46 protein-coding genes (1 of these 46 running past the window's edge) are annotated in these 57,671 nt (G+C 64.1%); 26 read left to right on the forward strand and 20 right to left on the reverse strand.

Features of this window, described 5'->3' with window-relative positions:
• Positions 1 to 492 precede the first annotated feature (492 nt).
• From ACIQCS_RS15925 to ACIQCS_RS15935, 3 genes are all read left to right on the forward strand, one after another.
• A complete protein-coding gene (locus tag ACIQCS_RS15925; RefSeq protein WP_345847257.1) occupies positions 493 to 2,136 on the forward strand; it encodes a carbamoyltransferase C-terminal domain-containing protein in 1,644 nt (547 codons plus the stop codon).
• Positions 2,133 to 3,002 carry a glycosyltransferase gene (locus tag ACIQCS_RS15930; protein ID WP_345847256.1) on the forward strand — a complete coding sequence of 290 codons (870 nt, stop codon included), beginning with the start codon at positions 2,133 to 2,135 and terminating at the stop codon, positions 3,000 to 3,002. The genes ACIQCS_RS15925 and ACIQCS_RS15930 overlap by 4 nt, the downstream gene beginning before the upstream one ends.
• A 136-nt stretch (positions 3,003 to 3,138) precedes the next feature.
• Positions 3,139 to 5,124: a family 16 glycosylhydrolase gene (locus ACIQCS_RS15935; RefSeq protein WP_345847254.1), complete on the forward strand. Its 1,986-nt coding sequence runs from the start codon at positions 3,139 to 3,141 to the stop codon at positions 5,122 to 5,124.
• Between the two features lie 339 nt (positions 5,125 to 5,463).
• On the opposite strand, the gene ACIQCS_RS15940 is transcribed toward ACIQCS_RS15935, so the two are convergent.
• Positions 5,464 to 6,204, reverse strand: coding sequence for a YDG domain-containing protein (locus tag ACIQCS_RS15940; RefSeq protein ID WP_345847252.1), 741 nt, complete (start codon positions 6,202 to 6,204; stop codon positions 5,464 to 5,466).
• Between the two features lie 71 nt (positions 6,205 to 6,275).
• On the opposite strand from ACIQCS_RS15940, the gene ACIQCS_RS15945 reads away from it, so the two are divergent.
• Both ACIQCS_RS15945 and ACIQCS_RS15950 read left to right on the forward strand, forming a co-directional pair.
• Positions 6,276 to 7,343: a tetratricopeptide repeat protein gene (locus tag ACIQCS_RS15945; protein WP_345847250.1), complete on the forward strand. Its 1,068-nt coding sequence runs from the start codon at positions 6,276 to 6,278 to the stop codon at positions 7,341 to 7,343.
• Entirely contained in the window at positions 7,333 to 7,584 is a 252-nt protein-coding gene (locus ACIQCS_RS15950) for a hypothetical protein (protein WP_345847248.1), read from the forward strand. Before ACIQCS_RS15945 ends, ACIQCS_RS15950 begins: the two co-directional genes overlap by 11 nt.
• Before the next feature lie 68 nt (positions 7,585 to 7,652).
• Here the strand turns inward: ACIQCS_RS15950 and ACIQCS_RS15955 are convergent, their stop codons facing one another.
• Positions 7,653 to 8,741: an ABC transporter substrate-binding protein gene (locus ACIQCS_RS15955; protein ID WP_345847246.1), complete on the reverse strand. Its 1,089-nt coding sequence runs from the start codon at positions 8,739 to 8,741 to the stop codon at positions 7,653 to 7,655.
• Positions 8,742 to 8,794: 53 nt separating this feature from the next.
• Here ACIQCS_RS15955 and ACIQCS_RS15960 point away from each other — a divergent pair, with 53 nt between their 5' ends.
• The 15 genes from ACIQCS_RS15960 to ACIQCS_RS16030 all read left to right on the forward strand — a co-directional run bounded on the left by ACIQCS_RS15960 (position 8,795) and on the right by ACIQCS_RS16030 (position 31,120).
• On the forward strand, positions 8,795 to 9,463 hold the full coding sequence (locus ACIQCS_RS15960; protein WP_345847244.1) for a response regulator transcription factor: 669 nt from the start codon (positions 8,795 to 8,797) through the stop codon (positions 9,461 to 9,463).
• Complete coding sequence (locus ACIQCS_RS15965) at positions 9,460 to 10,839, forward strand: sensor histidine kinase (RefSeq protein WP_345847242.1); 1,380 nt, start codon at positions 9,460 to 9,462, stop codon at positions 10,837 to 10,839. Before ACIQCS_RS15960 ends, ACIQCS_RS15965 begins: the two co-directional genes overlap by 4 nt.
• A 131-nt stretch (positions 10,840 to 10,970) precedes the next feature.
• Positions 10,971 to 12,311 carry a citrate:proton symporter gene (locus tag ACIQCS_RS15970; RefSeq protein WP_345847240.1) on the forward strand — a complete coding sequence of 447 codons (1,341 nt, stop codon included), beginning with the start codon at positions 10,971 to 10,973 and terminating at the stop codon, positions 12,309 to 12,311.
• Positions 12,312 to 12,336: 25 nt separating this feature from the next.
• Positions 12,337 to 13,383: an AbrB family transcriptional regulator gene (locus tag ACIQCS_RS15975; protein WP_345851986.1), complete on the forward strand. Its 1,047-nt coding sequence runs from the start codon at positions 12,337 to 12,339 to the stop codon at positions 13,381 to 13,383.
• A 107-nt stretch (positions 13,384 to 13,490) separates the two neighbouring features.
• The gene (locus ACIQCS_RS15980; protein ID WP_345847238.1) at positions 13,491 to 16,568 is read left to right on the forward strand and encodes a TonB-dependent receptor domain-containing protein; all 3,078 of its coding nucleotides are present in this window, start codon (positions 13,491 to 13,493) and stop codon (positions 16,566 to 16,568) included.
• A gap of 46 nt (positions 16,569 to 16,614) precedes the next feature.
• Positions 16,615 to 17,679 (forward strand): isocitrate/isopropylmalate family dehydrogenase, encoded by a 1,065-nt coding sequence (locus tag ACIQCS_RS15985; RefSeq protein WP_345847236.1) that lies wholly within the window; start codon positions 16,615 to 16,617, stop codon positions 17,677 to 17,679.
• A gap of 208 nt (positions 17,680 to 17,887) precedes the next feature.
• A complete protein-coding gene (locus tag ACIQCS_RS15990) occupies positions 17,888 to 20,158 on the forward strand; it encodes a TonB-dependent receptor domain-containing protein (RefSeq protein WP_345847233.1) in 2,271 nt (756 codons plus the stop codon).
• A gap of 213 nt (positions 20,159 to 20,371) precedes the next feature.
• Positions 20,372 to 21,700, forward strand: coding sequence for a TolC family protein (locus tag ACIQCS_RS15995; protein WP_345847231.1), 1,329 nt, complete (start codon positions 20,372 to 20,374; stop codon positions 21,698 to 21,700).
• Positions 21,697 to 22,683, forward strand: a complete 987-nt coding sequence (locus tag ACIQCS_RS16000; protein WP_345847229.1) for a hypothetical protein — start codon at positions 21,697 to 21,699, stop codon at positions 22,681 to 22,683. Before ACIQCS_RS15995 ends, ACIQCS_RS16000 begins: the two co-directional genes overlap by 4 nt.
• Positions 22,684 to 22,687: 4 nt before the next feature.
• Positions 22,688 to 25,798 carry an efflux RND transporter permease subunit gene (locus ACIQCS_RS16005; protein ID WP_345847226.1) on the forward strand — a complete coding sequence of 1,037 codons (3,111 nt, stop codon included), beginning with the start codon at positions 22,688 to 22,690 and terminating at the stop codon, positions 25,796 to 25,798.
• On the forward strand, positions 25,773 to 26,441 hold the full coding sequence (locus ACIQCS_RS16010; RefSeq protein ID WP_345847224.1) for a response regulator transcription factor: 669 nt from the start codon (positions 25,773 to 25,775) through the stop codon (positions 26,439 to 26,441). Before ACIQCS_RS16005 ends, ACIQCS_RS16010 begins: the two co-directional genes overlap by 26 nt.
• Positions 26,422 to 27,861 carry a HAMP domain-containing sensor histidine kinase gene (locus ACIQCS_RS16015; RefSeq protein WP_345847222.1) on the forward strand — a complete coding sequence of 480 codons (1,440 nt, stop codon included), beginning with the start codon at positions 26,422 to 26,424 and terminating at the stop codon, positions 27,859 to 27,861. Before ACIQCS_RS16010 ends, ACIQCS_RS16015 begins: the two co-directional genes overlap by 20 nt.
• A gap of 479 nt (positions 27,862 to 28,340) precedes the next feature.
• A complete protein-coding gene (locus ACIQCS_RS16020; protein ID WP_345847220.1) occupies positions 28,341 to 29,081 on the forward strand; it encodes a hypothetical protein in 741 nt (246 codons plus the stop codon).
• Positions 29,082 to 29,146: 65 nt separating this feature from the next.
• Positions 29,147 to 30,820, forward strand: coding sequence for a hypothetical protein (locus ACIQCS_RS16025; RefSeq protein WP_345847219.1), 1,674 nt, complete (start codon positions 29,147 to 29,149; stop codon positions 30,818 to 30,820).
• 135 nt (positions 30,821 to 30,955) lie between these two features.
• The gene (locus ACIQCS_RS16030) at positions 30,956 to 31,120 is read left to right on the forward strand and encodes a hypothetical protein (protein ID WP_345847217.1); all 165 of its coding nucleotides are present in this window, start codon (positions 30,956 to 30,958) and stop codon (positions 31,118 to 31,120) included.
• Positions 31,121 to 31,297: 177 nt separating this feature from the next.
• On the opposite strand, the gene ACIQCS_RS16035 is transcribed toward ACIQCS_RS16030, so the two are convergent.
• The 12 genes from ACIQCS_RS16035 to ACIQCS_RS16090 all read right to left on the reverse strand — a co-directional run bounded on the left by ACIQCS_RS16035 (position 31,298) and on the right by ACIQCS_RS16090 (position 44,488).
• The gene (locus ACIQCS_RS16035; RefSeq protein ID WP_345847215.1) at positions 31,298 to 31,492 is read right to left on the reverse strand and encodes a superinfection immunity protein; all 195 of its coding nucleotides are present in this window, start codon (positions 31,490 to 31,492) and stop codon (positions 31,298 to 31,300) included.
• A gap of 30 nt (positions 31,493 to 31,522) precedes the next feature.
• A complete protein-coding gene (locus tag ACIQCS_RS16040) occupies positions 31,523 to 33,280 on the reverse strand; it encodes a hypothetical protein (protein ID WP_345847212.1) in 1,758 nt (585 codons plus the stop codon).
• Positions 33,281 to 33,445: 165 nt separating this feature from the next.
• Entirely contained in the window at positions 33,446 to 33,640 is a 195-nt protein-coding gene (locus ACIQCS_RS16045; protein WP_401531309.1) for a superinfection immunity protein, read from the reverse strand.
• Positions 33,641 to 33,737: 97 nt separating this feature from the next.
• Positions 33,738 to 34,289: a hypothetical protein gene (locus ACIQCS_RS16050; protein WP_345847211.1), complete on the reverse strand. Its 552-nt coding sequence runs from the start codon at positions 34,287 to 34,289 to the stop codon at positions 33,738 to 33,740.
• Positions 34,290 to 34,476: 187 nt separating this feature from the next.
• Positions 34,477 to 35,349 carry a hypothetical protein gene (locus tag ACIQCS_RS16055; protein WP_345847209.1) on the reverse strand — a complete coding sequence of 291 codons (873 nt, stop codon included), beginning with the start codon at positions 35,347 to 35,349 and terminating at the stop codon, positions 34,477 to 34,479.
• 151 nt (positions 35,350 to 35,500) lie between these two features.
• A complete protein-coding gene (locus ACIQCS_RS16060) occupies positions 35,501 to 37,093 on the reverse strand; it encodes a hypothetical protein (protein WP_345847208.1) in 1,593 nt (530 codons plus the stop codon).
• A 246-nt stretch (positions 37,094 to 37,339) separates the two neighbouring features.
• Positions 37,340 to 37,948 carry a hypothetical protein gene (locus tag ACIQCS_RS16065; RefSeq protein ID WP_345847206.1) on the reverse strand — a complete coding sequence of 203 codons (609 nt, stop codon included), beginning with the start codon at positions 37,946 to 37,948 and terminating at the stop codon, positions 37,340 to 37,342.
• A 196-nt stretch (positions 37,949 to 38,144) separates the two neighbouring features.
• On the reverse strand, positions 38,145 to 38,339 hold the full coding sequence (locus ACIQCS_RS16070) for a hypothetical protein (protein ID WP_345847205.1): 195 nt from the start codon (positions 38,337 to 38,339) through the stop codon (positions 38,145 to 38,147).
• A 72-nt stretch (positions 38,340 to 38,411) separates the two neighbouring features.
• A complete protein-coding gene (locus ACIQCS_RS16075) occupies positions 38,412 to 40,304 on the reverse strand; it encodes a hypothetical protein (protein WP_345847203.1) in 1,893 nt (630 codons plus the stop codon).
• A gap of 17 nt (positions 40,305 to 40,321) precedes the next feature.
• A complete protein-coding gene (locus tag ACIQCS_RS16080) occupies positions 40,322 to 40,861 on the reverse strand; it encodes a hypothetical protein (protein WP_294050781.1) in 540 nt (179 codons plus the stop codon).
• 205 nt (positions 40,862 to 41,066) lie between these two features.
• Positions 41,067 to 43,214: a peptidase domain-containing ABC transporter gene (locus ACIQCS_RS16085; protein WP_345847198.1), complete on the reverse strand. Its 2,148-nt coding sequence runs from the start codon at positions 43,212 to 43,214 to the stop codon at positions 41,067 to 41,069.
• Entirely contained in the window at positions 43,211 to 44,488 is a 1,278-nt protein-coding gene (locus tag ACIQCS_RS16090; RefSeq protein WP_345847196.1) for an HlyD family efflux transporter periplasmic adaptor subunit, read from the reverse strand. Before ACIQCS_RS16090 ends, ACIQCS_RS16085 begins: the two co-directional genes overlap by 4 nt.
• A gap of 521 nt (positions 44,489 to 45,009) precedes the next feature.
• On the opposite strand from ACIQCS_RS16090, the gene ACIQCS_RS16095 reads away from it, so the two are divergent.
• The 5 genes from ACIQCS_RS16095 (at position 45,010) to ACIQCS_RS16115 (ending at position 48,610) form a co-directional block, all read left to right on the forward strand.
• A complete protein-coding gene (locus tag ACIQCS_RS16095; protein WP_345847195.1) occupies positions 45,010 to 45,879 on the forward strand; it encodes a Fic family protein in 870 nt (289 codons plus the stop codon).
• Positions 45,857 to 46,684: a hypothetical protein gene (locus ACIQCS_RS16100; protein ID WP_345847193.1), complete on the forward strand. Its 828-nt coding sequence runs from the start codon at positions 45,857 to 45,859 to the stop codon at positions 46,682 to 46,684. Before ACIQCS_RS16095 ends, ACIQCS_RS16100 begins: the two co-directional genes overlap by 23 nt.
• Positions 46,685 to 46,705: 21 nt before the next feature.
• Positions 46,706 to 47,140, forward strand: a complete 435-nt coding sequence (locus ACIQCS_RS16105; RefSeq protein ID WP_345847192.1) for a hypothetical protein — start codon at positions 46,706 to 46,708, stop codon at positions 47,138 to 47,140.
• 230 nt (positions 47,141 to 47,370) lie between these two features.
• Positions 47,371 to 48,219, forward strand: coding sequence for a hypothetical protein (locus tag ACIQCS_RS16110; protein WP_345847189.1), 849 nt, complete (start codon positions 47,371 to 47,373; stop codon positions 48,217 to 48,219).
• 13 nt (positions 48,220 to 48,232) lie between these two features.
• A complete protein-coding gene (locus ACIQCS_RS16115; RefSeq protein ID WP_345847188.1) occupies positions 48,233 to 48,610 on the forward strand; it encodes a hypothetical protein in 378 nt (125 codons plus the stop codon).
• A 156-nt stretch (positions 48,611 to 48,766) separates the two neighbouring features.
• Here ACIQCS_RS16115 and ACIQCS_RS16120 read toward each other — a convergent pair whose 3' ends face one another.
• Positions 48,767 to 49,180, reverse strand: a complete 414-nt coding sequence (locus ACIQCS_RS16120; protein ID WP_345847187.1) for a hypothetical protein — start codon at positions 49,178 to 49,180, stop codon at positions 48,767 to 48,769.
• Between the two features lie 211 nt (positions 49,181 to 49,391).
• On the reverse strand, positions 49,392 to 50,666 hold the full coding sequence (locus tag ACIQCS_RS16125) for a hypothetical protein (RefSeq protein ID WP_345847185.1): 1,275 nt from the start codon (positions 50,664 to 50,666) through the stop codon (positions 49,392 to 49,394).
• Positions 50,667 to 50,774: 108 nt separating this feature from the next.
• Here ACIQCS_RS16125 and ACIQCS_RS16130 point away from each other — a divergent pair, with 108 nt between their 5' ends.
• Entirely contained in the window at positions 50,775 to 51,353 is a 579-nt protein-coding gene (locus ACIQCS_RS16130; protein ID WP_345847183.1) for a CGNR zinc finger domain-containing protein, read from the forward strand.
• A 78-nt stretch (positions 51,354 to 51,431) separates the two neighbouring features.
• On the opposite strand, the gene ACIQCS_RS16135 is transcribed toward ACIQCS_RS16130, so the two are convergent.
• The 4 genes from ACIQCS_RS16135 to ACIQCS_RS16150 form a co-directional block, all read right to left on the reverse strand.
• Positions 51,432 to 52,670, reverse strand: coding sequence for a Ca2+-dependent phosphoinositide-specific phospholipase C (locus ACIQCS_RS16135; protein ID WP_345847182.1), 1,239 nt, complete (start codon positions 52,668 to 52,670; stop codon positions 51,432 to 51,434).
• A gap of 70 nt (positions 52,671 to 52,740) precedes the next feature.
• Positions 52,741 to 55,083, reverse strand: coding sequence for a TonB-dependent receptor domain-containing protein (locus tag ACIQCS_RS16140; RefSeq protein WP_345847180.1), 2,343 nt, complete (start codon positions 55,081 to 55,083; stop codon positions 52,741 to 52,743).
• A 138-nt stretch (positions 55,084 to 55,221) separates the two neighbouring features.
• Positions 55,222 to 56,556 carry an MFS transporter gene (locus ACIQCS_RS16145; protein WP_345847179.1) on the reverse strand — a complete coding sequence of 445 codons (1,335 nt, stop codon included), beginning with the start codon at positions 56,554 to 56,556 and terminating at the stop codon, positions 55,222 to 55,224.
• 60 nt (positions 56,557 to 56,616) lie between these two features.
• A protein-coding gene (locus tag ACIQCS_RS16150) for a TetR family transcriptional regulator (protein WP_345847177.1) crosses the window boundary here: on the reverse strand, positions 56,617 to 57,671 show its 3' portion. Its footprint extends 145 nt past the window's final position; only the last 1,055 of its 1,200 coding nucleotides appear in the window; the start codon falls outside the window, past its right edge; its stop codon occupies positions 56,617 to 56,619.

Here is a 57,671-nt window from a genome sequence, read left to right on the forward strand (position 1 = left end):
GGGGTTTTGCGTTTCTGGGACAGACCGCACCGGAAGCATATCGGAACCAATCCGGCGGATACTCCCGCGCGGAAGCTCGCGGAATCGCCGGTCGCATTCTTCTCGCGACTACCGGGTAAAGGAGCTCAAGGCGTAGTTCTCTGCGGAGAACAGGCTCTCACGGTACCGGCGCGGTTGCAGGTAGGCCTCTGTCCTGTGCGCGGGGGTAGGGTGAAATGTCGGCTATGCGCCCTCATCTCGGACGTTTGGCGGTCTGCGAGCTACTTCCGAAGGCTGCCGATCGCTCAGGCCCTCTCATCGATACGCCATGCGGGAAGCGAAAAGGTTTACTTCGGAATGGTCGAAGCGTGTCGGCCGACGCTCGTCCGAGAATACTGAGGAGGTAGCTATCCTAGCGAGTCATGGATGGCGCCACGATGGTTGATATGAAAACCCTACCACTTGCCAGGCCTCGGCGCTCTTGGAATACCTTGTTTCAAGGGGGAAAGGTCGTTGCGTATCCTAGCATACAATCCCGGTCACGACGGCGCCGTTGTTCTTATCGAGAACGGTCGGCTGTCTTTCTCAATCGAAGCTGAGAAGGGCTCGAACTACCGCTACTCTGCGATATCGGTTTCTGACCTGCTCGATGTCGTCGGAGAGCTGTCCGATCTTCCTGATGTCATATGTATGAGCGGTTGGTGGCCGCGGGACCACTACGAATTCCTACACGGCTCTCGCCGCAACGGCGGATATCGCGGAACGGCCGAGTACCTCGCCATCCACGAGAAGGGACGGTTCCTACGCGGACGTTCCGATTACTTCTCTTCCTCCCACGAGCGCTCTCACATCATGTGTGCTTTGGGAATGTCACCGCTCCCAGAAGGCACGCCTTGCTACGCCTTGGTGTGGGAGGGCGAGATGGGAACCTTCTACGAGATTGATGCCCATAGTCGCGTTTCGGTTGTGAGGGACGTTCTGACGCAACCGGGCAACCGCTATGCGCTGCTCTATGGGCTTGCAGATCCGGACTTCCCGAAGGACGGTCCCTATCCCCGACAATCAGATGCCGGAAAGCTGATGGCGCTCGCGTCGTTCTCCAAGCGCGCGACCGCTACTGCGGAGGAGCGGGCGCTTTTGGAGTTCCTTCTCGACGGCCCCTATCGCAAGCTCTCCGACTATCCCCAACTTCCGCAGGCACCGCATCTCGACGTTGGCGTCGAGGATGCTTCGTTCCGCGACTTTGCGGGCATCTACAGCGATGCGATATTCGCCCGTTTCGAAAGGTTCGCGCGCGAACATCTGGAGCCTGGCCGGCCACTTCTGATAGCTGGCGGCTGTGGGCTGAACTGCGACTGGAACAGCAAATGGGTGAGTAGCGGCCTATTTTCGCAGGTCTTCGTCCCACCTGTTGCGAACGACAGCGGGTCGGCGATTGGCACCGCCATCGACGCTCAGTTCCGCTTTACCGGGGATCCGAAGATCGAGTGGGACGTCTATGCCGGTCTTTCATTCCGCGATGACGTTTCGTTCCAGCGCGACGCGTACGACGTTCTGGAACGAGACGACGTTCTCGTCGCGGACCTCTTAGCGAACGACCTCGTTCTCGGCTGGGCACATGGGCGGTACGAGATCGGACCGCGCGCACTTGGCAACCGCTCGATCCTGGCCGCCCCGTTTAGCGACCAAATGCGCGAGCGACTAAACGTTATCAAACAGCGCGAGCAGTTCCGGCCGATAGCACCCGTCTGCCTGCGCGAAGAAGCGGAGCGGTGGTTCGGGTGTCGTGTCGACAGTCCGCATATGCTCTACACCTTCACGGCGACCACCGATCGGCTCCGCGCGGTGACGCACATCAACGGATCGGCCCGCCTGCAGACTGTTACAGAGGGCTCCAATCCGGAGCTTCATGCCCTCCTATCCGCCTTTAGAATGAGGACCGGCTACGGCGTCCTCTGCAACACTTCACTCAACTTCAAGGGAAAGGGGTTCATCAACGACATCGGCGACCTCGACGTCTACACCAGAGGTCATGGCCTCGATGGCTTCGTGGCAAGTGGCCGCATCCACATACTCAGGAACTCTCCCAGCTATGGGGCCTACCTGCGGCGAAGTCGCGGTCAATCCAGCTCGACCGCTCAAGGAATGGCCGGTTGAGCGAGGTACAAGATCATGCGGCTGACGCGCGACATCGCATCGCGGCTTTGGGGCTCGGCTTTGAGGCGCACGAGACGCTTCGATCGGCACTGATCCGAGATATCATCCTCATGCAGGTCGGTATGGATCCCGCATGCCGATCGAGGCATGCACCCGGCGGAATACCGCGCAACCTGATCAGATTCTGGCATGACCATTCCGAACTGCCCGACGACGTAGCCGCCTGCATGTTCACTTGGGAGCGGCTGGCTGACCACGGCTTTGCAATCCGAACTTTCGATGACGCATCCGCCGATCGCTACATTCGTGATCGACACGGTGTCCGTGAAGTAGCCGCCTTCAGCCGGTGCGCACATCCGGCGATGCGGTGCGATTACCTTCGTCTGTGCGTGCTGCTCACCGAGGGGGGGCTCTACGTCGACTGCGATGACGTACTACTTGACGACGGCTGGACCTACCTGCTCGAAGACGACAGGTTGAAGCTTCAGCCGCTCTGCTACGACATTTCAGCCGGGGGGATGATGCCAAACGCAGATATCTGGCGAACCGATCTGCCTCCAGGAGAACACAACTTCTACGTCAACAATGATCCCATCGCAGCGCCGGCCGGACATCCTGTCCTGAAGCGCGCCCTAGAGCGAGCGACTGAACTGCTACTCGGGGGCGACAACCAGCCAGAGATTCAGGCGACCACCGGTCCCGGGAACCTCACAACGGTACTCGCCGCCCACGCGTATACTCTAATCTTGCAGGGAGACGCGCTCGACTTCAATCTGATACGCGGCTGGGATGCGATCGCGGAGATGCGGTGGGATCTTTCTTATCGCGGAGACGAGCGCAACTGGCGCAACGTCTACGGATGTTGAGACACTGATAGCAAAGGCGCGCGCTTGAGGCTCGATCGACCCGCGAGAGCTCTGCGAGGGGTGATGTTCCGCCTATGCCGCCGCGCTGCCTGGCGGTAGAATCGACGCGTTCGGCGCAGACGCGAACCGGATTGGGATGATCCTTGTGATCAACCTTGATCGGCAGCCCCGCCGCATTGCTAGGACCATGCGGGAACTCTCGCGTTTCGAGACCCGCGACGGCCGACGGCTTACCGACCTTGTGGTCCGTATGTCCGCGCTAGACGCACGCGACGGAAGGGTGGCAGCGGCTACCGCCGACGTGGACCCGCGCTACGTCGTGGGCCATCAGCTGCATGTTCAACCGGACGCCAAGCTTGAGGACTGCTTCGGGCGGGACCAGCCCGTCACGATGACCCGTCAGGAGATCGCCGTGGCGCGATCTCATGTCGAGGCATGGAAGGCCGTCGCAGCGGGACCCGAGGAACACGTCCTGATCCTTGAGGACGACGTGTGGTTCCGGCGTGGCGCCGCTGCGATAATCGACCGAGCTTGGCACGAGGCCCTGGCCAGAAAAGGCACGGCAGGTCCGGCCATGCTTTACCTGTCATACGAGGACGCCGGTGGCACTTGCGAGCGGGCCGACGCCCATGGAACGCTGTTCCGTCCGGTGCGGGGACTCTGGTTTCTTTCCGGCTATGTACTCTCCCGAGGTGGTGCCCAGACATTGCTCCGCGCAATGCCGGTTGTCGGCCCGGTCGACATGTGGATCAACAGGCAATTCGATCGGCTGGCGCCTCTCGCCGTTCGATCCGCCGCCATCCTGCAGCGGTCTGATGTCGGGTCCGACAACTCCTACTCGATGCTACCTTTCCTGGCGCAGGCAGGAGTCGTTGATGCCGACTCGCTTCCGGCGCCAGCTCGCTCCGGCAGGGTTCGTATCGTCGCCTGGACCGAACGCAGAGAGCGTGAACCTTTGGCGATGGCGCTGTCGATGCTCGGTCTGCGCGTCCTGGCGTTCGATGTCGGCGAGCTCACCTTCGGCAACAGCGAACTCTCCACCTGCTTTGCCACTTTCGACGCTCTTGTCGATCCGCCCTTCGAGCCCGACGACTTGCCGAACGGAATCACCGAGCTCGCCACTGGACTTGTCTTGGAGCCCGCCCGTGCGGATCGGATGAGCACTGGCCACCAATCGAAGCAGCCATGGACTGTCCTGCCGGGCGACGGGCCGGGCGACGACTGGTGGTCACCGCTCTGTTCACTGGCGGGCGTCGATACGCCCATCGACGCCTTTCCTGCCGGCGCACCGAGCAATTGGCGTCTGTTCCGCGACGGTCGTCGGCCGATTGTTCCCTCACCAAGGTCCGATAGGTCGCCGCCTCGCATGGCGATGGACAGCACGCCGTGGGCGATCGAGATGATCGACGGATGGCCGCCGCCGGTTGCCAGTCTCACGTCCTTGCGGGACATCGGGACGGTCGAGATGCAGTGCTCACTTATCGCGCCCGCGACGGAGATGCCGCCGATGCGCGGGACGTTCCCGGGTAACCTAGCAAGGTTCTCGCATGATGCGATCGACTACGGCGCGGACGGTGCGACGATCACATTGAGCGGGTCGGAGGCGGATGGCCGCCCTTACCGCTCGGGCGCGCTCTCGTCGGCCCGTCGCTTTCTGCACGGACGTTTTGAGATTGAGATGAGGGCAGCACGGGGTGGCGGCCTGGTTACCGGCTTCTTCTTACACCGTTCCGCGCCACGGCAGGAGATCGACGTCGAGATCACTGGCAACGAACCATGCAGAACGCTTCTCAACGTCTACTTCAATCCGGGAAGCGAGAGCACGGACCTCGACTACGGCTACCGCGGCTCGCCCTGTGCGATCGACCTCGGCTTCGACGCCAGCGCAGACTTCCATCGGTACGCGATCGAATGGTTCCCGGATCGGATCCGGTGGTTCGTCGATGACATCCTCGTACACGACCGTGGAAGCTGGGACCCGACCCCGGTGCCGCATTTGCCCATGACGCTTCACGCGAACCTCTGGTCGCCCCGTTCGGTGGAACTCGCAGGAGCTGCGGAAGTCCCGCCACCTTCGGGAACTGCTTCCTTCCGAAACGTCAAGGTCAGTGCGACAACTTGAGTATCGAGCCGTCGTCCGCTCTAACGAGCGGACGACGGCCTTTCGCCTCAACGCGCTAGCTGAACGAAAGTCGGCTCTACGCCATGCCCCGCCCGCAAGCAGTCGGCCGGCAAGCGGCCCAAATTTTCACCTCCGGGGTAAATCTGAAAGCTGCCGTTCGCTAAACTCTATCCCAATGCAACCCACGCCAACGTCGTCGGCGCCAGTGAGCTCTCATAGGTCTGTTCGACGCGGCCTGGATGGCTAGCCTGCGCTTTTGGCGGGAGTGGATAGAAGGAAGGACCTTCGCTTTGAACGAAAGCCCTTCCTTCTAATTCCGGCATGCTCTCGGAGCCGGATTCAGCGGCTTTCTGAAACGCAGCTCTTGTTCTCTCCACAAACTGCGCTGCTATCGATCGTCACGGCACCATCTTCCGGCCCCGTGTTCAGATTCGGCAATTGAGTGGGAAGGGTGACTGAGCGGAACGGCTGGACCGGCGCTTGCAAAGCGCGTTCGAGCGGACGGATGGTGAAAACCCCGTTCCGGAACTGGATCTCGTAATTCGTCCCGGCACTCAGCGAGCCTATATCGATCACATAATCGCCTGCCTGTTCCCCTGCCGCGCGATTCGCCCCCCCGGAAAGCACGTCGCCCGCAACGAGCGAACCCGAGAGCAGCGTATATCCAAGGGCAGGATCGGGATCGCCTGCCTGCTTTTGGGCATCAATGGCTGCGATACTGAGCGCCCGCTTGAGGATGTCGCCCTTAACGGGGCCGGAAATGGTGAGCCTGTAGTTGCCGGCATCACCGCCGGTCAGCATCGTCCCGCTGACATTGACCGTCTTCCCGGTGCCGGCATTCTTGTCGGCAAAGGCCAGGACGGTACCGCTGGCCTCCACCGTGTCCCCGGCGACAGCACCGGCAAGGCTGACCGATCCGGTCGCCGCCGTGCCACCGTCATAGGACTTGGCGGCGACGGTGACTGTGCCCAGGAGCTCCTTCTTCAGGACATCCCCCAGCACACCTGCGGGCACGTTGAGCGTGTAGTTCCCGCTGTCCGCGCCGGTCACCGTGGCGAACGAGCACGGAAGCTGCGCCAACTAAGGCTCCCGACCAGCCGATTTCCAACCCCTCCTCGTGCGCAAGCGCATGGGGCAGCAGGATATTGATCATGCGACAGCATCGCAGCCTTCTTCTCGCGGGCCTGGCGGGAGGGATTTTCTTGCTCGCGGGCGCGCCGGTCTCGGCGGTCCCCAACTCCAGCCCACTGGCTCCGCAATCGGGCACGACGTGGGGGATCACGGAAATGCAGTGGCGTACGCTTGCCGGGCCCGACCTGCGGCGCCTGGCGGGATTTCCCGGCTCCGCGCCCGCCGTGCTCGCCGCCGCGCAGAATGGCGACCCGCGCGCCATGGCACTGATCTCGGGGGCCTATGCGACGGGATCGGGGGTGCCTCGGAACAACAGCGAGGCGTTCCGCTGGGCGCAGCGCTCGGCGGCGACGGGCTTGCCACTCGGCATCCATGTCCTCGGCCTCGACTATTTCTACGGCACCGGTGTCGCGCCCGATCCGGCGCAATATCTGCGCCTGCTTCGTCAGGCCGCAGACGCAGGTTCGATTGCGGCCGCAGGCGAAATTGCCAAGGCGCTGTTCCGTGGCGAAATCATCGCCAAGGACCTGACCGGGGCACTGCGCTACGCCAAAATCGGTGCAGAGGGCGGTATCGCGGAAAGCATGATGCTCTATGGCACGCTGCTTTACGATCGCTCGCTGCCCGGCCGCGATCCGGCCGAAGGCGGCAAATGGATCCGGGCGGCCGCAGCAGGCGGCTATGATTTCGCCCGCAAGGCAGCCGCGGCACTCGATGCCCAGGATGGCTTCTCGGTGTCGGCGAAACAACTGTTCGTGTCCAATTTCGGCAACAGCCTCGTCGGCGCCCACACCGTGATCGCGGCGCCGGATGATCCCTGCGTCACCCAGATCGTCGTCGATCTTAACGGCACCACGGGATCCTTCCTCATCAACTGGCAGCAAACGGTCGTCGCCAGCGCGGGCAATTCGTTCGTCAACCTATCGGGTGCGATCCTCAACGGCACCCAGCGGGCGGGGGGCGATGTCAGGAACAGTCTCGGACTTTCGCTCCACCGCGACCAATCGGACGCTCCGGAGGAACAGGACCGCATGTTCGACCTCGCCGCCGCGGCAAAGCAGGTGTCCGACATCTGCCATGCGCTTTGAGGCCGCGGGCGCGCCCACGCGGCTGGTGACGAAGACGAAGAAGAATATGGCGATCCGATCGAAGATGACCATCGGCACCGCCGCAGCCGCCATGCTGCTGATTGGCGTGCTGCCGGCCGGCGCGCAGAGCGGCAACCACGGTCAGGCGTTCGATCGCGTCCATGAAACTCCGGGTGCTTTCCGTTTGCCGACTCGGCATTTGCTCGAGCAGGGGCGTGGCTCCTACTGCCTGATCGACTGATGCGAATCCGTTGCCGAGCGCCTCGAAGCTCGGATGCGGACGCATCAGGAACGATTGGCGCACGCCCGCTAGCGTGCGGAATCTTCGCTCGGTGTCGGATGGTCCGGGTGGATCAGCCTGTTCCACTCCGCCAGGAAACGACGGCGCATCAACCGGTCCTGCACCACGAGCAGTGCCGGGCTCACCGGGATTGCCCGGCGCTGCTGTTCCGGCGTGCGCAAGGCCGCAGGAACCGCCATGTCGCGTCGCACGGACGGCATGGCCTTCGCCACCAGATGGGCCTGACCGCGCTTCGACAGCAGATAGTCCAGGAAGAGGCGAGCGACATTGGGGTGCGCGGCCTTGGCCGGTATCACCGCGATGCGCGACATCAGCAAGGTGTAGTCGCTCGGCAATACCACGGCGAGATTGGGGTTTCGCTGCATTTCCGCAATCGCATAGGATCCAAGCACATTGTATCCGATGACCGATCGACCCGCGGAGACGTCCGAAATGATCGCCTCGCTCGTCGTGAACAGCCGCACGCCGTTGATGCCAAGCGCGCGAACCAGCGGCCAGGCGAGCCTGCTGGCCGCTTCGTCCTGCGAGAGATAGAGATAGCCCACTGCCGAGTTCGCCACGTCATAGGTCGCGACCCGGCCACGTAGATCCGATGCGCCCGACTCGAGCAGGCGCAGCAGGTTCGCATGACTCGTGGGCGCGCGGCGCGTACCCAGCAGCTTGCGGTTATAGACCATCACGATCGGTTCGGCGGTGACGCCCCATGCTTCATTCTTCCAGTTGGCCCATTCCGGCAGCGCGGCGTGCTCGGGCGATGCATAGCGGAGCGCATGGCCGTCATTGACCAGCTTGATCTGCAGATCCATCGCCGAACTCCACAGGAAGTCGGGCATCTCGCCGCCGTTGCGGGCACGTTCTTCCGCCAGATGGTGGACGGGGAGCGCCGCCATCTCGCGATAGTCGATATGAATGCCGGGGTGCTGGCGCTGGAAGTCGGCGAGCAGCTGGGCGACGGCGGGGCGGTCGGTCGCCGACCAGATCACGAGCCTGCCCTCGCGGGCAGCCGCTCGCGCGATCGCCGCGTGCTCGTCATGCCATGGATTGAGCGTGCCGCAACCGGAGAGCAGCAGGCAGCCGAGAAAAGCGAGCGCGCGCATGGCGCAAATGATCCTCTGGACTTCCGACAAGTCAATGCCTCACATTGGCAACCATGGCACGCATTCTTCTTGTCGAGGACGATCCCGCCCTGGCCAGGGGCGTATCGGCCATGTTGCGCAGCAAGAACTATACAGTCGACGTCGCCGAATATGGCGAGGACGCGCTCGACGCGGCACTTGGCGAACCTTATGCGCTGATCGCGCTCGACCTGGGCCTTCCCGATATCGATGGCATCGAAGTGCTTCGTCGATTGCGCCGCAGCGGAAGCAAGACCCCGGTACTGGTATTGAGCGCGCGCGACGCGGTCGAGGACCGGGTCACCGGGCTCGACCATGGCGCGGACGACTATATGCTGAAGCCGTTCGATCCGAGCGAGATGGAGGCACGGATCCGCGCGCTGCTGCGCCGATCGGCAGGGGAGGCCTCGCCGCTGGTCACTATCGGCGACCTGGTCATCGATCCGGCGCGGGCAACGGCAACGCTTGGCGGGACCGTGCTCGCTTTGCGCCGCCGCGAATGGGCCGTGCTCGAACGGCTTGCGGCGCGGCCTGGCAAGCTGGTGTCGAAGGAGCGCCTTGCCGCCGAGATATTCGGTTATGACGAGCCGGTCGCGCCCAATGCGGTGGAGGTATATGTGGCGCGCCTGCGCCGCAAGCTCGAACCGGACGGGCCCGAGATTCGAACGGTGCGCGGCCTCGGCTATCTCATCGACCCGGCATGAAGCCGCTCGCGGGCAGCACCCGCTCGCTCACCGCGCGCCTGCTGATCGGCGTCGGCCTGCCCATGATCATCCTTGCAGTCGCGCTCGGCCTGGGCGGTGGCCTGATGATCCGGGCCACCGTCACGGCGGTCAACGACCGCATCCTCGAAGCCGCCGCCCGCGGCATCGCCGATTCGCTGACGATCGAGGAGGGCGAGATCGCGCTCGACCTGTCGCCGGCGATCTTCGGGATGCTGGAGAACACCGCGCGAGACAATGTCTACTACACGATCCGCTATCGCGGTCGTGCGCTGACCGGCTATGGCGATCTGCCGCAGATCTCGCTTGCGCCTGGCGAGGATGCCGCCGCGTTCGGCGACGCGCGCTATCTCGACCGCGACATCCGCATCGTCGCCAGGGCGCGGCGCCTGCCGGGGCTCGACGCTCCGGTGGTGATCGAAGTCGCCGAGACGCTCGATGCGCGCAAGGCCGATACCAACCGCCTGCTCAGCGGCCTGCTCTTCCTCGAAAGTGCGCTGATCCTGGTGGCGGTGCTTCTTCTGCCCTTTGCGGTGCGCTGGGGCTTGCGGCCGGTCGCGCGGATCCAGGCCGAGCTCGATCACCGCGTCGCAGCGGATCTCGCCCCGCTGTCTCTCGACGCGGTGCCCGCCGAATTGCGGAACCTCGTCAAGGCATTCAACGCCATGCTCGGGCGTCTCGGCGACGCGATGATCGCGATGCGGCGTTTCACGGGCGACGCGTCACACCAGATCCGCACGCCGCTATCGATTCTACGGACGCATGTCGCCGTGCTGCGCAGCGCGGCGCCGGGAAGTACCGAAGCAGCACAATCGCTCGACGACATCGATCGCGGAACGGTGCGGCTCAGCCATCTTGTCGGGCAGCTCCTCGCCCTGGCGCGGGCGGACAATGCGGCACGCAACGAGACGCCGCTCGAGGCTGTCGATCTGCGCGATATCGTGACGGCGGTGGTTGCCGAGCGGCGCGAGGCCAGCGCGCGGGCGGGGGTGACGCTCGTCGTCGTGCCGGCCCCGGCCATCATCATACGCACCGCGCCGGTGCTGGCGCTCGAGCTGCTCGCGAACCTGCTCGACAATGCCGTTCGCCATGGCGGGGCGGGCGGGATCGTCCGGGTGACGGCCACCGAGGATCCGGCGCTCCTTATCGACGACGACGGCCCCGGCATCCCGGCGACCGAGCGCGAGCGCGTGTTCACCCGCTTCGCGCAGCTGCCGCGCGATGCCCGTAACGAGGGCAGCGGCCTCGGCCTGTCGATCGCACGGTCGCTGGCACAGGCGATCGGGGCCGAACTCCGGCTCGAGGACGGCCCCGACGGGCGGGGCCTGCGCGCCATCGTGCACTTCCCGCGCCCCTGAAAGCTTCATGACAGGTTGCCGCGGCTAACGCTCGGGCAGGAGAGCCGGCCGCGCAAGCAGGCGGGCAGGGATGGTCCGCGCCGGAGAGAGGGGAGAACCCCTGTCACGGCGCTGAAAGGAAGCGAACGGGCATGCTATCGATTCTGGCTTTCGCGATGGTCGGTACCTTCATGGTGCTGATCATGACGAAGCGCTTGTCGGCGATCGTGGCGCTGATCCTGGTGCCCGTGCTGTTCGCGCTGCTCGCCGCCATGCTGCATGGCGGGTTCGACGCCGGGCTCGGCAAGATGATGATGGCCGGCGTCGCGGACCTGGCGCCAACCGGCGTGATGCTGGTCTTCGCCATCCTGTTCTTCGGGCTGATGATCGACGTCGGCGTGTTCGACCCGATGATCCGCGCCATCGTCCACGCGGTGCATGGCGATCCCGTGCGCATCCTGGTCGGCACGGCGCTGCTTGCGCTGATCGTCTCGCTCGATGGCGATGGCGCTACCACCTATATGATCACCACCGCGGCGATGCTCCCGCTCTACCGCCATATGAAGATGGACGTGCGCATGCTTGCCTGCATCGTCATCATGGCCGGCGGGGTGATGAATGTCCTGCCCTGGGGCGGCCCTACCGCGCGAGTGGTGAGCGCGCTCAAGCTCGATGCGGCGACAGTGTTCGTGCCGCTGATCCCGGCGATGCTCGCGACGGCGGCCTGGGTTGTCTTCGTCGCCTATCGCTTCGGCCTGAAGGAGCGCGCCCGGTTGGCGGCGCTGCGGGCCGATGCGGTGGATGAGGATGCGGATGCGGACGAAATGCTCGAGCAGGACCGCCACAGCCATGTCGAGGCGCGGCGGCCGCGCCTGTTCTGGTTCAACCTTCTGCTCACCATCGGCCTGCTCGTCGCGCTGATTGCGGCAGCGATGCCGCTGCCGGTGCTGTTCATGCTCGCCTTCGCGGTGGCGATGAGCGTCAATTATCCGAACCTGTCGCAACAGCGCGAGCGCCTTGCCGCGCATGCCCCGAATGCCCTGGCGGTAGGCGGGCTGGTGTTCGGTGCGGGCATCTTCACCGGGATCCTGTCCGGTACGAAGATGGTCGATGCGATGGCAGCCACCGTCACGCATGCGATCCCGCCCGCCCTTGGCGCCTATCTCGCGCCGATCACGGCGGTGATCAGCGCGCCCTTCACCTTCTTCATCTCGAACGACGCTTTCTATTACGGCATGCTGCCGATCCTCGCCGAGACCGGCCATGCCTATGGCCTGTCGGATGCCGAGATCGGCCGCGCCGCCCTGGTCGGCCAGCAGGTCCATCTGCTGAGCCCGCTGGTTGCCTCGACCTATCTTCTGGTCGGCTTCGTCGGCATCGAATTCGGCGAGCATCAGCGCTTCACGCTCAAATGGGCGCTCGGGTCCTGCCTGGTTTTCGGAGGGATCGCCGCGCTTACCGGTGCCTTCCCGGTCGTCGCGGTCGCCGGCTGACGTGCCGGGCGGCGCGGGCTTGCGCATGCGCCTTCGGCAATGGGCCGGGCTTCTCCTGCTCTCCCTGGTCGCAACCGCTGTCCTGGCATTGCTGGCGGTGCCTGCCGCCCTGCTGCTCGGGCCGATGTTCGCCGGGATCGCGGCCGCCGCGCGGGGCTGGGACATCGGGGTGTCGCGCTGGCTCGCCATCGCGGCCCAGGCGGTGATCGGCTGCCTGATCGCGGGAAACATGGCTGGCGCGCTCGCGCCGATGCTCGCCGAGCACTGGCTGCTCTTCGCCCTGCTGACGCTGGCGACCGTCGGTGCCAGCGGCCTGCTCGGCTATCTGCTCAGCCGGTGGGGCGTGGTGCCCGGCACGGTCGCGATCTGGGGATCGATGCCTGGCGGCGCGACGGCGATGGTGCTGCTCGCCGAAGCGAATGGCGCCGATGCGCGGCTGGTGGCGGTGATGGTCTATACGCGCGTCGTCGCCGTCACGCTCACGGCGAGCGCGCTCTCGGTGCTGCTCGGCGCCCAAGCGCTGCCGCCACATGGTGCAGCGGCGGTTGCGGACGGGCCGGTCTGGCTGATGCCCGTAGTGGCGATTGCCGGCGTCGCGGGGGCCGTGCTCCTGCGCTGGCGCTCCGGAACCTTGATCGTCACCATGGCGCTGGGCGCGGCCGCGATGCTTGCGGGCGCGCCTCCGGTTCGGGTTCCCATGCCGCTGCTCGTTCTCGCCTTCGCCACCACCGGCTGGCGGATCGGGCTGAGCTTTACTGGCGAGGCGCGCGCTACGGCAGCGCGCATGCTTCCGCGCATCCTCCTTGCCGCGCTGCTGCTCATCGGCTTCTGTGGCGGACTGGCGGCGCTGCTGCATTTCGCGCTGGGGATCGACCCGCTTACCGCATGGCTCGCGGCCAGCCCGGGCGGTCTCGAATCGGTGGCGGTGATCGCCAGTACCCTGCCGGTCGATTCGCCCTTCATCATGGCAGCGCAAACCGCGCGCTTCGCGCTGGTGATGCTGATCGGGCCGGCGCTCGCTACGGCACTGGTTCGTCGCAGCCGCCGCGCCGCGCACCATCCCCAGCGATGACAGGTTGGTGAAAGCAAAGCCGTGACACTCCTTTGATCGGGGGACCTTCGACGTCCCGAAGATAAGGTTCGGACGCGCAAAGCGGACCGACATACAGGAGGGGATAAATGGGCAGCCTTGATCGGCGCGGTACCCGCGCTTGTTCCGGATTCACCAGCCTCGGCACGATCGCGCTGCTGGGGGTGCTGGCGGCGACGCCGGCATGGGCGCAGGATGCGGCGGCGGACAGCGCCGCGCCCGCCATTGCCGAGCCCGCGCCGCAGGAAACCACGCCCGCGGAGCAGGGGCAGATCATCGTCACCGGCTCGCGGATCGCGCGGCGCGACTATCAGTCGAACACGCCGATCGTGACGATCGGCTCGGAAACCCTGGCCGGCGCCGGCCAGCCGACGCTCGACCGGGCGATCGGCCAGATGCCGCAGTTCGCCGCGGCACAGGGCCTCGCCCAGGTTGGCGACGTGCAGGCGCGGACCGGCTTCCAGGGCGGCCAGGCCTATAGCGATCTGCGCGGCCTCGGGCCCAACCGCTCGCTGATCCTGGTCGATGGCCGCCGCCTGATCGCGTCGAATCCGAACGGATCGATCGATCTCAACACGATCCCGATGGCGATGATCGAGAATGTCGAGGTCATCACCGGCGGCGCATCCGCCACCTATGGTTCCGACGCGATCGCAGGCGTGGTCAACTTCAAGCTGCGGCGCCATTTCAACGGGATCGAACTCGGCGCGCGCCGTGGCGGCACCTTGGAAGGCGACGGCGCGAACACCCAGTTCACGCTGCTTGCCGGCAGCGATTTCGCCGATGGCCGGGGGAGCGCGATCGTGGCGTTCGAATATGCCGAGCGCGATCGCATCGCCGGCGCGGACCGGCCTTTCTTCCGCAATATCCGTCTGCTCGCGCGTCCGCCGGAAGGGCTGGTCGAAAACGGCCTGTTCGGCTCGCAGCCGACGGTCGCGGCGGTCAACGCGCTGCTCGCCACCTATCCGGGCACCACGCCGATCAGCGGTACCGGCCAGTATAATGGGGCGATCGGCTTCAATACCGACGGCACCATCTTCACCACCAGTGCCGGCAGCAACTGCGTTCAGAACTATCGCGGCCTGCCCACCGCGCCGCTGGGCCTCGGCATCACCAGCAATTGCCGCCAGGTGGCGGTCGCGCTCGGCAACTACTTCTCGATCCAGGTGCCGCTGAAGAAATACAACGTCCTCACCAAGCTCGATTACGAACTGGCCGGCGGCATCACGGCCTATGGCACCTTCAACTTCATGCATTCGAGTGCGCTCGACAGCACCTCGGCCGGCTCGACCGGCCCCGGCAAATATCTGGTCGTGCCGCTCAACAGCCCCTGGGTGACCGGCAACCCGGCGCTGCAGGCGCTGCTTGCCTCGCGGCCGGCGGTGCCGGGCGATCCGACCGCGCTCACCCGGGCATTGTCGGTGACCAAGCTGCTCACCGCTTCGGGGCCGCGTTCGCAGACCTTCGAATATGATGTCTATCAGGGCGTGATCGGGCTGCGCGGCACGATACCGGGTACGGCGCTGAACTTCGACGTCTATGGCTCGATCGGGCAGACGCACTTCACCAACATGCAGTATAACGACACCAGCCGCGCCAATATCGCGGCGGTGCTGAACGGCACGGCCAACTTCACCGGCTCGGCGGGCAGCTGCATCGGCTATGCTTGGAATCCGTTCGGCAACAACCCGTTCAGCCCGGGCTGCGAGCAGTTCATCACGCGCGACAACACCAATATCAACACCACGCGCCAGCAGGTGATCGAAGCCACGGTCACCGGTCCGATCTTCAAGCTTCCTGGCGGCGATCTCAGCTTTGCGCTGGGCGCCGCCTATCGGAACAACAGCTTTGCCTTCAGGCCCGACAATGCGCTGATCCTCGGCGACACGCCCTCGTTCGACAATATCGTGCCGACCGGTGGTAGCCAGAAGGTCAAGGAAGTCTTCGGCGAACTCGAGGTGCCGCTGCTCAAGGACGTGTTCCTGTTCAACAGCCTGAGCCTCAATCTCGGCTATCGCCGGGCCAATTATTCGGGCTTCGGTTCGGTCGACGCCTATAAGGCGGATGCCAGCTGGCGGCCGTTCGAGCAGCTGCTGATCCGCGGCGGCTATCAGCGTTCGATCCGTGCGCCGAGCCTGGGCGAGTTGTTCGCGCCGACCGCGACCGGCAGCATCAACATCGGTGCGGTTCCCGGTGCCGGCGACCCGTGCGACAGCCGGAGCGCCTTCCGTTCGGGTGCCAACGCTGCCCAGATCCAGGCGCTGTGCATCGCCCAGGGGGTGCCGGCGGCGATCTATCCCACCTTCACCTATATCAACGACACCGCTTTCGGCAGTACGGGCGGCAACCCCAACCTGACGCCGGAAAAGGCCGACAGCTTCACGATCGGCACGGTATGGAGCCCGCGCTTCGGCAGTCCGATGTTCCGGATGTTCAACCTCTCGGTCGATTACTACAATATCAAGCTCCGCGACGCGATCGGCACGGTCGCGCTGACCCAGATCCTGCCGCGCTGCTTCAACTTCGACGGGCTCAGCAACCCCGGCTATTCGCTCAACAACGTCTTCTGCCAGCAGATCACCCGCGACACCCGTTCGGGCGCGATTTCGTTCGGCCGGGAAGGCGCGCTCAACCTCGCCACCTACAAGACCGACGGTATCGACGTGCAGTTCGACTGGGGCTTCGATCTCGCCGGCATGGGGCTGGGCGAGGGAGCCGGTACGATGCGGCTCAACAGCGTCGTGACCTATACGCGATCGTTCAAGGTATCATCGCTGCCGGGCTCGCCGGTGCTCGACTATGTGGGCAGCATCGGCAACAATGCGGTGAGTCCGCAGATCGCGCATCCGCGCTGGAAGACCAATACGTCGCTCGGCTATACCAGCGGTGCCTTCACCATCACCGGCCGCTGGCGCTTCATCGACAAGATGATCCACCAGGACAAGGTGGTGAACCCCGCGGCCGTGACGCCCGGCGTGCCTGCCTATAGCTATTTCGACGCCGATTTCACCGTCAATGTCAGCGATCGTTTCCAGTTCACTGGCGGGATCACCAATATCGGCAACAAGGCGCCGCCCTTTGTCAGCGGCCAGCCGCTGACTACCGATTCGGCAACGTACGACATCATCGGCCGCTCGTTCTTCGTCGGTGCGAAGGTGAAGTTCTGATGCCGGCCGGCACCTCGGTGAGCCTCTTCCCTTGCCGGGGTGCCGCATGAAGCTGCTGGCATTGCCGGGGGACGGCATCGGACCCGAGATCATGGCTGCGACGCTGGCGGTGCTGCAGGCTGCCGACGCTGCCCATGGGCTCGGGCTCGAGGTCGAGACGATGGAAATCGGCCTCGCCGCGCTGGCAAACCAGGGCACGACCCTGCCGGACGCGGTGCTCGACCGGGTTCCGCAGGTGGACGGCGTGATCCTTGGCCCGGTCTCGCACTATGACTATCCCCCGCGTGCGTCCGGCGGGATCAACCCCTCGGGCGAGTTGCGCGCGCGTTTCAGGCTGGGTGCCAATATCCGCCCGGCCCGGAGCCGTCCCGGCCTGGGTCTGCTCGGCGGCCGGATGGACCTGGTGATCGTGCGGGAAGCGACCGAAGGCTTCTATGCCGATCGCAGCATGCATGCCGGTGCGGGCGAATTCATGCCGGATCCGGACATGGCGCTGAGCGTGCGCAAGATCACCGCGGCCGCCTCACGCCGCGTGGCCGAGGTGGCGTTCGATCTAGCACGCGGGCGCCGGCGCAAGGTGACGGCGGTCCACAAGGCCAATGTGCTGAAACTCAGCGACGGCTTGTTCCTGCGCGAGGTACGCGCAGTTGCTCGAGGCTATCCCGACGTGGCGCTTGACGAAGTGATCGTCGATGCAGCGGCGGCATTGCTGATCCGCAGGCCCGAGCAATTCGACGTGATCGTCACCACCAACATGTTCGGCGACATCCTGTCCGACGAAGCCTCCGAGCTTTCGGGGGGCCTGGGCCTGGGCGGATCGATCAGCCTGGGCGACGGTATCTGCGTCGCCCAGGCCCAGCATGGCTCGGCGCCGGATATCCAGGGGCAGGGGATCGCCAACCCCGTTTCGCTTATCCTGTCGGCGGCGATGCTGCTGGATTGGTGCGGGCGCCGTTGCGGGAACGCTCGCCTGGCTGCTGCCGGCAAGGCGATTTCGGCCGCGACCGACCGGGCGCTGGCCAGCTCCGCCGCACGAACGCGTGACCTTGGCGGGCGCCTGGGAACCATGGCGTTCGCCGACCGGCTGATTGCGGCAATTCCTGCCGTCTGATCCATGGCTGCTTCTGGCGCTTCCCTGCCTTGCGTGGTGCCGAGAACCTGCACGGAGGAGGGCGGGGGCCTTCCCGCGTCGCGGCCGCAAATGTTGTGATTTCGCAATCATTGGATCTGTCACGCCTGCGAAATCAAACTGTCATCACCTTCCACGACCTCGTGCGTGACGCGGGGTCGGGTTCCCCGAGTCCCCAGGGGGACGAGAGATGAAGGTATCGACGAACCACTTCCGGCTTCACGCGACCTGTTGCGTAGCAGCGCTCATCCTGCCCGCCGCCGCTGCCGCCCAGACCAAATCGGCGCCAGCGGAGACCATTGCCGGGAACGATGCCCGGCCGCGTCCGAACGATATCGCCGAAGGGTCGGACATCGTCGTCACCGCCACCCGTGCCAACGAAATCGCTCCGGTCACGGCTTCCCTCCAGACGACCCAGCCCCAGTCGGTCATCAGCCGCTCCTTCATCGAAGATTCGCTGCCGGCGACCTCGGACTTCAATCAGATCGCGCTGATCGCGCCGAGCGTGTCGGGTTATGGCAACGCCAACGGCCCGGGCCTTTCGGAATCCAAGGCGCAGATCCGCGGCTTCCAGGACGGCGAGTACAACATCACCTATGACGGCGTGCCGTTCGGCGACACCAACGACCCTACCCATCATTCGAACACCTTCTTCCCGTCGAACACGATCGAGACGCTGATCGTCGATCGCGGCCCGGGCAACGCGGCGCAACTCGGCCAGGCCACGTTCGGCGGCAACATCAACCTCTTCTCGCGCGCCACGCGCGAGAAGCCGGGGGTGGAACTGAAGGGCAGCTATGGTTCGTTCAACACCTGGCTGGTGCGCGGCGTCGCCCAGAGCGGCGCGATCGACACGCTCGGCGGAACCGAGGTGATGGTGAGCGGCCAGCACATCGGATCGGACGGTGCCCGCACCTACAGCCCGTTCAAGTCGAACAACGTGTTCGGCAAGATCATGGTGCCGATCTCGCCGGACGTGCGGCTGACCCTGCTCGGCACCTATAACGAGAACAGCTTCAACCAGCCCGACAAGGACGGCGCGACGCTGAGCCAGGTGGCGCAGTATGGCCGCTATTTCAGCCTCAACAACGATCCGAACAGCCAGAGCTTCTACGGCTATAACCGCACGCGGAAGAAGACCGACTTCGAGATCGTCAAGCTGGAGGCCGATATTGCGCCCGGTTCGGTGTTCGAGAACCGCGCCTATACCTATAGCTATGACAACCAGACACTGAGCGGCAACGACGTCACGCTCTATGCGACGGCAACGCCGGCGCAGATCGCCGCGGCCAATGTCGTGACGCTCGCGCCCGGCGCCAAGGCGACGACTGGCGTCCCCGGCTACACCAAGACCAACAAATATCGGGTCTTCGGCAACATCGCCAAGGTTCGCGTCGATTTCGGTTTCGGCACGATCACCGCCGGTGCATGGCTCGAATGGTCGAACACCTATCGCCAGCAGCGCGACGTCGATCTGGTGACGATGTCGCCGAACTATCTGGAGAAGAAGGTGACGGACCCGGTGACCGGGGTAGCGACGCCGCAGAACATCAAGTTCGACCAGAACAGCCACACCAACCACACCGAGGCGTTCGTCGAGCTCGAACTGCGCCCGCTGCCGGGCCTGGCGGTGACGCCGGGCTACAAGCATGTCGATTTCAACCGGCGGATCGAGGCGGCCTACAACCAGACGACCCGCTACGCGCAGACGCTCAGCAACACCTATACGGCGGACTTGCCGTTCCTGACGGTGAACTATGCCGTCAGCGAGCGGTTCTCGGTTTACGGCCAATATGCGCGCGGCTTCCTCGCACCGCCACTCAGCGTGCTCTACGTCGCCAACCCCCGGCTCTCCACCGTCGTGCCCCAGCGTTCGACCAACTACCAGACCGGCCTCGTCTATCACGGTCGCAACCTCTCGCTGGACGTCGATCTCTACAAGATCGACTTCGCCAACAAGTTCGCGTCCTTCACCTCGCCGGTGCCGGGCGAGGGCGTGGTCTTCGTCAACCAGGGTGCGGTGCAGTACAAGGGCGTCGAGGGCCAGATCACCTACGCCTTCGACAATGGCCTGGCCGTCTTCGCCAATGCCTCGCGCAATTATGCCAAGACCGACAATGCCGGCGCGCCGCACACCCAGGTCGCCAACGCGCCGGAATGGACCGCGGCGGGCGGCATCCTCTACAAGCACGGCCCGATCCGCTTCTCGCTGATCGATAAATACACCGGTCGCCAGTGGTTCAGCGACGGCGAGAACCCGGTTTATCGCAGCAATGGCTACAACAGCGCGATCCTGTCGGCGCGCTACGATCTCGGCCTCGTCCGCTTCGGGGTCGAAGTGAACAACCTGCTCGACTCGAAGCAGGTGACCAACATCAACGCCGGCAAGACCGCCCCGTTCGACCAGTATTTCTATCAGACCGGGCGCTCGGTCACTGCCGACGTCACGCTCACCTTCTAAGGCGCAGCCCCCTTGTGCGAGCCCCGTCATGGGCCTGCGCAAGGGGTGCGCCGGAGCCCGCATACCTTGCGATTCCACAATATGCGGTGCCGGCGGATTACCTCTAGATGTGCGGGGGTGCGTGTACCCCGACGCCTCCACAGACCGCTTGCGCTGCTGGCATTTGCTCTGCCCCCGGCATTGTCGGGATGTGTCTCCTATCGGCCGCGGCCCGTGCATCCGGCGGAGATCGCGGCGGCGCGCCAGGCGATGACTCTCGACCCCGCCGAGATCGGCCGGCGCGTGGCCGCGCTCGCGCCTTCGCGGGCGGGCATGCCGCTGGCATGGGATCGGCTGAGCCTGTTCGCCGCGGCCACGCTCTATAATCCCGACGTCGCGGCGATGCGGGCAGCCGTCGACACCGCACGCGCCAATGCCGGCGTCGCCCGCCGATGGCCGGGCACGACGTTCACGCTCACCACCGAATATGCGAACGATCCTTCGACACGCTCGCCCTGGCTGTTTGGCGGCGCGATCGACGTGCCGCTGGACCTTGGCGGCCGGCGCGGCGCGCGCATCGCGGGCGCCGACCTGGCCGTACTTTCCGCTGGATATGATGTCGTCGAAGCGCTGTGGAACGCGCGGACGGAGTTGCGCAGGGGCTTGGCCGAGCGCCTGGTCGCGGAGCGCCAAGTCGCCGCGCTGTCGGCGCTCGCCGAAGTTCGTGACCGGCAATATGTCGCGATGGCGCGCCGGGTCACCGTCGGGGAGGCATCGCGCGCCGAACTGGAGCGGGTCCGCGCCGACAGCGCCGATGTCGCGCGGCGCCTGGGCGACGCGCAGGCCGGTCTCCGTGCCGCCGCGCGTACCGTCGCCGTGGCAATCGGGGTGCCGGCCGGCACGGTCGAGGGCCTTCCGGTGGAATGGCCCGGCTTCGATGCCCCCGCACCCGATCCGGGGGCATTGGTAACGCCCGATCTGCGGCAAGCGGCGCTGCTCTCCCGCGCGGACGTGCTCAAGGCGGTCGTCGCCTATGACCAGGCCGAACAGGAATTGCGGGGCGAAATGGCGAAGCAGTTTCCTGCGATCAACCTCTCGCCCGGCTATACCTGGGAACGCGGGCTGGTGAAGCTGCCCTTCTCGCTGGGCCTCGCCCTGCCGCCACTCGACCTCAACCGACACGCGATCGCGGCTGCCGAGGCGAAGCGCACGGAAGCGGGCAAGCGCCTGGAAGCGGTGGTCGCCGCGGCCGAGGCTGCTGTCGACGCGGCGCTCATGGAAACCAGGGCCGCGCGCGCCGCCCTCGTCCAGCTTCGCACCGTCGAACTGGCGACGGCCGCGAAGCTCGCGGCACAGGCCGATCGCGAACTGGCCGCCGGGGCAATCGATCGTATCGAATGGGCAGCGGCACAGGCGGGGCTACGCCAGGCGCGCAGCGCCGAGATCGACGCGCTCGCGCGGGTGCACGCGGCGGATGCCGCTCTGGAGAACGCGCTCCGTCGTCCGCTCGAAGGGCCGGAGACATTGATCGTGGCGCACGCCGAAGGAGCATCGACCAAATGAGACGGCGAGACGCCGCAGGCTGGGCTGCGCTGGGTGCCGGCGTGAGCGCGGGGTGCATCCTCCTTGTCGTCCCCCTCCTGTCCTCGGCCCCGCCCGTGCCGCCGGCACGGGAAAGGGCGGACGCAGCGCCGAGCGCCGGCGCCCGCGACGGCGAAGTGCGGGTCGAGCTCGCCGAGCAGCGGCGCATCGGCCTGACGATCGCAAGGGCGGTGCCAGCCACCGTTCCCCCGCGCGGGCAGGGTTTTGCGCGCGGGCTGGATGGCGCCAACCTCGCCGCGATCGACGCGGAGATCGTAACCGCCTCGGCTGCGGCCGCCGCGTCGCGCGCGGAAGCCGCGCGGCTCGCCCTGCTTGCATCGCAGGACCAGAGCGCCTCGGCCCGGTCCGTCCAGGCGGCGCGTGCCCAGGCCGCGGCCGACATCGCCCGCGTGCAGCTGGCGTCCCGTCGCATCGGCCTGGAATATGGGCCCGGCCTGGCCGGGATCAGCTCCGGCGCGCGCCGGGCACTGGTCGCCGACATGGCGTCGGGGCATGCCGCGCTGGTCCGCATCGATATGCCCGGCGCATCGATCGACCAGTTGCGCGCCGTCCGGATCGACGGCGGCTCGTTCCATATTCTCGGTCCCGCCGCCGCCGCCGATCCCCGGCTGCAAAGCGCAGGCCTGCTGGCCATCCTGCGCGGCCCAGTCGCGGCATCGGCCACCAACGGCCGGATCCTCGGCGTCACCGTACAGCAGGGCGGCAGCCAGGCGGGCACGCTCGTGCCGCGCGACGCCGTGATGCGCTGGCACGGGGGTGCCTGGGTCTATCGCCGTACCGGGGCGGAGACGTTCGAGCGCGTCGAACTCGCCGATGGCCGGCCGGTCGCAGGCGGGTGGTTCGTCCCGGCCGGTATCAAGGCGGGCGATGCGATAGTAGTGCGCGGTGCCGGCACGCTGCTGGCGATCGACCGTGGCGGCGGTGCTGCGGCGGGCGAGGACTGACCCGATGCTCGGTCGCATTGTCAGGTTGAGCCTGGCGCATCCGGGCATGGTGATGCTCGCGTCGCTGCTGCTGCTGGCCTTCGGCATCCTCACCCTGCGCAGGGCGAGCTACGACGTCTTCCCGGAGTTCGTGCCCGCCCAGGCAACGGTGCAGACCGAAGCGCCCGGCATGACGCCGGACCAGGTCGAGGCGCTGGTCACGCGACCGCTGGAGGCCGCGATCAACGGAGCCACCGGCATCGCCACCGTCCGCTCGGAATCGATCCAGGGCCTGTCGGTGATCAACATCGTCTTCGTCGAAGGGAGCGAACCCTATCGCGCCCGGCAGATCGTTGCCGAAGCGGTGAGCGAGGCGGCGGGCAGGCTTCCGGGCGGCGTGCAGCCGCCACGGCTCGGGCCACTGACTTCCTCGACGATGGATCTGCTCAAGATCGGCTTTGTGGGCGGACGCGATCCCAAGATGCTGCGCGACCAGGTCCAATGGACGGTCATCCCGCGCTTGCTTGCCACGCCGGGCGTTGCGCGCGCCATCGTCTTTGGCGGGGAGCTCCGGCGCTTCGAGGTCCGCATCCGCCCCGCCGACCTGGTCGCACGCAACGTCGCACTTGCCGATGTCGAGGCCGCGATCAAGGCGGCTACCGCGGTACGTGGCGGTGGGTTCGCGGAGACCGCCAACCAGCGCATCCTGATCGAGCCCAGCGCCGGCACGCCCGATACGCGCTCGCTCGCCCAGGCGGTGCTCCCGCTCGGGGCGGGCCCGCCGGTGCGGCTGGGCGACATCGCCGACATCGTGGATGCATCGACGCCCAAGACCGGCGATGCGCTCATCATGGGCAAGCCCGGCGTGCTCGTTGCGCTCGCGAGCCAATATGGCGCCAATACGCTCGAGACCACGCAGCGCGTCGAGACGGCGATCGCGGAATTGCGGCCGGCGCTCGAAGCGCAGGGCATTCGAATCTATCCCGCACTCCACCGGCCGGCCAACTTCATCGAGACCGCATTGAAGGGGATCCGCACCGACCTGCTGATCGGTGCCGGGCTGATCGCCTTCATCCTGCTCGTTTTCCTGCGCGATCTGCGCGTGGCGTTCATCGCTTTCGTCTCGATCCCGCTGTCGCTGCTCGCCGCGCTGATCGTCCTCGATCAGACCGGCCAGACGATCAACACCATGACGCTGGGCGGACTCGCAGTCGCGCTCGGCGTGGTCATCGACGATGCCATCGTCGGGGTGGAGAATATCGTCCGCCGCCTGCGCGATGCGCCGGAGGGCGATGGGCGAGGCGCGGTGATCGAGGCCGCATCGGTCGAGGTGCGCGCGCCGGTCGTCTACGCCACGTATGTGCTCGCGCTCACGGTGGCGCCGATCCTCTTCCTCACCGGACTGCAGGGCGCATTTTTCGGTCCTCTCGCCTGGTCCTTCCTGCTGGCGACGCTGGCCTCGCTCGGGGTGGCGATCACCGTCGCGCCGGCGCTTGCGCTGCTCCTGCTGCGCAAGGTGCGGCTTCATGACGAACCCCGCTATCTGATGGCGTTCAAGAACTGGCACGATCGCCTGCTCGAGCCGATTTGCCATCATCCCCGCGCGGCGGCCGGATCGACCGCCCTCGTCGGTATCGTTGCCGCTCTCATGCTGACCAGCTTCGGCGGCGAGCTGCTCCCTGCGTTCCGCGAGCGGCACTATGTGCTCCAGGTCAACGGTCCGGTGGGCGCCTCAGTGCCGTGGATGAAGGATCTCGGCCAGCGCATCACCGCCGACCTGCTCAAGATCCCCGAGGTCGCGACCGTCGAGGAGCAGATCGGCCGGGCCGAGGCCGGGGAGGACACCTTTCCCCCCAATCGCAGCGAGTTCCATGTCGAACTGAAGGGTGTGGGCGGCGCGTCCGAAGATCGTGCGCTCGAGCGGATCCGCGCCGTGCTCGGCCAGTATCCGGGTATCCAGAGCGAGGCACTGACCTTTCTCGGCGATCGGATCAGCGAGTCGCTGTCCGGCGAGACCGCCAAGGTGGCGATCGGTGTCTATGGCGGCGATCTCGACAGTCTCGACCGCGTGGCAGCCGATGTCGCGCGCGTGCTCGCCACCGTGCCGGGTGCCGCCGATGTTCAGGTGAAGGCACAGCCCGGCGCCCCCAGCCTCCGAATCATGCTGGACGCGAACCGCATGGGCCTTCGCGGCGTGACGCCGACCGACGCCTATGATGCGATCGAGACCGCCTTCCAGGGGAAGACGGTCAGCCAGGTGACCGAGGCGGACCGCATCACCGACGTCACCGTGACGTTGCCCGACAGCGATACCCGCGATCCCGAGGCGATCGGCGCGATCCTCGTCCGGGCGGGCGACGGCACCACCACGCCCCTGTCGGACATCGCCACCATAAGGCCCGGCGAAGGACGGACGGTGATCGGTCACGAGGGTGGGCGGCGGCGGCAGATGGTTACCGCCAATCCGTCGGTATCCGATGTATCGGGCTTCGTCGCGGCGGCCAGGGCGCGGATCGCCCGCGAGGTGAAGCTGCCGCCCGGCGCCTATCTCGACTATGCCGGCGTGGCCGAGGGCCAGGCGGCGGCCACGCGCCAGATCCTGTTCAACGTTGCCGCGGCATCGATCGGTATCGTGGCGCTGCTCGTTATCGCCTTTGGCGGCGGCCGGCCCGCGATGCTCATCCTGGCGGGGACGCCGTTCGCGCTCGCTGGCGGAGTCATCGCCGTCTGGCTGACCGGTGGGGTGCTGTCGCTGGGCGTGCTTGTCGGCTTCGTCACCTTGTTCGGCATTGCCGCCCGCAATGCGATCCTGCTCATCTCCCATATCGATCATCTGGTCGCCGAGGAAGGCTGCGCGCCTGGGCTCGCCACCGTGCTGCGCGGCACGCACGAGCGGGTCACTCCGATCCTGATGACCGCGCTGGTGACGGGCCTGGGCCTCGCGCCGCTGGCGTTGGAGGCCGGGCAATCGGGGCGCGAGGTGCAAGGGCCGATGGCAGCCGTTATTCTGGGCGGACTCGTCACCTCCACGGTGATGAGCCTGATCGTGCTTCCCGCACTGGTGCTGGCGTATCGCTGGCCCCTGACGGAACGGAAAGGAGAGGCGCCGGATGCGCCTGCTGCTGATCGAGGATGACGACACGGTCGCGGCTGCGATCGCGACGGCGATGACGGAACGTGGCCACAATGTCGCGCGCGCCGCGGACGGCCGCGAGGGCGCGGCAATGGTGGAGGGCGGGCAGTATGATGTGCTCGTAATCGATCGCATGCTCCCGGGCGCGGATGGGCTCGGCATGGTGCTGGGGCTTCGCGCGCGGGGTGACGCCACGCCCGTGCTGATGCTCACCGCGCTTGGCACGGTTGCCGATCGGGTGGCCGGATTGCGCGGTGGCGCCGATGACTATCTGGTGAAGCCATTCTCGATGGACGAGCTGGAAGCGCGCGTGGAAGCGCTATCCCGCCGCAATGCGACGCCGCCGGCGCAACTGGTGATCGACAACCTGGTGCTCGATCGCCTGGCGCGGACCGTCCAGCGCGGCGACACGCGGATCACGCTGATGCCGCGCGAATTCCAGCTGCTTGAACTCCTGATGCTGAGTTCCCCCGCGGTGGTCACTCGCACGATGCTGCTTGAACAGGTGTGGCGCTTCCGCTTCGATCCCGGCACCAACCTGGTCGAAAGCCATGTCAGCCGGCTTCGCGGCAAGATCGACCGGGGCGGCGACCCGCCCCTCATCCATACGGTTCGGGGCGAGGGCTATGTCGCGCTGGCCCGGTGAATTTCTTCGCTCGACCGTCTTCAGGGTCTCGCTTCTCAACGCCCTGCTGCTGGGGTTCGCCATTGGTGGCGCGCTTGCGGTAGCCTGGTTCGCGACGCGGAGCAGTGTCGAACAGGGCGCGCGCGAGCGGATTGCGATCGAAGTCGAAGCCATCGCCAGCGAGCTCGACAAGGAAGGTGCGGTCGGGGCGGCGGCGGCAGTCAATTGGAGATCCGCAAGGCCCGGTGCGCTCGTCTATCTGCTCGTCGGTGCGGACGGACGTGTCCTGGCGGGCGATATGACCGCGATGCCGCGTGCGCCCGGTTGGCATCGTTTCCACATGCCGGGGACCATGGCCGGCGGCAGCGGCGAGGACGTGCTTGCACTCACTGTACGCCAGCGCGACGGCGCCATCGTCGGCGTGGGCGAAGACTTGAGCCGGAGCGAAGCGGTAAGGGCCGCATTGTTCGGCGCGATCCTGCCGACCGGCGCGATCGCACTGCTGCTGGGGCTGGCCGCCAGCATCCTGATCACCCGCCGCGTCCTGCGCCGCATGGAAGGCATCGTCGCCACCGTGCGTTCGGTCGAAGCCGGAGACCTGTCGGCGCGCGTGCCCCGCGCGGAGCATGCCCGGGACGATGTCGAGGAACTGGGCGTTGCCATCAATCAGATGCTTGATCGCATCGCCACACTCGTCGGCGCGGTACGGCGCGTGTCGGCGGAAATCGCCCATGATCTGCGCACGCCGCTCACCCATGCTCAGCACGCGCTCGATACCGCCCGTTGGTCGGAGGATGACGCGACACGGAACGAAGCAATTGACGCGGCGAACGCGAATATGGCGCGGGCGCTTCGGCTGTTCGAGGCGATGCTCGCGCTTGCCGAGATCGATTCCGGCATTGCCCGCGTGAACTTCACCGAGCTGGATCTCGCGGCCATCGTCGAACAGGTGGTGGACGCCTATCGGCCCGACATCGAGGCTTCGGGGCGCACGATCGAGTGTCATGCGGGCACGGTCGCCCCAATTCTGGGCGACGCGGATCTGCTGACACAGGCCGTGGCGAACCTGATCGACAATGCCCTCAAGCACTCGCGCAACGGCGCCCGGATTGCCGTCAGCGTGGTGGAGACCGCGGATGGCGCTTCGGCGTGCGTCGCAGACGATGGACCGGGGGTCGATCCAAAGGACGCGGAAACCATTTTGCGGCCGTTCGGCCGGCTCGATGAGGCTCGTAGCACCCCCGGCAATGGGCTGGGGCTCGCCATCGTCGACGGCGTGGCGGTGCTGCATGGCGGCAGCCTCGATATCCGCCATCTGTCACCCGGGCTTGCGATCTCGCTTCGGGTTCCAGTGCATCCTGCCGGGCGTTCGCCTGCGGGGGCGGCTCGGCATCAAGGATCTCCAGGGAAGCGAGCCGGTCGGGGGCAGGCGCGAGTGTGAGGTCATGGATCGCATGGAGAACCCCGCCGCCGAGTTCGCGATAGGGCGAAGCGGGTGCTTCTCCATTGCCCCTGGCAAGAGGTTGAGAAATCCTGCGGTCCCTTCGGTCCGCAAATCGCGCGGTGGCGGATGGCCGGTGGATTCTGCCGGTCGCGATGCGCCGCAATCCCGCCGCCTGCCTTCAGCCTCGCGCCGAATACACCAGCCAGCTCGCCCCCAAACAACACCACCATATGCATTCCAACCACCGATCGCGAACATGCGCGCCGTGCCACCGGTCGAGAACCGCCATCGCCCCTGCGTTCGCTAGGCCGCGCCGAGCAGCATGAAGCCGCCGCGCTGGCCCAGCGGCTGCCCGCGCGCGCAAGACGCCGATGTCTCCAGATTGTCACGGCTACGTATCATTCGCGGCAGAATAGAGTTTCGGCTCGCTTCATAAGAACTAGCCGAAACTTAATCATGGGGATTCTATTGTGAGAGTGCTGAGCGCATATGAGATCAATTTGGTGGCTGGCGGTTGGGGCACCGGCAGGGAAGACGAGCGTCAGAAAGAGAATGAAATCGTGGTAACCGGTCATCGGGACGGTTTCGACTTCGGAGAGCAATACGACCCCATCGGTGACACCTGGGAACCCTTCTTCCACGAGAACGACAGTGGCGAGTATTTCGGTGGCGGGGGCGGCCAGTCGGCGGCCAGCGGCAATGGGCTTACCGATGAACAGCGGGATGACGCCCTCACGGTGATCGAATCCGCCCGTGCGCTGCTGCAGCAGGCGATCGAGAAATATGGCGCCGGCACAATGGCCGATATCAACGGCCGGATCCTGCCCGCCTGGCAGCTTCTCGAGCATCTCGGTACCTTGATGAACGTGCTTCAGGCCGGAAACCTGATCTGGAGCCTGGAGAACGGAACGAAGGGCCTGGCGGACGCGATCGGCTTCATCGCGGCGATTGCCGCGGTTGGCGTGGCAGGTGAGCTCGGCATAGGCGTTGGTGCCGCGGCGCTTTTGGGGGTTGCGGTCGAGAAGCTCGTCACGAGCGGTTCGATGCAGGTGAACGCCGTTACGGGCACGGTGACGGAAATAGTCCGCGAAGAGATTGACGAGGTCGTCCAGAACAACCCGGGGCCCGACTTCAATCCAATGGACCCCGATGCCTGGTTCGATGGTCTCTTTGGGATACCGCACCAGGACCGCCCGGTGCTCGCGCCTCTCCCGTGATAGAATAGTGCAGCCGAGCGAACGCGCGTTCGCTCGGCCTTTGATTGTGTGGATGCGATGTAGCTATGCCTGACAAGTTTACGGCGCTCGCGGGTTTCGTTGCGGGGCTATTGCCATTTGCCTGCGGTCAGGACGCTGACGCAGGCCGGTCGGGGACGTGGCTTTCCGGTGACGTAGTGACGGAGCGTTTGGACTCCGATGGACCGGCGGACATCAGCTCGCTTCGTCTGATAATACCGACGGGCAAGCTTCACGAAGACGCTGGATCCTGTGGCAATTCGCACCTGTTCGAGCATCTCGTGGGGCGGAGCGTTGTACTGAGAGATGCAACACTGGCGAAGTTCGGCTACCGCGTGGACGGGTTTACGGGCCCGGGCAGAATAGTGATCTCGATTGATGTGGGTGGCGGCCTCGAGGGTATACGCGCCGCGACAATGGCGCTCTCGGACGCGGTCGCGCATCCGCTCGCGGCACCGGCGGATGTTGCGGCCGAGCGGCGCGCAATAGCAAGCGAGGGTATCGCGTCCGCGGCAGCGGGGCCGATGGCTGCCTTGGCTTCCTTCGTGCCGACCGAGCGGCGAGAGGTGCTGCTTGGCCATTGTGGGACGAAGGCGGGGCAGGCCGGCCTGCCAAAGCTGCCTCCTTTCGCCGGCGCACCGCAGCTGTTCGTCTGGAGCAAGTTTCCCGAGTCTTCGCTTCGAAGCGCCATAACACCCATCAGAATTCCGGGCGCAGACCAAAGGGGGGCACCTCTCGGCTGGACGGGGACGCGCGCCGAGGACGCATCCGCTCGAAGCGACCTGGCGACAGCCGGCGCCATCACGTTGTTCGCGACCTCCGAGCACCGCGTCACACCGGAGATTTACCGGGGGTATTTGTTGCTCCTGGCCTATGCTGCCGATGGGCATCGCGGAATGCGCGTTGCCGTCACGAGCCTCGACGAGAATAGCTTGCTCGGCAGTCTGGAGACGCCTGAGGTGGCTCCCTTGGTGTCGCGCATCCTGGAAAGCGCAAGGGCGCTCGCCGATGGCAGCGCCGATCCCCGAAGGGTTGCGAGGATTGATACGGGCGTGCGCGAGGGTCTCTGCCGGCGAGTGGCGGCCGCAAGGCGCATGCCGCCGCCGCTCATCGCCCGCCGCGTGGCGCTTGCTCCGTCGGCGAGACTGGAGGACCAGCTGGCGAAGATGCAATGCAGCGGGAGCCAGTCCCCTGGCGATGCGGAACAAGCCGCCAAGGCCGGCGCGACGCATTTCCTGAAATACGCGTTATTGCGTGGTGACCTGTCCGCGGCGCCGCCCAATGGCCCGTCTCCGCCATATGTCGTCCGCACCGTTCGTCTGTGCGCATCGGCGGACGCCGGCGCGGCGGCTTCGGCGATCGGGCCGGCCGCGCTGATCGTGCAGCGGCAACTTGGATATGCGTTGCGCTTCAACTACGGGAGCGTCAGGCGGTTGACGGTCGTTCCGCAGCCCGGGGCCGGCAGGGCGTGCCTTGGGCTGACCCTCGATGGAGAGACGCTGGCGCCCGCGCGCACCGATGCCGCAGTGGCGCAATGGGCTCGCGGGAGCGGGGGGAAGGATTTCAGTACGCAGTTCTGTTTCGACGTGCGGAGCGGAGCGGGCGGCGATCGCCCGGCGCAATTGGAGAAGTTTGCTCAAATGCCGTCGTCCGAGTGCATCAGCGCGGTCAAGCGGATGAATCCGGAGCACATGCTTGCTGCCATGAAGCTGGAGAAATAGCAGGTGTTCCGCCGCCCTCGCTGTCCGAACTGTCGCCGGCCGCTTTCTTTCTTGGAGAGCTATCGGGCGCGCGTTTCCCGGTTTCCCTGTCCCGGCTGCGGAGCCTCGATAAAGATTCCCGCCACAAGGCAGTTCGTGCTCGCCGTACCGCTTTTCCTGGTTTTTCGAACGATCTCGAATGCCGATTGGGATTTGTTCGCGAGGGTGGGTGTCATCGTCGCCCTGGCGGCGCTCGTCATCATCATCGAATATCTTACGGTTTCGATGATCACCTATCGACGCGAAGATCCGGGATCGTGATCAACTACCTCGAGCAGGGGTCTCGACATGATCATGAGAAGGCGCGCCGGCCGTTGCCGGGGAAGGAATCCCAGTCGCACCCGTGCCTCATGCGGCCGATGGTAATGCCTGGGAAGTGCATCAGAGGGGGCCGCCGTTCGTCAAAGGGTGGCTGATGCAGTGCAGGGAGCCGAGGATTCAGAATCGCGTCAAGCTCCATGCCAGGGCTGCAACCCAGCCCAGGCCGGTCCAGCCGCCCAGGCCGTTGAGTATGCTGATTGGTAATAGTTGCGGATGCCTTCTGCGGAGGGCGATGAGCGTTGGCATGATGTATATTGTCATGACAACCGCCAGCATTGCGATGCCACCGGCAATTTCCAAGGCTCTACTCATGCATAGATCCTGATAAACGTATCAACTTCTTCATTGTGAGCGCGCATCGATCCATTTTTCGAGAACCTCATCGGCCATGGGGTGGAGCAGCGCCAATTTGTGGGTCGCCTTTATGATCCGGCTCTGGCTATTCGGACGTAGCGGCGGCGGAATATCATCGGGGATGGACGACCTGTCCCAGCTCCCGAAAATGAACAGAGCAGGTCTTCTGGAATTCCGCTGCTCCGCCAGGGTCGCGATTGCTCGATTGAACTGGCTTCGGTTGGTATCGGCCACGCCGATAGTCGCCGCCTCCCATTGGCGCTGATAGGCAGTGTTCACGGCGTCGAAGGGCGAATCATTGTCCGCCCATTGTTCGGGCGGCCGCGATCGCAGATATGGGACACCGGCAAGGAAGCCGCCACGTCGCGCTCCGACAACGGCCTCGAGCGCCATTGCCGGCAAGGCTCCGAAGCTTTCGCCATGGACGATCAATGGGCGATCGGGGAATGCTCGATCAAGATAGTTGCGGAGCACCGCGGCGTCACGCGTAAAGCTGCGGACTCCGTCACGGCGTAGCCGTGTCGCGGTGCTGGTGCCGGATCCGGCAGAGCCGCTATAATTGGGAAGAATGACGGACCAGCCATGCCTCAAATAGCTCCGAGTGGCGGAGAGGCGGATCGCGTCTGTTGCGATGTTCGATGGGCCGCCCTGGAAGACGACCGCAACGCCCCGGGGCTTTGGGGGATCAATACGCACGAACGCAAGGGGGCGATCGGCGGTGCCGATGGTTCCAACGGCAAGGCGCGTGGGGGAAGGCTGCGCGCGATCGCACCGATACTCAATCGGACGGCCACCCGCGCGGCCGGTGAGCCGATACCCTCGAAATGCCGTGCGGAGCAGCGCGACATGGTCTCCGGCAGGATCCGCCGCGGCGGCCACGAGTTCCAGGCCCGGATCCTCCGAGCGTGCTCGAGAGACAGCAGCCGCGAGGGGAGCGAGATCATGCCCGTTGGCCGCCATGACCCGGGTTGGAGAAAAATAACCGAGGAGCCGATCGTCCCGGGCGCTCACCACCGGTTGCGCGAATGGGAGGGAATGTCTCTCTCGCCATCCTTCTGGGGCCTCGGCCGCGGTCCACCCGATATCCGAAAGAACTGCTGCGCCCGATTGCGTGCGCGATGACGTGGCGCGCTTCAGGAAGGCACGCGACAATGGGATGGAGCGCCGTCCGCGGGCGCTGAATGCGCTGGCGTCGAGCGTGTCCGGATCAAAGCTGACAGCCGTGACGGTCCCATCGGCCCCAAGGTCTGTCTTGAGTATCAGGGACCGGGGCGCATCCAGGGCGTTGGCGTTGAAATAAGCGCTTGCCAGTCGGATCGCCTCAATATCGGCGGTGCGCGACTTGGTCGTGCCGGATGTCGTCAGCGTGATTGCCGCGCCGCGCGAGAGTTCGGCGCGCCCGGCGAAGCGTGCCGTCGTGGCATCGTTCCCGAAATCCAGCGCGACCAGCGTCTTGCGGTTCTCGGCGACGAACAGCATCGCATCGCGCTCGCCCCAGGAGACGGGGCGAGCGCCATCGAAACCTTCGCCAGAGAAAAAGCAGCGGTCCGCCAGGCCGTGGTCGCGCACGCACCTGGTGTCCAGCGTAAGAAAGCTCCGTGATCTTGGTACGAGCGAGTAGGGCAGCAGCTCGCTGTCGGTAAACACCAGAAAGCGGCCGGTCGGGGAGAATGCCACCGCATCCCTGCCGCACAACCGCTCGACTCCCCCTGAATAGGTGCCGATGGTTGTGGCACTCAACTTCATGAAGGGGGCAGCATCCACACGGGTTTGCGAACCGGCGTGGTTACCGGCAAATGTCCCGCCGAACATACAGCCGATGGCAATGGCTCGGAAGTGCCTGGCTCGTAAGTGCATCGGATAGGACCGTCGTTCGTCAAAGGGCGATTGATGAAGAGCGGAGCCGAGGATTCAGAATCGCGTCAAGCTCCATGCCAGGGCCGCAACCCAGCCCAGGCCGGTCCAGCCGCCCAGGCCGTTGAGTATGCTGATTGGCAATAGCTGCGGGTGCTTTCTGCGGACGGCAATGAGCGTTGGCATAATATATATAGTTATGACAACTGCCAGCATTGCGATACCGCCGGCAATTTCTAAAGCCCTGCTCATGTGTAAATCCCGGAGTATATCGTAAATTTCTTTGGAAATATGTCACGGTCATTGCTGGCATCAATTACATGATGCCAGCAATGTGATCATATAGCAATCAACGAGGTTTGTTCAGCAGAGTTGCGCCGCTGCCATCGTCGCCCCAGAGGCTACCGTCTGAATTGAACCAGGTGCGATAGTCGGGCTTTCCATTTCCATTGATATCCCAATACGTAGATCCATCCTTCATATACCAAGTGCTGACCTGACGTCCATTTGTAAGAGCACTACCAGAGGCAGCATAATCCTGTTTAATAAACTGTTGTGTAATAGTATTTTCGTTCTGTTCTCTCTGTTCTTGTGTTTTTGTTTCCCGACCGACGATACCTTCTACGATTGGTTTGAGTACGTTATCAATAAGGCTCTGGAACCAATTAGGGTCGCGCTGATCGGCGATAGCATTACCTGCCCCGAGATCCGCCGGATCGCCTGGATATGAATTCCCAGTCTCCGGGCCGCCATATCCATAGCTGAAGCCCAGGGCAGGAATGCCGGGGAGGCGTCCGGTGACGGTGATATGGTTGTCGTCGTCGATGGGCATGCCGTCGAGCGTTTCGCCGGTCGTGCCCCAACCGCCGGCCACCAGCTCGATTTCGTACAGGTTCAACATTCTCACGGTACGATCCTCATTGTTTGAATTTGAAATAAATATTACTATTGTAGTGCGAACGGCAAGTGAATTACTTGATTAGTATGATGTATTTGTTTCGCTACAAAGGCTAAATTGAGAAATATCCTGATATGACATTAAGGAATAGAGTGGCATTATCTTGATACCGTCGGGAAATTTTGAGTTATTAGTCTGATCGCAGCGCATAGGAGCCGAGCAGTTGCCCGGACCGGCTTGAGATCAACGCCCTGGAGAAGAGCGGCATGTCGACTGCGCGCCATGCCTTTCCGTGTCGCATGAACCGGACGCCCAGGCCCGACACGCGCCATGTGCCGCCCGGGCCGTGGGAGAAGGCGCCGAATTTGAGGAATGGCGCCGGCATCGGGAGCGGCGCCGTTTCTCCATCGATCCGGACCATGCCGCCCAATGTCGGATTGTCGTGACGGATCGATGCGAAATGTCTTCCGTCGATAAGCAGTTGTATCGTCGTCTCGGGCGTTGCCTGGTCCCAGATCGTCCTGCCTGCGGCCTGCCTGGCCGCCTCCAGCAGGGCAGGATCGCGAAGGAGCGGCATCGCGGGATCGAAGCCGCTCAGCACGGCGCCCAGGTGCTTTCCCATCGGGACACGGCGCACGAAGGACATCCGCAGCGGGTTGGCGTTGCTGGCGACGCGCAGCTCGATGGGATTCTCCGGATTTTCGGCAAGAACCAGGCTTTCGCCACCTGGCCCCCAAGAGACCGGACGGGGCGGCCGCAGCCCTTCGATGATTGTCATGCAACCATCGACCATGCCGTGCGCAGTAATGCAGGGAGCGTTGGCGAAGACCAGTCGCTGCGAGTCGGAGACGAGCGACGCGTCTCTGAATTCCGAACGACTGAATATGAGATAAGACGCTGTCGGCGATAAACCGACAGCGTCCATATCACAGAGATTCTTCACTCCGCCGGGGTACGTGCCCAAGGTCTTTCCGGTGAACGTCATATAATCGGATTTCGGAATGCTCTCCTGATTCGTATTGGAATCGAAAGACACCAGCGAGGAAAACAACAATAATATCATGGAAGTACCATATAGAATTGGTCGGAGGTCATTTGCTCTTCTCTACCATCAGTCGCCCAGCAGGTTAGTTTATTGTCTCTAAAGCGCCCATCGTTGACGGTGCCAATGCTGCAAGCGCAATTGCGACCTTTTGTTGGTAGGCTGCGAGATATCAGTCAGAAAAAACAGACCCCCACACGCCCTTCGCTGAAAACACCCGTCCGTGAGGAAGCGACACATAGTTCACGTGAGCACCGCCCTTCGAAATTTGTACCGCTATCGGATCAGGAAAGGGCTGATCATAGGTTGAGATATGTAGCGTATCTTTATCCGACCATGCCGTCGTCATGTACAGATTTTCAATCCAGGACTGGAAATCGGTCACTTTGCCGGGTGATCCAAAGAGTTCCAGCATGAACCTGCGCTGCCCGGATTTGCTGGTCTCGCCGAATTCAGCGCGATCATTTTGATCGGGCCCGACGGAAACGATCGGACTGACGAGGAGCAACCTGGCCCTTTTGCCGAGGCGAGATTTAAGGGCCATCGCAGGTAGCGCGCCAAAGCTGGCGCCGACGATCGTGATGTTCTCGAATTTCCTTGTTTCTAGGAATTGAGACACCTGCTCCGCGTCTTCGGACAGCGCTTTCCCACCATTGAGGAGTCGGCCTTGCATCTCGAGCCCACCGCCGAGCTGTCCGCTATAGGACATAGACAGAATCGACTGGTTGCCCAATTGCGGGAACAAGTCGACGGCTCCGGACAGCGTAAGCGGATTCGTGGGTCCTCCACCAAAGAAGATGATGATAGACCTGTCGCTGTTCTGATAGAATTGCGCGGGCAGGACTCTGGTTTTCTGGCCGAGGTCCAAGAGCGCGTAGTCTCGAACGATCGGGGGTATCCATGCCGTCGCCTGCTGCCCTGTCCAGAAGTCCAGATCGCCCTTGTCTTCACGTGGTTCGATGGGACACCGCGTGCGTATCTGAACTTCCTTGGCACCGTTTCGCCACTTCAAGACCCTATGGTCAGCTTCCTGATACAGCCATGCGACGCTCTGCCCCGAAACGGCCGCGTCAAGGATCCTGCCGAGTTTCGGCGCTGAGAAGGTGGTGTACTTTCCCCCCACGCGCACGCGCATCATTTTCTCGTTGAAGGACCCGGCCAGCGTTCCGGTGCGCGGGTCTATTATCGCACTGGATCCCGGAATTTCGAATGCAGCGTGATTGTCGCCACCATCGATCTCACCGAGTCCGATCAATGAATCGTGACCGTTGCGCACCACGACCTTGGGATCATAGATTTGCCGGAACAGGAATTTGTAGTCCCTGAAGAAACTTCCGGTCGCATTGGCCGGAGCATCAAGACTGGGATATTTGTACCAGCGAAACGATGCACCAATGTTTGAGACCAGCCCCGCCGATGCGTCGGTGCGCAAATCAGACGTGCGATAGTTTCTCAGGATATTCCTGACTAAGTGGCGCGCATACACCAGCGACGACTGGTCGGTATCTGCGCCGGCGACATGCAGGAACTGCATCCTCGGCAGGTCTGTTATCTTGACCGAGTCTGCTCCCATCTCGCTGCCGCTTTCGCGGAACGCCAGGAAACGGGAACTGGCGCTTCTGGAGACAAAGCCATCGCGGGTGATTGCGACCGGCAACAGCGAGTTGATGGAAACGAACGTTCGTCCCCGAAGAGTCGCTGAACGCATATCTGGAAAATAGGAGAGGCGTCCGCCGTCGTGGCTGACGATCTGAACGTCGACCAAGCGGCCTCGCGATCTGTAGAACGCTATCAGCCGGCTGCCGCCATGACCCAAAAACAGCGAGTTCTCGGAGCACAAATCGTCATTGGAGAACGAGTTTCTCGTCTCTATGTAAGCGCTAGATATGTTGAAATCCCGATGCACTTCACTGCTGGGCGATGCTGCGACAAGTAGACTTGAGCTTGCTAGAATTACTGACATAGATAGTATCCGCTTACTCGTCGCAGTCGCCATAAATTACAGGGAGTATTACTTGGAGCGGTAGCCCTCGCCGTCACCGACATTGTAATACACTGTGCCGTTCCGCTCGTAGAGCACGATATCCATGCTGCCGTTGCGATCGCTGTCGATAAACGTCTTGCCGTTGGCAAATCGCTCGCCGTCATACCAGGTGATCACTGCGCCGCCGCGGATATCCTTTGATGCGGTCACTTGAACCTTAGTGCTGTCCTGTGTCGTCAGAAGATTGCTGAATTCATTGTTGATGACGGTCTCATGCCTCCGGGCCTCCATCGCACTGGCGGCCTTGTCTACGGCTTTTTCCGTGAGCGCGCCCAGGAGCGCCTCGCCGAGCTTTTGCAGCAGTTGCGATCTCTGGGTATCGCCGGAATCTGGTGCAGTAACTACGATCTCGGGCGGGCTGCCGCCGCCTGCTCCAAGATCCGCAGGATCGCCGGGATAGAAATTCCCTTGCCCGGTATCCGGCCCGACATACCCATAGCCGAAGCCCCAGCCGGAAACGCCGCGGCGTCCGTTGACCTCGATTCCGTCGCCGCTGCCGATGGGCATGCCGTCGAGCGTTTCGCCGGTTGTGCCCCAACCGCCGGCCACCAGCTCGATTTCGGACAGGTTCAACATTCTCACGGTACGATCCTCATTGTTTGAATTTGAAATAAATATTACTATTGTAGCGCGACCGACAAGTGAATTACTTGATTGGTATGATGTATTTGTTTCGCTACAAAGGCTAAATTTAGAAATATACTGATATGACATTAAGGAATATAGTGGCATTATCTTGATACCGTCGGGAAATTTTGAGTTATTAGTCTGATCACTCGCTCGCAACGGCTTGCAGCGCAGGTTGCCCGTCATCGCTGGTCATGAGCAGAACCCGGCCATCGGCCACCATGTAGACACGATGCGCCGCCGCGATCGATTGGGTCCGGTGCGCGATCATCACCCGGGTGATGTTGAGCGCGGAAAGCGAGGCAGCACCTTTGCTTCCGTCTTTCGGGTCGAGATGCACGCCGCCTCCGTCGATGGGCGATATCTTCGGCCGCCCATGGGGTGCGCGCATTCCGCATCTGCGCCCATCGCATTATGGTGTAGGGCAGGGCGAGCCTCCATCCGTGACCTGTGGCGGTTGCTTGCTCCCTTCGAGCGAGGCCATCCAGCGATCGACCTCCCCGTTCAACTCGTCGCTTTCGGCGAACCTATGCGTGGCCTGGACAGTGAGGATGCGGGTGTTCGCGCAATAGGCCTGCGGAAGATCGCCGGGCCGCGATGCGCGATCGAGGGATCCGAACAGGAAGAAGGCCGGGCGGCTGGGATCGCGTCCCTTGGCCAGTTCCGAAAGGGCTGCGTTGAACGCGGCGCGGTTTTCGTCGGATACGCCGATGGTTGCGCGCTCGAAGACGGGCTGGCGATTGAGGTCCCCGGCGAAGAGTTCCTCCGTCTGGAGCCACTCCGTTGCCGGACGGGACTTGAGATAGGGTACCATGCCGACGAGGCCGCCGGCCCGTCCCCGCATCAGGCTGTCGAGCGCGATCGCGGAGCCGGCACCGAAGCTCTCGCCATGCGCGATGACGGGAAGGCGGGGATAGGTGGTATCGATGTACCGGGCGATCGCCTGCGCATCCTGTCGCAAGGCGTCCGGGCCCTTCGCCTTCAAGCGCGTCGAGACCACCATGCCCGAGCCCACCGTCCCGCTATACCCGGCCAGCAGCACCGCCCAGCCGCGCGCGAGATACTGGCGAACCAACTTATTGTCCGTCTCGTTGGCCGGGTCGCCGGTCGGGCCGCCTCGGAAGAATGCGACGACGCCCCTCGGCGCGGAGGGGCTCAGTTCGATCAGCCCTAGCGGCCATTGCGGAGAACCCGCCTGGACGATGCGGATGGCGGCAGGCGATGCCGATTCCGCCTTGCCGCATTCGTGCCGCAGCGCGTGGCCGCGGATGGAGGCATGAAACGATGCCGAGCCGTCGAGATTTTTGAGAACGAGCGCATAGTTGCCGCGCTCGTCGGCGGACAGGCGCCACAGCATTGCGCTCGGCCGATCCTGCAGCAGTTGCATGATCGCGGATTGCGCCCGGCGAGATTTGTCGCCGCCGACGGAGAATCGAACATTTCGTAGCGCATAGGAGCCGAGCAGTTGCCCGGACCGGCTCGAGATCAACGCCCTGGAGAAAAGCGGCATGTCGACTGCGCGCCATGCCTTTCCGTGTCGCATGAACTGGACGCCCAGGCCCGACACGTGCCACGTGCCGCCCGGGCCGTGGGAGAAGACGCCGAATTTGAGGAATGGTGCCGGCATCGGGAGCGCCGCCGTTTCTCCATCGATCCGGACCATGCCGCCCAATGTCGGATTGTCGTGACGGATCGATGCGAAATGTCTTCCGTCGACAAGCAGTTGTATCGTCGTCTCGGGCGTTGCCTTGTCCCAGATCGTCCTGCCTGCGGCCCGCCTGGCCGCCTCCAGCAGCGCAGGATCGCGAAGGAGCGGCGTCGCGGGATCGAAGCCGCTCAGCACGGCGCCCAGGGCCTTTCCCATTGGGACACGGCGCATGAAGGGCATCCACAGCGGGTTGGCGTTGCGGGCGACGCGTAGCTCGACGAGATTCTCCAGATTTTCGGCAAGCACCAGGCTTTCGTCGCCGAGCCCCCAGGAGACCGGGCGAGGCGGTCGCAGCCCTTCGATTGTTGTCATGCAACCATCCGTCATGCCGTGCGCGGCAATGCAGGGCGTGCTTGCAATGACGAGTCGCTGCGAGGCTGGGACAAGCGTCGTTGCGCTGAACTCTGCCCGACTGAACACAAGATAAGACGCTGTCGGCGATAAGCCGACAGCGTCCATGTCGCAGAGATTCTTCACACCGCCGGGATAGGTGCCCAAGGTCTTTCCGGTGAGCGTCATATAATCGGATTGTGGAGCGCTCTCCTGATGCGTGCCTGAGTAGAAAGACACCAAGGAAGCTAATGTGAAGAATATCATTGGATCACCATGGGGGACTATGAAGAGAGTCTGTAGTCTACCTGACCATCGGTAGCCCACCAGTGCCCCTGATTGTCTTTGAAAAACTCTGTATCTGCTGCGCGGTTTCCGTTGGTGTCTGCGAATATCCTGCCGTCATGTGTCCTCCAGATGATCCAATCGTGATCAAAGCCGAGGGCCTTGTTGAAATCGCTCGCCTTGTGATCTATGGTGATCGCAATCTTCTGCTTATCGAATGAAGCGTCCACTGCCGCTTCGCGTGCGTGCCAGTCCTTCTTGGCTTCCAGCGCCTTGTCGATCAGCCATCTTGCGTTTTCTGCTCCGAGCTCCAGAATTTGACTGATGTCCCTCCCGCCGCCGGCACGAAGATCCGCCGGATCGCCCGGATAGTAATTCCCCGTATCGGGGCCGGCATGCCCGCCGGGAATGGGTGCCGTAACGGTGATGCGGCCATAATCTTTGGAAGAGCCGTCTTCCTTATAGAAACCGAATATGTCCTGGGATGAACCCCATCCTCCGGCGATCAGCTCGATCTCATGGCTAGTAAGCATCCGCATTGGTAAGTGTCCTATGATTTATGTACGAGGCGATTCGTACTATTGATATAGTCATTAGGAATGTTTCTTGAACATTACTTTGATGGAATCATTATTCAATATTTCTGACTCGCCAGTATGATCGTGGCTTAAATTGCTATTTAAATGCAATTTATCGCGGTATATTCTCCCATAAGGGTTTAGCCATTGGGTTTTTGCTTCAGCGTCACTCGCTCGCGACGGCCTGCAGCGCAGGTTGCTCACCGTCGCCGGCCATGAGCAGAACCCGGCCATCGGCCACCATGTAGACACGATGCGCGGCCGCGATCGATTGGGTCCGGTGCGCGATCATCACCCGCGTGATGTTGAGCGCGGAAAGCGAGGCCAGCACCTTCGCCTCCGTCTCCGGATCGAGATGCGCCGTGCCCTCGTCGATGAACAATATCTTCGGCTGCCCATAGAGCGCGCGCGCCAGCAGGACCCGCTGCTTCTGCCCGCCCGACAGCACCGATCCCATGTCGCCCACCAGCGTGTCGTAGCCCAGCGGCATTCGCTTGATGTCGTCATGGATGCAGGCGCGCCGCGCGGCGTCCTCCACCCGCTCCATGTCGATATCATTGTCGAAGAAGGCGATGTTCTGCGCGAGCGATCCTGCATAGAGCGCGTCGTCCTGGGCGACGGAACCGATGCTCTGGCGATAGGCCTGCTTGCCGAACGTCGTGATGGACCGCCCGCCGACCTGGATGGTGCCATGATTGGCGTCGAACAGGCCCATCAGGATCTTCATCAAGGTGGTCTTGCCGCCGCCCGACGGGCCGACAATGGCGATCATCTCGCCCGGGTCGATCTGGATCGAAGCGCCTTTCAGCACGTCCGGTTCGCCGATGCCGTATCGGTACCAGAGATTGTGCGCCGCGATCGGCTGCGAGAAATCGGGGGCGTCGCCGATCCGGTCATCCTCCTTCGGCGTCAGGGCGATGTCGGCGATGCGGGCAAGGTGGACCTGGACGATCTTGAGGTTCAGCCCCTGCTCGACCAGGCGCATGCCGGCGCCGAGGAACTGCTGCTTATAGGCGCTGAACGCGAAGATCATGCCGAGCGTCAGCTTCGCGTCGAGGGCGAGCGTGATCGCGACGAGGACGAAGAGCACGCCCTCGAGGTCGAGGACGAGCTTGCCGATCGCGTCGAACCCGGCGGTCAGGCGGCCGAGCCGGATCTGCGCGTTGACTGCGTCCGCCTTGCTTTGCTGCCAGAGGCGCTGGCGCTCACCCTCGCGGCCGAATGCCTTGATCGCGGCGATGCCGCGCACGGACTCGATGAAGACGCTGTTCTCGCGCGCGGCGGTCGAGATGGCGTCGATGTTGCGCAGCTGCATCGCTTTCAGGAACAGCAGCCGGACCACGACATAGAGGCCGAGCGCCACGATCGCGATGACACCGAGGATGGGCGAATACACGAACATCAGGATCAGCGTGAGCAGGCCCATTACGCCGTCGACCAGGCCCGCGATCAGACCCTGGCTCAGCAGGCTGGTGATCGGCGCAGTCGAGCTGAAGCGCTGGATGACATCGCCGACATGGCGCTTCTCGAACCAGGGCAGCGGCAGCCGCATCAGGTGGCGGAAGAGATTGATCACGACCTGATAGGACAGGGCGTTGCCGAGATTGACCAGAATGATCGCGCGGAGCCAGCTCGCAAGGAAGCTGACGATGGCGACTCCCGCGAAGCCGACCGCGAGCACGCCGAGCAGATCGCGATCGGAAGCGGGAAAGACCGTGTCGATCGATACCTGCAGGAAGAACGGGCTGGCGAGCACGGCAAGCTGAAGCACGAGCGACAGCAGGATCACGTTGCGCATCGCCTGCCAGAAGCCGGTCATCGAGGACCAGAGCTGTCCGATCCGCAGGGGTGGGGCGCTCTGCTTCGGCTTGAAGGACTCGGCCTGGAGCAGCTCGATGGCGACGCCGGTGAAGCTGCGCGACATCTCTTCGCGGCCCAGCGTCAATGCGCCGCGGGCCGGGTCATGGACATGGTATCGCCGCCCGCCAACGCCATCGCTGATGCGCGCGAGGACCACGAAATGGTTCAGGTTCCAGTGGAGAATCGCCGGGAGCTTCAGATGCCCCAGCTCCTCGATCTCGCCGCGGAGCGGCCGGGCGTTGAAGCCGATGGCCTCCGCGACGAGCATGAGCTGCTTGAGGGTGGCTCCCTTCAGCGATAGCGCAAAGCGCTGGCGGAGCTCGATGAGGTCGGTCTTGAAGCCATGATGGCCGGCGACCATCGCCAGGCAGGCAAGCGCGCACTCGCTGGCCTCGCTCTGCGCGATCAGGGGCGTGCGCCGTGCGCCGCCCAGTTGCAGCAGCTCGATGCTCATGCGGTCCTGCGCGAAATGGCGTGGAGCGGCTTGAGCAGCCAGTCGAGGAAGCTCTGGCGCTCGAGGATGATGGTCGCCTCCAGGGCCATGCCCGGCTGGAGGGGGATGTTCTCGCCAAAGGCGTTGATGGCCTGGCGATCCAATCCGACGGTGACGCGATAGACGGGTTCCTCGAGCTTGACCGGCAGGTCGACTTCCCTGGGGTCGATCACGATCCGCGAGATTGCCTGGATCTTGCCGGCAAAGGATCCGAACCGCTGATAGGGAAAGGCATCGTAGAGAATGCGTGTCTCCTGGCCGGCGTGCACGAAGCCGATTGCGCGCGTCGGGGCGAAGAGTTCCGCCTTGAGCACCGTGTCGGTGGGTATGATGGTCAGCAATGGCGCCTGGGCGGGGGCCAGTTTCCCAACGCCGGCCTGTATGGCGGTTACTCTGCCGCCGATCGGCGCCGTGATGACATAGGCGCGCTCGCCTTCCATCTGGGCGCGCTGCTGCGACAGGGACTGAAGCGCCGCGCGGATTTCGGATTCTCCCCGCGCGGTATCCGCGGTGATGCCTGCAAGCTGGGTGCGCGCCGCATCCGCGTCGGCGCGTTTCTGGGTCAGCTGCTGTCGAAGGCCGGCCAGATTCTGCTGCGAGACGATGAGATTCTGGTGGCGGCGCTCCATTTCCACCTTGCTGACGAAGCCGCGCTCGACGACCTTGGCGATCTGGTCGAACATCGACTGGTTCGATCGAACCACTTCCTCCTGCAGCTGGATTTGGCCCTCGATGTCGCGAGCCTGTAGCGACGCCGTGGACATCGCCGCCGCGAGCCGCTCGCGGTCCGCGGCTCCGCGGCGGGCGTTGAGGGTGATCTGCTCGCGCGCAAGGGACTGGCGGATGTCCAGGCTGGCTATGCCATCCGCCATGACGGCGCCGCCCGCAGCCGCATGGCGGTCCAGTGCGATCACTGCCAGTCGGTCGCCTTTGCGAACCACGGTGCCTTCCCGCACTGCGAGTTCGGCGACAATGCCGGAGGCTGGTGCGGCGACCTTGGCGGAGGGGCGCTCGGTGACCAATATCCCGCGCACGGTTTCGGTGCGGGCATAGGAGCCGAGTGTCACCCAGGCGATCACGGCGGCCGCGATCGCAACCATGGTGGCCACGAGGAGCGAGACCGAAACCGATTGATTGAGGATGACTTCGCCTTGCAGTCCCTGGCGGCGATGCTCGGAAACCTCCGGTCTGAACAGGGCGGGTTCTGTCGGCATGTTCTGTTCGCGCAGCTCCACGGCGTGCGGTTGAGGCCAGGCACGCGGCAAAATATATTTTCAAGGGTAAAAATATGTTCCCCGGAGACGGCGGATAGTGTAGGGCGAGATTGGATGTCAACACGAAGGTAATGATTTCCGGCCCGGCGGGAATAGACAATTAATCACCCCAATTCGGGGCAATGTGTAACAGTAATTACACAAATGATTTGTCACGCATTTGAAATATGCAGGACGGTTGAGAATTTTTCGAACATCATGCTTTGGGGTTTCGCCAATCGGCGCGAGCTATATTCCTGAGTATTCTGGGGCAATTGTGAAGTTCGGCGAAGCATTCGTCATTCCGGGCCGGGGGCGTCGTTTCAGGAAACCCCCGATACCGTTTCATTGGGTCCGCCGAGGCCGCGTCGATAGTCGTTCCATGGGTGTGGAAATGGAAAATTCTACCAATGAAATCTTGGCGATGGCGTCGGCCGAGCCGCGCGTTCCGGCGCGGATTCCGTGCTTGAATCCATCGCCGGCCTTCTGCCGGTGGTTCTGAAATGACCGCGCGATTGAAGGGCCGGGCAACGGTCATGCCCGATAGGTTGTTCGTGCCGGATCCGGTTGCTTCGATCCATCTGCAGATTGCAAATTTCCGTGTGGCTGAGATCGGTGCGGGGCTCTGCGCCTCCGACGCGCAATCGATAACGAGGGCGGTACTGGCCGAGCAGGGGGGCATGGACCTCACGCCGCAGCGCTATCCGGGCATGTTCGACGAGCTGAGCGTCTATGTGCGCGGAGCGGAGCGTGCCGATCCCCAGCGCCTGCTGTCGAAGAGCCTGTTGGAGTGGGAAACGGTCGAGCATGCCGAGCGCCGCGGCATCGCGGACGGCCTGGCGGATGCCGATGCCTTTCTGGATCTCCTGCGTTCCGTTCACCGCTCGGTCAAAGGGGGCGCGACGGCGTTCCGCAACGGGCCGGTCTTCATCCGGCCCGATGCCGATGGGAACGTGATCGAGTTTCCGCCCTGGCAATTGTGCGAGCCGTTGCTGCGGGCCCTTGCGGCTTTCACCGCCCGGCATATCGAGCGATATCCGGCGCTCTGCGCCATGGTTGGCTATGCCGGCGTCATACATGCGCACCCGTTCCGCGACGGAAACGGGCGCACGGCGCGGATCCTGTTCAACCTGATTTTGCGCCATGGCTGCCAATCGCGGCATTTCCTGCCGCTGTCGCGGCTGACGACCCTCAGCGAGGGCGGCTTCCTGATCAAGCTCAGGCGCGCGCTCTATGGCGGCGAATGGGAGCCGCTGGCGGCGTTCTTCGTCGATGCGCTTCGCCTGTCCCACGAAATCCAAGGCAGAAACTCGGGTCGCAACACGTCTCAAACCGATTGGGAGTTCCAGAATGCGCGTTCTCAGTTCTTATGAGTTGGACCTTGTCGCGGGTGGTTTCGGGTCGACCGACGACGCGCAGATCAACAGGGCCGGAGCCATCTATGAAGGAGGCGGCTTCGGTAGCACTGGCGGCGGTGGTGGTGGTGGCGGCGGCTTCGGTGGCGGCTTCTGGTATTGGGTCGCTCCCGCGAGCTATTTCACGGGCGAGGACGGTGCCTATGCCCCCGGCGGCCAGGGTAGTTGGAGGTGGATACCGTCTTCTTCCGGAGGCGGCTATGGCGGCGGCTCTCCCAGTGGAACGGAAACTGGAGGAGACGGGCCGGCGTTGGACTTGAAGGGCAGAGATTGCGCCGCTGAGAAAAGCGCGGCGCAAGACGCGCTGAATGAGCTCTATCGTGGGTCAGCCACCGCGAAAGGTCTCATCGATACCGCTAAGGCTAAGTATGTGGGCCTTGAGCTGATCAAGACCGATGTGTCCGTCGTTGGAGGTACCCCGCACAATAGGTTCGACTGGGAATTTACCAATAATATCCAGTGGGATCCGTTTGTCGCGATCAAGGGAGTCAACTCTAACGGGTCAACCTATTATGTTAGCCCAATAATGGCTTTGGCGCACGAACTTGTCCACGCGGCGCATGTCAATGAAGCGGAATGGCAAGGTAACGATTCCGAGGCAAAGGTCATGGTAGTGACAAACAAAATAGCTAAAGAGGTGAATTTGTCCACGGGGTCGGGGTATGACACCTCCAGGGATAATCATTCTAGAGCGTCAGAATACTACGTATCTTCCATCCGTGGTAGCACCATACAGGCGCTTACCAGACCCGGGTGTCAGTGATCCAGCGACGGGAGATAGGGAATGAGCATCCTATTCCATCTGTTCTTGCCTGTGATTGCCTCTCCTATGGCATTGCCGGCACCAACCTGCGCCGAGGAAGTTCGCGCATCGGCGGTCGCCAATCGCCTGGCCGATCTTCCTCCGGAGATCGTGGAGCAACTGCGCGCCTTCAGTCGGAGTGAGTTGGGCGATTCCGACGGTCCGTTGCTGAGCACCGATGCGCCGAGCGCCAGGGAAAGAGGGTATCCCACCGTCAGATTCCATAAGGGATACAAGATCGGGGATCAGTGGTTCGCGCAGTTGGAAGTGGCGATGTTTTCGGGCGTTCGGACGCTCGTTTACAGGCGGGCCGCAGAAGACAACAAGTTCCATCAGGAACCTTGGAAATATTACGCGGGACCTCCCTGTGAAAGCATCAAGGCTTCCTTGAGTGGGGTCCTTACGCCGGGGTCTTGAGCCAGGGCTAATAGCCTTGAGAATGTACTAGCTTGACGCGACGCCCGTCGCACTAATGTGGCGGGCGTCGTTCAATGACCATGACTTCCTGATCAAGCTCAGGCGCGCGCTCTACGGCGGCGAATGGGAGCCGCTGGCGGCGTTCTTCGTCGATGCGCTTCGACTGTCCCACGAAATCCAAAGCGGAAACTCGGGTCGCAACACGTCTCAAACCGATTGGGAGTTCCAGAATGCGCGTTCTCAGTTCTCATGAGTTGGACCTTGTCGCGGGTGGTTTCGGGTCGACCGACGACGCGCAGATCAACAGGGCAGGGGCCATCTATGAAGGAGGCGGGTTCGGTAGCACTGGCGGCGGCGGCGGCGGCTTCGGTGGCGCGGGCGGCGGCTTCTGGTATTGGGTGGCTCCCGCGAGCTATTTCACGGGCGAGGACGGTGCCTATGCCCCCGGTGGCCAGGGTGGCTGGAGATGGATCCCGTCCGCCTCGAATGGGGGCTCGCCAGGTGGTGGTGCCGGGGTGGTGCCGCCCGTCCCTCAGGACTCGCCCTGCGAGCAAGACGCGAAGGAGGATGAGATTGCGAGGGGCGTGGAGGGTTTGATCAAGCAGCAACCCGATTGGAATGCGCGGGAATATGGTGCGCTGATCGTCCGCTACCAGGATGGCAGCTATGGCGTGACGGCCTTGGCGCGGGGTGAGACGGTTGCGGAGGCCAAGGCCCGCGCAATCGCTGCGGGTCAAACCGGGTTCTCTCCGCAGCTTGCCTATAAATATACATCGGAGGGAGGGGCTGTAATCGTGGCTGCCATTCATAATCACCCCGATGTGGATTATAATAGATCCGAAGATATGAAGAATAGATACCCGTCCTATGATAACGGGTCGGGGGATTATGGTAATTTCGATAAGCTTATCGGAAGAGGTGTGCGGCTTGTTTCGTCAGCAGACCAGTTCACACATTATATTCTTGGGCCGGACGGCGTTCTAAGGGAATTTAATCTGAAGGACGGGCATCTGAATCCAAGAAACGATCCGAATCCCGGCATGAGGTCGAATTTGGCGGCGGACAGGCCGTGCGGATAAAGGGAGCCGGCTCATGATCGAAATGCTGCTTCTGCTCGCAAATCCAATCGCGCAAACCCAGGACATAGCGATACCTGGCCCAAGAAGTCCAAAATTCGAATTGATACTCAGGGCAAGGTGCTCGCAAAATAATTATGATATTTCTGTAGAGAATGATGGTTTTGTTTCGAAGTTATTATACTCTCGAGTGAACGGCAAGGAAGTGGAGCTCACGTCCCGGCAAGGGAATTTGAAGCACTTCCTGTCAATGGCCCATGGTGTCGGTCTTGCTGTCTCCGGATGCGAAGAGCGTGGGGAAATCATCATCGCCGTAAGCGGTGTGTCAGATGATCCGTCCAGCAAAGAGCGCGGAAAGGTTGTCCATCGCTTCTTCGGGACAGGGCCGTTGTAATCTTGCATGGGAACCTGCCCGGCGAGCGGGGCGACGTCCGTCACATCAATGTGGCGGGCGTCGTTCAATTGCCGCTGCGGTCGGGCAGGCGAGGGGTGAGGGGCATTTGCCGCCGCACCCCATTGGGGACGGGCTGATCGGCGATCGGGAAATCGCCTATTCCTGCACTGGATTGCCTTGGACGTCGTTGCACGGCCGACTCCAGCTGCTTCCGCCGAAGCCGCTGCCGGTGCCGCTGAGCTTCTTCATGAAAGTCGTTCCGGAAATCTGCAGCTTGAGTGTCCCGGCGCCCCCGATATTCCCGCGAACATCGGCCCAGCTTCCATTGATGACGTTGCCGCTCCGCGTCCCCTTGAACGCGTGGGTCCAGGATTTTCCATTATCGGCGCTCATTCCGACCCACCAGATGGTGGTGCCGACGGCGCGGAGGCGATAGGTGCCGCCATCATTCGCCTTCCAGACGCCATTGATGGTCGCGGGTGCGATGCATTGCGCGTGCGCGGGCGACAGGGATGCCGCCATCATGGAAGTGCTCGCCAAGGCTATGGATTTTATGAGTAAACCTTTCATGACATCCTCCGATTATCTCTTTATATATCAGCAACTATAGAGTTGCCTTCGCAATCTACGCTCATGTGCATCATGTAAACAATGAAACATGCGCCAGTTCGGAGTTTGTTCGGAGATATGTTTGTGTAAGTTCTGTATATTCAAATATTGAATACAGATAGGGCCCGGGATCTATCTGAGAAAGTCGCGTATTCCATTGAGGTTGTGCTGGTCATATTTGTCCTTTCCTCGCTGCGCGTCCTCCCGGGGCGTCGATCCTGGGGAAGGCAAAGGGGAGCAGAAGAAGCGACAGCGCATACGCATATTGGCTCAGGGTGACGCCAATATTGAAGGGAAACCAGATGGTTGGAGCGCCAAGCCGGGAGAGTTCGCTGACGAACAGGGCGATCGCGATCAGCGCCATCGCCGCCAGGGTGGGCAGCCGGCGTTTGCCGCGTACGGCCATGCGCACCGCGATGACGGCGAACAGAATGACAAAGACAAGGCGCGCAACGGCGACCAGGCCAGGCAAATAGGCGATCGCCCCGACCATCCGCGCGGCCCATGCGGCAACGGCGCAACCCAGGACGATCGACCGGCCGCGTCCCTCGGCATGCGCGTTCCAGGCGGCGGTCCAGGCAAGCATGGCGAGCGGTGAGAGGACGACCGCATTCTGGCGGTCGAGCGTGGGCGCATCGAGCAGGTCGGTCCAGGCCGCGATCGCATTGCCCAATCGAAGGCAGGCTGTCGCGACAAGGGCGAGCGCCAGCCAGCGCGCGAAGCCCGGCCGGGCGATCGATGGCGCAACCGCCAGCGCGATGCCGGCAAGCAGAACCATCATCGCCGGTATCGCGATCTCGACGATATAGCCGGCGATGGTCCGCATCCACTGCGCCCGGTGCAATGTCTCGCCAAAGGCCGCCGTGGTGAGTGTGGGAACGCTCCTCAGCCCGCCGCTGATGCCGTTGCGGTCGAGGCCGGGCTGCATGAACGTCCGGATCGCCAGCACGCCGACCCGCTGATCGGCGAGCCGCGGAAGCGCGGCCAGAAAGGGGCGGGCACCGATGACGCTCGGCCTGGGGCCGAGCCTGCCGATGCCGCCGATCGGCCGGCCGTTCCAGAACATCTCATAGCCGTCATCGACCATGGTCGGCCCAAGCAGCGCCAGATCGCCCTGCGCCGGCAGGATGATCCGCCGGCGATACCAGCCATAGCCTTCGAGATCGGGATGGCCGTGCGCGCGCCAGCCGGCAAGCCACCCCGGCAGGCCGACATCATCGTCGCGATTGCTCGGCAGCGATACGAGATCGAGTCGATCCCAGTCGCGATCGTCGGCCCGCGGATCGGCCCATTTCGGGTTGTCGCCGGGATGGAAGCGCCAGGTTCCGTCCAGGGTGATCGCCGGGCCGGCCGGATCGGGGCGGCCGCCGATTGCGAGCACCGCGACGACAAGCCCCAGCACGATCGCCGCCAGAATGCAGAATGAAAGCGCGAGCCGCCTCGACAAGCCAACCTCCCCAGCTGCGCCACCGTGCCCCTCCGGTCGGGGCCGGCTTTTCTAACCGTCTATATGGTTATATTGTGAAAATACCGCCAGCAAGCGAAAAGACGGAGAATGGTAGAGCAAGCGCGCGTTTCGGCTGGGATCGGCGGCAGCCTGTCGCTGGAGTTCGCCAATACGGCGGGCTGGCATCTGGCGGCTCGGCCGATCGAGCGGCTCGGAAGCTGGCGCGACATGGTGCACTGGGCGGCGGAGCAGAAGCTCGTCCATGCCGACCAGATCGGCGATCTCCTGGCGGCAATGGCCGAGGTCGGGCCGGCGCTCGCGCTGCGGGAGGCCATCTTCCGGATCGGTGTCGCGGTGGCTTGCGGCAATGCGCCTCAGGAAGGGGACCTGAATACGGTCATGGCGCTGGCCTCCGCTCCTCCGCCGGATGCGATCTGGTCCGGGGGATCCCTGTCATGGCGATTCCAGCGTCGGGGCGCCATGCCGCAATTGCTCGGCATCGTCGCACGCGATGCCGTGGCGCTGCTGGCCAGCGACCGTGTTGCCAGGCTGCGCTTGTGCGCGGGCAGCGATTGCGGGTGGCTCTTCCTCGACGAGAGCCGCGGCAAGCCGCGACGATGGTGCTCCATGGGCGATTGCGGCAATCGTTCCAAGGCGCGCCGCGCCTATGCCCGGCGCAAGGGGTAGCGCGCCGGGCGGCATGCAGGGCCGGGCGTGCATCGCGGCGGCGCTTCGTCCCCTTCCTCTTTCCGCGGAGGATGATCGTCAGTGCTTCAGCCGGCAGGCCCTGGGGGCGTTGACCGGATTGCAGCGCGCCTCGCCGCCACCCGGCAGCCGCACGACATAGTCGGTCCCATAGGCGTTGCCTGGCTTGTAGAAGTCGGTCGAGACGATCTGCGCGCCACTGGCAAAGGCCTGGTTGGCACGGCTGAGGTCGTTCGCCTTTGCCTCATACGTCTCGATATCGGCGCGGGCGCGGACGAGATAGCCCTGCTTCACCCGCTCCGGAATCTCCCGGGCGCGGACATTGGCATTGTCGAGCAGGAGGAACGCGGCATAGCTCTGCCCCGGCGTGGCGCGCAGGAACGCCGCGCGTCCTTCCAGATTCTCGCGCCCCGCATGATATGCGGCCAGCGCCTGGGGATCCATCGCGGTCAGCAGCAGGAAGACGAACTTGCCGCGCGATTTGCCGAGCGTCGGCCAGTTATGGGCCAGCACGCCCGCTTCGAGGGTGGGATGGCGGCCGCGGACATCGTCGGGGATCACCAGCTTGTCGCGGCCGATCTCGCGGAAGATCGACTGGTCCATCTCGTCGAACGCGGCGCGATCAAAGGCGAGCGGCGGCGTCGAGTTCGGGAACACCGGCAGGGCATCGCTCTTCGCCTCGACCAGGATGAAGATCGGGGCGTGGTCCGGATGGGCATCCGACCAGGCGCGCAGTTGCTTCAGGCAGCGGGTGAACAGGTTGCAGCTCGAGCGCACGTCGAGATCGGCGACGTGGAACACCTTCAGGCCCGGCTCGTCCATGTCGGTGCCGTCATAGGGCAGCATCTGGCTGTCCTTCACGCCCTTGGCGCGTAGCGCCGCGATGCCGGCGGGATGGGCATAGCGCCCGCCCTGGGGGTCGTTGTTGATATCGATCTCGAGGCTGCGCATCCCGGCATCGAGCTGGTCCGCCAGCGTGGTGTAGCGATAGTTCAGCCCCTCGCTCATGCTGGTGAAATTGGGATGATATTCCTGCCAGTCCGCCTTCATCTTCTCCGGCATGGCCTTGGCGAAGGCGGCCAGCTTCGGGCCGAGCGCGGCGTCCACCATCGCCAGCAGCTGCGGGTCGACGCCCTGCGCATAGCTGTTGTGGGTGCCGATCACCTGGATCTCGTTGAGCCGCACTTCGTCGGTGCGGGGCGCCTCCTGGGCAATGCCGATTGCGGCGATGCCGCAGGTGGCGATGGTGGCGGCGCCGCAGGCGGCGATCAGGCCGAGGCTGGTTGCGAGCTTCTTCATGTCGAGGGTCCTTGGTGCGTCGGGTCGCGCATCCCCTCCCGGCCGATCGGCCGGGAGGGGCGATGGCGCGTCAGAAGTTGATCTTGGCGAAGGCGCCGAGCGTCCGATAGGCGTTCGGCGAGGTATAATGGAGCAGGCCGAGCGCGCCGTAGATCTGCCACCCCGTCGAATAATAGGTGTTCAGCAGATTGCGAGCATAGACGCCGAACTCGACCGCGCCATCCACCTTGGCCAAGCTGATCCGGCCGTTGAGCAGGCCATAGCCCGGGATCCGCGAGTACGTGGAATTGGGCGTCTTGGTCCCGTCCGGGTTGCTGACGGCGGGAGCGAGGATGTCGCCGAGCATCGCGCCCGTCACCGTCTGGGTTTCGCTGCGATAGCCATAGTCGAGATGCGCCTTGAAGCTCAGCCCGGCGCCGATCTCGTCGGCATAGTCCATGGTGACGCTTGCCTGCCATTCCGGCGCGTTGGTGAGGCGCGTGCCGGTATAGTTGGCGGTCGGGCTGGCGACATAGTCGGTGAACATGGCGTCGGTGTAGGTCACCGAACCGCCCAGGGTGAGCTGGCGCGCGGGCTTGATCGCCAGCGAGGCCTCGACGCCGCGCGAGCGCAGGCCCGGCGCGTTGCCGATCGCCGAGGCCAGGATGAACCCGCCGACGCCGGTGCTCACCGGAGTCAGGATCGTCGCCTGGAAATTGGTGAATTTCGACGAGAAGGCATTGATGTTGAAGCGCACGCGGCGATCGAACAGCTCGCTCTTCAGGCCGATTTCCCAGCTCTTCACCGATTCCGGATTATAGGGATCATAGCGGTTGCCGACGAACGCGACACCGCCCGGCTTGTAGCCCGTGGCATAGCTCGCATAGAGCATGACGTCGCGGCTGATCGTGAACTGCGGTGCGATGCGATAGGTGAAGCGGCCGCCCTTCTTCGATCCCGAGCGGAATGCCTCGGTCGGTCCGGAGCTGGTGGCGACGAAGACGGGCGAATAGCCGGTGACCGGCACCGGATCGATGTTGATGTAGCCGATCGTCTGGCGGTTCCAGTCGTAATTGTAGCGGCCGCCCAGGGTCACGCTGAACTGGCGGGCCGGGGTGATCTTGACCTGGCCGAACGCGGCCGCCGTCTCGTTGGCGGCGTCGAAGAGCACGGCGTTGCCGAGCATCGCCCGAGTGATGGGATCGAAGGCGCCGGTCAGCGCATAGAGCGTGGGCGAGGGGACGCCGGCCGGCGAGAGCAGCGGCGCGCCGAGCGTGCCCCATTGCAGCTGGGTCTGCTTCGCGTTCAGCTTGTTGTAGAAGGCACCGAACAGATATTCGATCGCCCCGCCCGTGGGCGAAGCGAAGTGGATCTCCTCGCTGAACTTGTGCGTCTTCAGCCGGCCCGAGTTGAACGGGATGTAGGCATAGACATTGCGGGGCAGCAGATCGGCCGGCGTGTCGTTGTCGAACGTCGTCTCGCGATAGGCGGTGATCGACGTCAGCGTGTGCTCGCCCATCGCATAGTTCACATGGAGCGATCCGCCCTTGTTGGTCGTGGTGTTGTGGCCGAGCGAGCCATCGGCGCTGTCGGCATTCTCCGGCCCCGGGATCACGCCCAGGGCGATCTGCGCAGCGGTGAGCGCGGCGGCGGGCGCATAGGTCGAGCCGGCCGGGCCGCCCACGGGCACGCGGATGGCGGTGTCGATATGATGGGTATATTCGCCGGCAAGGACCAGTTCGAGCGCCGGCGCCGGCTGGAACAGCAGCTTGCCGCGCACGCCCCATTCGCTGACCAGGCCCAGATTGCGGTCGAGCACGACATAGCGGCCCTTGCCGTCCTGGCCCAGCGCGAAGGCCGACAGGCGCAGCGCGGCCTGATCGCTGACCGGCACGTTGAGGGTCAGGTTGGTGTTGCGGTCGTTGCGCTCGCCATAGGCGGCATAGGCAGTGCCGGAGAATTGACCGATCACCGGCTTGTTGGTGGTGATCGCGATCACGCCCGAGGTGGAATTCTTGCCGAACAGCGTGCCCTGCGGCCCCATCAGCACGTCGACGCGCTGGATGTCGGTGAGGCCGATCAGGCCGTTGTCGCGCTGGGCGTCCATCACGACGTCGTCGACGACGACGTTGACGGACTTGGCATTGGAGAAGTCGAACGAGGTGCTGCCGACGCCCCGGATCTGGAAGGCCGCGCCCTGGGTCGGGTCATATTGGACGCCGGGTACGACATATTGCAGGTCGGTGAGCGACGTGAAGCCGCTATCCTCCAGCGTCTGGCCGCTGACCGAGGTGATCGAGATCGGCACCGATTGCGCCTTTTCCCGGCGGCGCTGCGCGGTGACGACGATATCGGCGAGCCCCGCATCTCCGGAAGCCTCCGCCGCCGCCACGGTAGCGGCGGGGTCGCTCTGCGCATACGCTTGTTCAGTCATGCCGAAGCCGCACGCGATCGTCGCCGTGCTGACCGTCAATGTCCGAAATAGGCCGTTCTTCATTCGCAATCCCCCTGGAGATTCCACCGATTCGGCGGGATACGAGGGGCGCTCTAGGGGGCGTGCATGACAGTGGAATTACATTTGTTCAGTTACTAGTCCGGACCCCATAGGCAGAGGTGGGCCCGTCTCGGCGGGGGCCTCCGATGCGGAATCGGCCAGGATCCACAGCGAAGCCATGGTGATCAGCGCGGCGGCGAGGCTCGGCATCAGCAGCACCGCCGCGAACGCCTGTTCAGGTGCGGATGCCGCGTGCGGATCGAACCCCAGGATACGATAGCCGGTGAACAACAGGCCCGAAGCGACGGCCCCGCACAGATTGAAGGGCAGATGGAAGCCGGCATAATGCGCGGCTGCGCGCTTCCCCGACGGCGCCTCCACCGCATCGAGCCGCGCGCCGAGCAGCATCCGCAGGGCCAAGAAATCGACCGCGGACGCCAGCCCGAAGGGGATCGTCCACAGCATCAGCGCGGCCGGCGCGCCGACTGGCAGCATCGGCAAGGCCAGCGCCAGCACCAGATTCGCCCAGAGCGTCAGCCGCAGCAGCGCGCGCGCACTCAGCCTGGCGGTGATCCGGATCGCCGCCAGAATGCCGATGGCGGCGCAGATGGTCTGGACGAGAATCCCGATGGGGGCCCAGCCGCGCAGCCCCAGGCCATTGTCGACCACGTAGAAATAGCCCGTCGTGGTGATCGCCGCATGCGCGCCGTTGAGCGCGAACAGCGCCGCCAGCCGGCGGTTGCCGCGATTGGCGAACAGCAGCCGCACCGGGGCCAGCAGGCTGGCGAGCCGCCATTTGTCCGGCGCGGCCGCGCGATCCGGCAGCAGCGTGACGAGCGCGGCATGCAGCACCAGCGCGCCCAAGGCGACGAGGATCATGATGACCAGGAAGGGCGAGGGCCAGGCGGGGATCTGCAGCGCGCCGATCGCCGAGAAGCCGATGCCTCCGGCGATGCCGAACAGGGTTCGCGTGCCGAATATCCGTCCGCGGGCCTTGTCGTCATGCGCGGCCTCGAGCGCCCAGGCGCCATGGATGACGTTGCACAATGCCCAGCCGACGACCAGCGCGACCAGCGCCCCGGCGATCGCGGCGACCGAAGGCGCGATACCCCGCGCGAGCAGCGCGGCGGTGCCGATCAGCACCAGCGCGGTGCCCAGGATCATCCAGGGCCGCCGCCGCCCGAACCGGCGCGATCCGTGATCGCCCATCGATCCGGCGAGCAGCTCGGCCGGGATCGGCGCGAGATTGGCGAGCAGCACCAGCCAGCCGACGACGCTCATCTGGAGCGCGAGCTCGCCGGAGAGATAGGGGGCGAGGAAGACCCGCCGGGCCAGGTCATAGCCGGCAAAGGCCAGCGACGGCAGCGACAGCACGACAAGGCGCGTGCCCGAAAGTGTTTCCCGATCCGCCATCCCGCACACTCCGCGCCGGCGCCTATCAGCGGGTTGTGCCGTTTCGATGACTCGGCGCGTTCAGCGGAGCGATCGGGTTCGCCAGGCTTCGAAGGCGGCGAAGGCGCGCATATAATGTACGCGATCGGGCAGCTTGCGCGCCATGCCGATCATCCCCATGCCGAAGACCGCGATCGACAGCACCTGCGCGGCCGCGCGATCGAAGCCCGCGCCGATGCCGATTCCCATTGGCGCCAAATCGCTTGCGCGCCAGTTCTCGCCGCGCCTGCGCCGCATGTCGAGCGCATGGGGCAGCAGGCTGGGCTCGCGGGCGCTGGCAAGTGCGATCATCGACGTCGCCTTGATCAGGTCCCGGATGCTGGTGTCGTTCGGCGGCCCGCCGCCATGGTCGGCGCGAATATCGCTCCGGCGGTCGTGGAAGCGGGCGATGACGGCGTGGAGCCCGGCCGCCACCAATGCCGGGCGCGCGCCGAAATGATAGACTATCGTGGAAGCGGGCACGCCGGCGGCGAGCGCGACCGAACGGTGCGTCACGCTGTCCATGCCCTGCGAGACGATCAGGTCGGCGGCGCTGGCCGCGATCCGCTGGCGTTTCGCATCCGCTTCCTCCGCGGCGAGCGGCACGGCCGCGTCGAGCAGGCCGATCAGCGATGCGATCCTGTCGCCATCGCCCGCATCGTCCCCGGGGAAGATGCCATTGGCAAATCGCCGGAGGCACAGCGCGCGGAGCAGCGCATATCTCGGGCTGTCGCCGGCACCCAGCGAGAAGCCCGCCTCGTCGAGCGCATAGCCGAGCGCCAGGTCGGCCAGCGCGGCGTCCCCGAACAGGAGCTCGGCCCAGAACCGCCCGGCATCGTCGAGCCAATGCTCGAGCGCCGGCAGGCGATCGGGCCGCAATGCCCGATCATGGACCAATTCGATCAGAAGGATGACCTGGCGCCGTTCCCGGGCCACCCATTCGCGCAGCGCCAGTTCCGCCATCCGCGCACGGGTGTCGGCATCCATGGCGCCCAGTTCGTCTGCGAGCGCGCGCCATCTCCCGAAGAATGCCAGATCGCTGGCATGCGCCGCCAGCGTCACGCCCTCGATCAGCTGCTCCTTGCTGCCCATGCGAG

The sequence above is a fragment of the Sphingomonas sp. NPDC092440 genome, assembly GCF_044754985.1.
In the GTDB taxonomy this organism is placed as follows: Bacteria; Pseudomonadota; Alphaproteobacteria; order Sphingomonadales; family Sphingomonadaceae; genus Sphingomonas.

Coding starts and splice junctions, on each gene's coding strand:
- ACIQCS_RS15935 (WP_345847254.1), top strand. CDS start 3,139: ATGATCCTTGTGATCAACCTTGATCGGCAGCCCCGCCGCATTGCTAGG.
- ACIQCS_RS15945 (WP_345847250.1), top strand. CDS start 6,276: ATGCGACAGCATCGCAGCCTTCTTCTCGCGGGCCTGGCGGGAGGGATT.
- ACIQCS_RS15950 (WP_345847248.1), top strand. CDS start 7,333: ATGCGCTTTGAGGCCGCGGGCGCGCCCACGCGGCTGGTGACGAAGACG.
- ACIQCS_RS15955 (WP_345847246.1), bottom strand. CDS start 8,741: ATGCGCGCGCTCGCTTTTCTCGGCTGCCTGCTGCTCTCCGGTTGCGGC.
- ACIQCS_RS15960 (WP_345847244.1), top strand. CDS start 8,795: ATGGCACGCATTCTTCTTGTCGAGGACGATCCCGCCCTGGCCAGGGGC.
- ACIQCS_RS15965 (WP_345847242.1), top strand. CDS start 9,460: ATGAAGCCGCTCGCGGGCAGCACCCGCTCGCTCACCGCGCGCCTGCTG.
- ACIQCS_RS15970 (WP_345847240.1), top strand. CDS start 10,971: ATGCTATCGATTCTGGCTTTCGCGATGGTCGGTACCTTCATGGTGCTG.
- ACIQCS_RS15975 (WP_345851986.1), top strand. CDS start 12,337: ATGCGCCTTCGGCAATGGGCCGGGCTTCTCCTGCTCTCCCTGGTCGCA.
- ACIQCS_RS15980 (WP_345847238.1), top strand. CDS start 13,491: ATGGGCAGCCTTGATCGGCGCGGTACCCGCGCTTGTTCCGGATTCACC.
- ACIQCS_RS15985 (WP_345847236.1), top strand. CDS start 16,615: ATGAAGCTGCTGGCATTGCCGGGGGACGGCATCGGACCCGAGATCATG.
- ACIQCS_RS15990 (WP_345847233.1), top strand. CDS start 17,888: ATGAAGGTATCGACGAACCACTTCCGGCTTCACGCGACCTGTTGCGTA.
- ACIQCS_RS16000 (WP_345847229.1), top strand. CDS start 21,697: ATGAGACGGCGAGACGCCGCAGGCTGGGCTGCGCTGGGTGCCGGCGTG.
- ACIQCS_RS16005 (WP_345847226.1), top strand. CDS start 22,688: ATGCTCGGTCGCATTGTCAGGTTGAGCCTGGCGCATCCGGGCATGGTG.
- ACIQCS_RS16010 (WP_345847224.1), top strand. CDS start 25,773: ATGCGCCTGCTGCTGATCGAGGATGACGACACGGTCGCGGCTGCGATC.
- ACIQCS_RS16015 (WP_345847222.1), top strand. CDS start 26,422: ATGTCGCGCTGGCCCGGTGAATTTCTTCGCTCGACCGTCTTCAGGGTC.
- ACIQCS_RS16025 (WP_345847219.1), top strand. CDS start 29,147: ATGCCTGACAAGTTTACGGCGCTCGCGGGTTTCGTTGCGGGGCTATTG.
- ACIQCS_RS16035 (WP_345847215.1), bottom strand. CDS start 31,492: ATGAGTAGAGCCTTGGAAATTGCCGGTGGCATCGCAATGCTGGCGGTT.
- ACIQCS_RS16040 (WP_345847212.1), bottom strand. CDS start 33,280: ATGAAGTTGAGTGCCACAACCATCGGCACCTATTCAGGGGGAGTCGAG.
- ACIQCS_RS16045 (WP_401531309.1), bottom strand. CDS start 33,640: ATGAGCAGGGCTTTAGAAATTGCCGGCGGTATCGCAATGCTGGCAGTT.
- ACIQCS_RS16050 (WP_345847211.1), bottom strand. CDS start 34,289: ATGTTGAACCTGTACGAAATCGAGCTGGTGGCCGGCGGTTGGGGCACG.
- ACIQCS_RS16055 (WP_345847209.1), bottom strand. CDS start 35,349: ATGATATTATTGTTGTTTTCCTCGCTGGTGTCTTTCGATTCCAATACG.
- ACIQCS_RS16065 (WP_345847206.1), bottom strand. CDS start 37,948: ATGTTGAACCTGTCCGAAATCGAGCTGGTGGCCGGCGGTTGGGGCACA.
- ACIQCS_RS16075 (WP_345847203.1), bottom strand. CDS start 40,304: ATGATATTCTTCACATTAGCTTCCTTGGTGTCTTTCTACTCAGGCACG.
- ACIQCS_RS16080 (WP_294050781.1), bottom strand. CDS start 40,861: ATGCGGATGCTTACTAGCCATGAGATCGAGCTGATCGCCGGAGGATGG.
- ACIQCS_RS16085 (WP_345847198.1), bottom strand. CDS start 43,214: ATGAGCATCGAGCTGCTGCAACTGGGCGGCGCACGGCGCACGCCCCTG.
- ACIQCS_RS16095 (WP_345847195.1), top strand. CDS start 45,010: ATGACCGCGCGATTGAAGGGCCGGGCAACGGTCATGCCCGATAGGTTG.
- ACIQCS_RS16100 (WP_345847193.1), top strand. CDS start 45,857: ATGCGCGTTCTCAGTTCTTATGAGTTGGACCTTGTCGCGGGTGGTTTC.
- ACIQCS_RS16105 (WP_345847192.1), top strand. CDS start 46,706: ATGAGCATCCTATTCCATCTGTTCTTGCCTGTGATTGCCTCTCCTATG.
- ACIQCS_RS16110 (WP_345847189.1), top strand. CDS start 47,371: ATGCGCGTTCTCAGTTCTCATGAGTTGGACCTTGTCGCGGGTGGTTTC.
- ACIQCS_RS16115 (WP_345847188.1), top strand. CDS start 48,233: ATGATCGAAATGCTGCTTCTGCTCGCAAATCCAATCGCGCAAACCCAG.
- ACIQCS_RS16120 (WP_345847187.1), bottom strand. CDS start 49,180: ATGAAAGGTTTACTCATAAAATCCATAGCCTTGGCGAGCACTTCCATG.
- ACIQCS_RS16130 (WP_345847183.1), top strand. CDS start 50,775: ATGGTAGAGCAAGCGCGCGTTTCGGCTGGGATCGGCGGCAGCCTGTCG.
- ACIQCS_RS16135 (WP_345847182.1), bottom strand. CDS start 52,670: ATGAAGAAGCTCGCAACCAGCCTCGGCCTGATCGCCGCCTGCGGCGCC.
- ACIQCS_RS16140 (WP_345847180.1), bottom strand. CDS start 55,083: ATGACTGAACAAGCGTATGCGCAGAGCGACCCCGCCGCTACCGTGGCG.
- ACIQCS_RS16145 (WP_345847179.1), bottom strand. CDS start 56,556: ATGGCGGATCGGGAAACACTTTCGGGCACGCGCCTTGTCGTGCTGTCG.